At 67.0% G+C, this 57,671-nt stretch carries 49 protein-coding genes and 5 pseudogenes (2 of these 54 cut by a window edge); 17 read left to right on the top strand and 37 right to left on the bottom strand.

Going from position 1 to position 57,671, the window contains the following annotated elements:
* From IG171_RS15825 to IG171_RS15850, 6 genes are all read right to left on the bottom strand, one after another.
* A protein-coding gene (locus tag IG171_RS15825; protein WP_212128318.1) for a TRAP transporter large permease crosses the window boundary here: on the bottom strand, window positions 1-1,394 show its 5' portion. 169 nt of this gene lie to the left of the window's left edge; 1,394 of the gene's 1,563 nt are visible here — the first part of the coding sequence; the start codon lies at window positions 1,392-1,394; its stop codon lies off the left edge, out of view.
* Complete coding sequence (locus IG171_RS15830; RefSeq protein ID WP_212128319.1) at window positions 1,391-1,933, bottom strand: TRAP transporter small permease; 543 nt, start codon at window positions 1,931-1,933, stop codon at window positions 1,391-1,393. Before IG171_RS15830 ends, IG171_RS15825 begins: the two co-directional genes overlap by 4 nt.
* Before the next feature lies 1 nt (window position 1,934).
* Complete coding sequence (locus tag IG171_RS15835; RefSeq protein ID WP_249203747.1) at window positions 1,935-2,972, bottom strand: DctP family TRAP transporter solute-binding subunit; 1,038 nt, start codon at window positions 2,970-2,972, stop codon at window positions 1,935-1,937.
* A gap of 81 nt (window positions 2,973-3,053) precedes the next feature.
* The gene (locus IG171_RS15840) at window positions 3,054-3,923 is read right to left on the bottom strand and encodes an SDR family oxidoreductase (protein ID WP_212128320.1); all 870 of its coding nucleotides are present in this window, start codon (window positions 3,921-3,923) and stop codon (window positions 3,054-3,056) included.
* Entirely contained in the window at window positions 3,920-5,596 is a 1,677-nt protein-coding gene (locus IG171_RS15845; protein ID WP_212128321.1) for an AMP-binding protein, read from the bottom strand. Before IG171_RS15845 ends, IG171_RS15840 begins: the two co-directional genes overlap by 4 nt.
* Window positions 5,596-6,759, bottom strand: coding sequence for a thiolase domain-containing protein (locus tag IG171_RS15850; protein ID WP_212128322.1), 1,164 nt, complete (start codon window positions 6,757-6,759; stop codon window positions 5,596-5,598). The genes IG171_RS15845 and IG171_RS15850 overlap by 1 nt, the downstream gene beginning before the upstream one ends.
* Before the next feature lie 559 nt (window positions 6,760-7,318).
* Here IG171_RS15850 and IG171_RS15855 point away from each other — a divergent pair.
* Both IG171_RS15855 and IG171_RS15860 read left to right on the top strand, forming a co-directional pair.
* Entirely contained in the window at window positions 7,319-8,563 is a 1,245-nt protein-coding gene (locus IG171_RS15855; protein ID WP_212128323.1) for a pyridoxal phosphate-dependent aminotransferase, read from the top strand.
* Between the two features lie 218 nt (window positions 8,564-8,781).
* Complete coding sequence (locus tag IG171_RS15860; RefSeq protein WP_212128324.1) at window positions 8,782-9,657, top strand: MurR/RpiR family transcriptional regulator; 876 nt, start codon at window positions 8,782-8,784, stop codon at window positions 9,655-9,657.
* A 19-nt stretch (window positions 9,658-9,676) separates the two neighbouring features.
* Here IG171_RS15860 and IG171_RS15865 read toward each other — a convergent pair whose 3' ends face one another.
* Together IG171_RS15865 and IG171_RS15870 are read right to left on the bottom strand one after the other, a co-directional pair.
* A complete protein-coding gene (locus tag IG171_RS15865; protein ID WP_212128325.1) occupies window positions 9,677-10,894 on the bottom strand; it encodes a M20 family metallopeptidase in 1,218 nt (405 codons plus the stop codon).
* 230 nt (window positions 10,895-11,124) lie between these two features.
* Window positions 11,125-11,481 carry a VOC family protein gene (locus IG171_RS15870; protein WP_212128326.1) on the bottom strand — a complete coding sequence of 119 codons (357 nt, stop codon included), beginning with the start codon at window positions 11,479-11,481 and terminating at the stop codon, window positions 11,125-11,127.
* Window positions 11,482-11,711: 230 nt separating this feature from the next.
* Between IG171_RS15870 and IG171_RS15875 the strand changes: the two genes are divergently transcribed.
* The 5 genes from IG171_RS15875 to IG171_RS15895 all read left to right on the top strand — a co-directional run bounded on the left by IG171_RS15875 (window position 11,712) and on the right by IG171_RS15895 (window position 16,743).
* Window positions 11,712-12,497, top strand: a complete 786-nt coding sequence (locus IG171_RS15875) for a SurA N-terminal domain-containing protein (RefSeq protein ID WP_249203748.1) — start codon at window positions 11,712-11,714, stop codon at window positions 12,495-12,497.
* Window positions 12,498-12,762: 265 nt separating this feature from the next.
* Entirely contained in the window at window positions 12,763-14,133 is a 1,371-nt protein-coding gene (locus IG171_RS15880) for an OFA family MFS transporter (protein WP_212128327.1), read from the top strand.
* A gap of 15 nt (window positions 14,134-14,148) precedes the next feature.
* Window positions 14,149-14,319, top strand: a complete 171-nt coding sequence (locus IG171_RS15885; RefSeq protein WP_212128328.1) for a hypothetical protein — start codon at window positions 14,149-14,151, stop codon at window positions 14,317-14,319.
* Window positions 14,320-14,503: 184 nt separating this feature from the next.
* The gene (locus IG171_RS15890; protein WP_212128329.1) at window positions 14,504-15,808 is read left to right on the top strand and encodes a trypsin-like peptidase domain-containing protein; all 1,305 of its coding nucleotides are present in this window, start codon (window positions 14,504-14,506) and stop codon (window positions 15,806-15,808) included.
* A gap of 50 nt (window positions 15,809-15,858) precedes the next feature.
* Window positions 15,859-16,743 carry a TVP38/TMEM64 family protein gene (locus IG171_RS15895; protein WP_212128330.1) on the top strand — a complete coding sequence of 295 codons (885 nt, stop codon included), beginning with the start codon at window positions 15,859-15,861 and terminating at the stop codon, window positions 16,741-16,743.
* A 47-nt stretch (window positions 16,744-16,790) separates the two neighbouring features.
* On the opposite strand, the gene IG171_RS15900 is transcribed toward IG171_RS15895, so the two are convergent.
* The 11 genes and pseudogenes from IG171_RS15900 to IG171_RS15950 form a co-directional block, all read right to left on the bottom strand.
* Window positions 16,791-17,567, bottom strand: a complete 777-nt coding sequence (locus IG171_RS15900) for an enoyl-CoA hydratase/isomerase family protein (protein WP_212128331.1) — start codon at window positions 17,565-17,567, stop codon at window positions 16,791-16,793.
* A 61-nt stretch (window positions 17,568-17,628) separates the two neighbouring features.
* Window positions 17,629-18,486 carry a 3-hydroxyacyl-CoA dehydrogenase family protein gene (locus tag IG171_RS15905; protein WP_212128332.1) on the bottom strand — a complete coding sequence of 286 codons (858 nt, stop codon included), beginning with the start codon at window positions 18,484-18,486 and terminating at the stop codon, window positions 17,629-17,631.
* Window positions 18,487-18,653: 167 nt separating this feature from the next.
* A pseudogene (locus IG171_RS15910) lies at window positions 18,654-19,367 on the bottom strand (enoyl-CoA hydratase/isomerase family protein); the annotation flags it as partial.
* Between the two features lie 134 nt (window positions 19,368-19,501).
* Window positions 19,502-20,665, bottom strand: a complete 1,164-nt coding sequence (locus IG171_RS15915; RefSeq protein WP_212128334.1) for a thiolase family protein — start codon at window positions 20,663-20,665, stop codon at window positions 19,502-19,504.
* 44 nt (window positions 20,666-20,709) lie between these two features.
* Entirely contained in the window at window positions 20,710-21,828 is a 1,119-nt protein-coding gene (gene paaE, locus IG171_RS15920; RefSeq protein ID WP_212128335.1) for a 1,2-phenylacetyl-CoA epoxidase subunit PaaE, read from the bottom strand.
* The gene (gene paaD / locus IG171_RS15925) at window positions 21,828-22,352 is read right to left on the bottom strand and encodes a 1,2-phenylacetyl-CoA epoxidase subunit PaaD (protein WP_212131736.1); all 525 of its coding nucleotides are present in this window, start codon (window positions 22,350-22,352) and stop codon (window positions 21,828-21,830) included. Before paaD ends, paaE begins: the two co-directional genes overlap by 1 nt.
* A 5-nt stretch (window positions 22,353-22,357) precedes the next feature.
* Complete coding sequence (paaC, locus tag IG171_RS15930) at window positions 22,358-23,353, bottom strand: 1,2-phenylacetyl-CoA epoxidase subunit PaaC (RefSeq protein WP_212128336.1); 996 nt, start codon at window positions 23,351-23,353, stop codon at window positions 22,358-22,360.
* 13 nt (window positions 23,354-23,366) lie between these two features.
* Window positions 23,367-23,714 carry a 1,2-phenylacetyl-CoA epoxidase subunit PaaB gene (gene paaB / locus IG171_RS15935; protein ID WP_212128337.1) on the bottom strand — a complete coding sequence of 116 codons (348 nt, stop codon included), beginning with the start codon at window positions 23,712-23,714 and terminating at the stop codon, window positions 23,367-23,369.
* On the bottom strand, window positions 23,711-24,757 hold the full coding sequence (paaA, locus tag IG171_RS15940) for a 1,2-phenylacetyl-CoA epoxidase subunit PaaA (RefSeq protein WP_212128338.1): 1,047 nt from the start codon (window positions 24,755-24,757) through the stop codon (window positions 23,711-23,713). Before paaA ends, paaB begins: the two co-directional genes overlap by 4 nt.
* Before the next feature lie 601 nt (window positions 24,758-25,358).
* Window positions 25,359-26,309, bottom strand: coding sequence for an IS3 family transposase (locus IG171_RS15945; protein WP_249203629.1), 951 nt, complete (start codon window positions 26,307-26,309; stop codon window positions 25,359-25,361).
* Window positions 26,310-26,380: 71 nt separating this feature from the next.
* Window positions 26,381-26,821, bottom strand: coding sequence for a transposase (locus tag IG171_RS15950; RefSeq protein ID WP_212127466.1), 441 nt, complete (start codon window positions 26,819-26,821; stop codon window positions 26,381-26,383).
* 400 nt (window positions 26,822-27,221) lie between these two features.
* Between IG171_RS15950 and paaI the strand changes: the two genes are divergently transcribed.
* The 6 genes from paaI (at window position 27,222) to IG171_RS15980 (ending at window position 33,062) form a co-directional block, all read left to right on the top strand.
* Window positions 27,222-27,677, top strand: a complete 456-nt coding sequence (gene paaI, locus IG171_RS15955) for a hydroxyphenylacetyl-CoA thioesterase PaaI (protein ID WP_212128339.1) — start codon at window positions 27,222-27,224, stop codon at window positions 27,675-27,677.
* A gap of 213 nt (window positions 27,678-27,890) precedes the next feature.
* Window positions 27,891-29,186 carry a phenylacetate--CoA ligase PaaK gene (gene paaK, locus IG171_RS15960; RefSeq protein ID WP_212131737.1) on the top strand — a complete coding sequence of 432 codons (1,296 nt, stop codon included), beginning with the start codon at window positions 27,891-27,893 and terminating at the stop codon, window positions 29,184-29,186.
* 133 nt (window positions 29,187-29,319) lie between these two features.
* The gene (locus tag IG171_RS15965) at window positions 29,320-30,054 is read left to right on the top strand and encodes a TetR/AcrR family transcriptional regulator (RefSeq protein ID WP_212128340.1); all 735 of its coding nucleotides are present in this window, start codon (window positions 29,320-29,322) and stop codon (window positions 30,052-30,054) included.
* A 124-nt stretch (window positions 30,055-30,178) separates the two neighbouring features.
* Window positions 30,179-30,451 carry a glycerol-3-phosphate dehydrogenase C-terminal domain-containing protein gene (locus tag IG171_RS15970; protein WP_249203749.1) on the top strand — a complete coding sequence of 91 codons (273 nt, stop codon included), beginning with the start codon at window positions 30,179-30,181 and terminating at the stop codon, window positions 30,449-30,451.
* 5 nt (window positions 30,452-30,456) lie between these two features.
* A complete protein-coding gene (locus tag IG171_RS15975) occupies window positions 30,457-32,106 on the top strand; it encodes an FAD-binding oxidoreductase (RefSeq protein ID WP_212128341.1) in 1,650 nt (549 codons plus the stop codon).
* Window positions 32,103-33,062 (top strand): diacylglycerol kinase family protein, encoded by a 960-nt coding sequence (locus IG171_RS15980; protein ID WP_212128342.1) that lies wholly within the window; start codon window positions 32,103-32,105, stop codon window positions 33,060-33,062. Before IG171_RS15975 ends, IG171_RS15980 begins: the two co-directional genes overlap by 4 nt.
* A gap of 67 nt (window positions 33,063-33,129) precedes the next feature.
* On the opposite strand, the gene paaZ is transcribed toward IG171_RS15980, so the two are convergent.
* The gene (gene paaZ, locus IG171_RS15985) at window positions 33,130-35,166 is read right to left on the bottom strand and encodes a phenylacetic acid degradation bifunctional protein PaaZ (protein ID WP_212128343.1); all 2,037 of its coding nucleotides are present in this window, start codon (window positions 35,164-35,166) and stop codon (window positions 33,130-33,132) included.
* 318 nt (window positions 35,167-35,484) lie between these two features.
* On the opposite strand from paaZ, the gene IG171_RS15990 reads away from it, so the two are divergent.
* Together IG171_RS15990 and IG171_RS15995 are read left to right on the top strand one after the other, a co-directional pair.
* Entirely contained in the window at window positions 35,485-36,831 is a 1,347-nt protein-coding gene (locus tag IG171_RS15990) for an MFS transporter (RefSeq protein WP_212128344.1), read from the top strand.
* 193 nt (window positions 36,832-37,024) lie between these two features.
* Window positions 37,025-38,035, top strand: coding sequence for a threonine/serine dehydratase (locus tag IG171_RS15995; protein ID WP_212128345.1), 1,011 nt, complete (start codon window positions 37,025-37,027; stop codon window positions 38,033-38,035).
* Here IG171_RS15995 and IG171_RS16000 read toward each other — a convergent pair.
* On the bottom strand, window positions 38,032-38,217 hold the full coding sequence (locus tag IG171_RS16000; RefSeq protein ID WP_212128346.1) for a hypothetical protein: 186 nt from the start codon (window positions 38,215-38,217) through the stop codon (window positions 38,032-38,034). The two genes, IG171_RS15995 and IG171_RS16000, sit on opposite strands and share 4 nt — an antisense overlap.
* A 73-nt stretch (window positions 38,218-38,290) precedes the next feature.
* Window positions 38,291-39,094 (bottom strand): ATP-binding cassette domain-containing protein, encoded by an 804-nt coding sequence (locus IG171_RS16005; protein WP_212128347.1) that lies wholly within the window; start codon window positions 39,092-39,094, stop codon window positions 38,291-38,293.
* 179 nt (window positions 39,095-39,273) lie between these two features.
* Between IG171_RS16005 and IG171_RS16010 the strand changes: the two genes are divergently transcribed.
* Entirely contained in the window at window positions 39,274-40,173 is a 900-nt protein-coding gene (locus IG171_RS16010) for an IclR family transcriptional regulator (protein WP_212128348.1), read from the top strand.
* An 87-nt stretch (window positions 40,174-40,260) separates the two neighbouring features.
* On the opposite strand, the gene IG171_RS19165 is transcribed toward IG171_RS16010, so the two are convergent.
* The 13 genes and pseudogenes from IG171_RS19165 to IG171_RS16075 form a co-directional block, all read right to left on the bottom strand.
* A complete protein-coding gene (locus IG171_RS19165) occupies window positions 40,261-40,827 on the bottom strand; it encodes a LysR substrate-binding domain-containing protein (protein ID WP_249203750.1) in 567 nt (188 codons plus the stop codon).
* A gap of 242 nt (window positions 40,828-41,069) precedes the next feature.
* Window positions 41,070-41,954: pseudogene (locus tag IG171_RS19170) on the bottom strand (FAD-dependent oxidoreductase); the annotation flags it as partial.
* Between the two features lie 114 nt (window positions 41,955-42,068).
* The gene (locus IG171_RS16020; RefSeq protein ID WP_212128349.1) at window positions 42,069-42,737 is read right to left on the bottom strand and encodes a GntR family transcriptional regulator; all 669 of its coding nucleotides are present in this window, start codon (window positions 42,735-42,737) and stop codon (window positions 42,069-42,071) included.
* A gap of 45 nt (window positions 42,738-42,782) precedes the next feature.
* Window positions 42,783-43,652 carry a universal stress protein gene (locus IG171_RS16025; protein ID WP_212128350.1) on the bottom strand — a complete coding sequence of 290 codons (870 nt, stop codon included), beginning with the start codon at window positions 43,650-43,652 and terminating at the stop codon, window positions 42,783-42,785.
* Window positions 43,649-45,181 (bottom strand): annotated as a pseudogene (locus tag IG171_RS16030) (alanine/glycine:cation symporter family protein). The gene IG171_RS16025 and the pseudogene IG171_RS16030 overlap by 4 nt, the downstream one beginning before the upstream one ends.
* Before the next feature lie 291 nt (window positions 45,182-45,472).
* Window positions 45,473-47,164, bottom strand: coding sequence for a CotH kinase family protein (locus IG171_RS16040; RefSeq protein ID WP_212128353.1), 1,692 nt, complete (start codon window positions 47,162-47,164; stop codon window positions 45,473-45,475).
* A gap of 1 nt (window position 47,165) precedes the next feature.
* Window positions 47,166-47,852 carry a DUF4956 domain-containing protein gene (locus tag IG171_RS16045; protein ID WP_212128354.1) on the bottom strand — a complete coding sequence of 229 codons (687 nt, stop codon included), beginning with the start codon at window positions 47,850-47,852 and terminating at the stop codon, window positions 47,166-47,168.
* Window positions 47,853-48,000: 148 nt separating this feature from the next.
* On the bottom strand, window positions 48,001-48,885 hold the full coding sequence (locus tag IG171_RS16050) for a polyphosphate polymerase domain-containing protein (RefSeq protein WP_212128355.1): 885 nt from the start codon (window positions 48,883-48,885) through the stop codon (window positions 48,001-48,003).
* A gap of 207 nt (window positions 48,886-49,092) precedes the next feature.
* Window positions 49,093-49,869 (bottom strand): annotated as a pseudogene (purU, locus tag IG171_RS16055) (formyltetrahydrofolate deformylase); the annotation flags it as partial.
* Window positions 49,859-50,005: pseudogene (locus IG171_RS16060) on the bottom strand (L-serine ammonia-lyase, iron-sulfur-dependent, subunit alpha); the annotation flags it as partial. The pseudogenes IG171_RS16060 and purU, both read right to left, overlap by 11 nt.
* A gap of 152 nt (window positions 50,006-50,157) precedes the next feature.
* Complete coding sequence (locus IG171_RS16065) at window positions 50,158-52,503, bottom strand: cytochrome b/b6 domain-containing protein (RefSeq protein WP_212128356.1); 2,346 nt, start codon at window positions 52,501-52,503, stop codon at window positions 50,158-50,160.
* A 1-nt stretch (window position 52,504) separates the two neighbouring features.
* Window positions 52,505-53,485 (bottom strand): electron transfer flavoprotein subunit alpha/FixB family protein, encoded by a 981-nt coding sequence (locus tag IG171_RS16070; protein ID WP_212128357.1) that lies wholly within the window; start codon window positions 53,483-53,485, stop codon window positions 52,505-52,507.
* 11 nt (window positions 53,486-53,496) lie between these two features.
* On the bottom strand, window positions 53,497-54,273 hold the full coding sequence (locus IG171_RS16075) for an electron transfer flavoprotein subunit beta/FixA family protein (protein ID WP_212128358.1): 777 nt from the start codon (window positions 54,271-54,273) through the stop codon (window positions 53,497-53,499).
* 310 nt (window positions 54,274-54,583) lie between these two features.
* On the opposite strand from IG171_RS16075, the gene IG171_RS16080 reads away from it, so the two are divergent.
* Window positions 54,584-55,039: an Lrp/AsnC family transcriptional regulator gene (locus IG171_RS16080; RefSeq protein ID WP_096177587.1), complete on the top strand. Its 456-nt coding sequence runs from the start codon at window positions 54,584-54,586 to the stop codon at window positions 55,037-55,039.
* 54 nt (window positions 55,040-55,093) lie between these two features.
* On the opposite strand, the gene IG171_RS16085 is transcribed toward IG171_RS16080, so the two are convergent.
* Together IG171_RS16085 and IG171_RS16090 are read right to left on the bottom strand one after the other, a co-directional pair.
* Complete coding sequence (locus IG171_RS16085; RefSeq protein WP_212128359.1) at window positions 55,094-56,107, bottom strand: ABC transporter substrate-binding protein; 1,014 nt, start codon at window positions 56,105-56,107, stop codon at window positions 55,094-55,096.
* A gap of 55 nt (window positions 56,108-56,162) precedes the next feature.
* Window positions 56,163-57,671 carry the 3' portion of a siderophore-interacting protein gene (locus tag IG171_RS16090; RefSeq protein ID WP_212128360.1) on the bottom strand. Its footprint extends 423 nt past the window's final position, so only the last 1,509 of its 1,932 coding nucleotides appear in the window; the start codon falls outside the window, past its right edge; the stop codon is at window positions 56,163-56,165.

Raw genomic sequence — 57,671 nt, forward strand, 5'->3', positions numbered from 1 at the left:
GGAGTGAACAGGCCGATGGCGAGGTTGACGGTCATGAACACACCGATCGTCGTCAGATCGACACCGACGCCGATGAGAATCGGCACGAGGATCGGGATGAACAGATAGAACGCGCTGATCGCGTCGACGAAGGCGCCGACGATGAGCAGGATGACTGTGATGACCGCGAGGATGAGATACTTGTTGTCCGTAACCGACAGCACTGCCGTCGAGATCCGGTCGGCCACCCCTTCGACCGTAATGACATACGAGAAGAGGCTGGCCACGCCGACGATGAACATGATGACCGCCGTCGAGACCCCGGATTCGAGGAACACCTTCGGCATGTCCTTCCAGGTCAGCTCCCGGTAAACGAAGACACCGACGACGAGCGCGTAGACGCTGGCGACGGCTCCGGCTTCGGTGGGCGTAAAGATGCCGCCGTAGATCCCGCCGAGGATGATCACAGGGATGAGCAGGCCCGGAATCGCCTTGAGCAGTGCGGTCAGGATCTCGCCGAACCCGCCATCGGAGTCGACCGTGGCCGTCGGATCCGCCGCGAACGGATCGGAGCCGGCCCCGGACGTCGCCGAGGCGGCCCCACCGTTTCCGGTCGCCGCCGACTTCCCGTGCCCACCGGCGGCGAGCAGCTTGGTCTTTCCCGCAGATCGTTCGCCTGACCCGGGTCCGTTCTCGGAATCGGCCGTCGACTGGTTCTCTGCACCCGATGCTGTGGTGCCAGTCTCCGTCTGTCCTGCCGCGAGCAGTCTGCCGGTCTTCGCCCCGGCCCTGACAGGCAGGCCTGCGACCTCACGCACCCGGGGAACGAACAGTGCGGCGATGAGGAAGGCGAGCGCCATGATGATCCCGGGCACGATGCCGGCGATGAAGAGCCGTGAGATCGAGATCGAACCGAACTCGGCGGCGACGACTGCGAAGATGATGAACGCGATCGAAGGCGGGACGACGATGCCCATCGACCCGGAGGCGGCCACGACCGAGACCGCATGCTTCTTCTGATAACCGTTGCGCACCAGTGCGGGGATGAGGATCGCGCCGATGGCGGCCACCGTGGCCGGGCCCGAGCCGGAGATGGCGGAGAAGAAGAACGCGGAGATGATCGTCACCGCGGCCAGACCGTGGCTGAACCGGCCGAAGATGAGGAAGGCGAGGTCGACGAGCCTCTGCGAAATGCCCGTGTACTGCATAACGATGCCGGCGAGGATGAAGAACGGGATCGCCAGCAGCGTGCCCGAACTCATCGACGGGAACATGACCGACGGCACCACATCGAGGACTTGCACACCGTCGGTGGTGACCAGGGTGAGTACGGCCGACAGGCCGAGGGAGAAGGCGACGGGGATCCCGAGGCCGAGGAACAGGAAGAAGCTGCCGAAGAGCAGAAGCGCGATCATTTCCGGCCTCCTTGGAATTCCTGAGCCTCGATGACCGGGGCGGCTTCGCTCGCCAGCCTGCGGGTGACCGCCTCGGCGGAGGTGTCCTCATGCAGCGAGGACCGCAGGGCCTGGATGCTGCGCAGGATGCCGAGCAGACCGGCCAGCGGGATCGACAGGGTGAACAGCCATTGCGGAATCGACAGCGAGGGTGTCGCACGTCCGCGGATCGCCTGCGCGATCGTCATCTCCGCACCCCAGACGAGTAGGACGGCGAGGAAAACGACCATGAGCACGGTGCCGATGATGAGCAGAGCCCTGCGGACCTGCCCCTTCGCGTTCTCCACCAGATAGGTGAAGCCCAGATGCGCGCCGAGGCGGATCCCGACGACGGCGCCCATCATGGTGAGCACGACGAGGAGATTGATCGTGATCTCCTCGGAGAAGGCCAGTGAGGCCTTGAAGATGTAGCGGGAGAGGACATTGATGAAGGTGACGAGCACGATCATCATGAACGAAGCGATGACGACCCAGTCCTCGAAGAATCTGATGGCTCTCATCTCACAGTCCTTTCGGGATGAATGCCTGGGCCATATCCGGTCCCCAGACCTTGCGGTATTCGTCGTAGAGCGGGCTGAGTTTGGCGCGGAAAGCGTCCTTCTCCTCATCGCTGAGTTCGTTGACTTCCATGCCGGAGTCCTTCAGCTCCGCGATGAGCTCGGCTTCGCGGTCACGGTTCTTCTCGATCTGGAACTCATTGGTCTCGCCGGCCAGGCGGGTCACGAGCTCCTGATCCTCGTCGCTCAGGGAGTCGAAGAGATCCTTGTTGATGCCGAGGATGAGAGGGTCATAGGAGTAGTTCCACAGTGTGAGGTAGGGCTGAACCTCCTGCAGGTTCGAGGAGTGGATGACGTCGATCGGATTCTCCTGACCGTCGATCGCTCCCTGCTGCAGTGCGGTGAAGACTTCGCCGAAGGGCATCGTCGTCGGGTTCGCACCGATCTGCCGGTAGAGATCGGTGTACATGCCGAAACCGGGGATGCGGAACTTCAAGCCGCGCATGTCATCGGGGGTGTGGATCGGTCGGTGCGTGTTCGTCAGCTGCCGCATTCCGGATTCTCCGAAGCCGAGCAGATGGACACCGCGTTCGGCCAGGTAGTCGGAATAGACGTCCTCGCCGGGCCCGGCGAGGGCTTCCTGACCGTCCTCGACCGTGTCGAAGACGAAGGGAGCGGTCACGGCACCGAAACGCGGGTCGACTCCGGCGTAGATGATCGGCGAGTTGTAGGAGAAGTCCTTCGCCCCGTCCATAAGCTGTTCGACTCCCGCGGTGGCTTCACCGGCCGACAGCCGCTCATTGCCGAAGACCTTCATCGTGATCCGACCGTCGGTCTCGGACTCGAGGTTCTTCGCGAACTGCTCCGCGGCCAGATACCACGTGCTCGTCGAGCCCGTGGTCACCGTCATCTTCCAGCGGTAGCGCTGTTTTCCGTCGTCGGTGGTGCCGAAGTTCGTTCCGCACCCGGCCAGCAGCAGGGCGCACACCATCAGCACGGCGGACCAGACGAGCAACGGTCTCTTCGTCCGTGTTCTCGGCACCTTTGCCTCCTAGATTCTTCTGTTTCCGTTACGCGGTCGTGGCCCGGCGGAGCTCCTCCCCCGCCGAGGCGGCTCATCCGTTCATCGCGTCTGCACCCCTGCATGATGGGTCAGGCCCCCATCGACGGGGATGAGCGTGGAGTTGATGTAGGTCGAATCGTCCGAAGCGAGGAACACCGCGAGCTCGGCGACGTCCTCGGGCCTTCCCATCCGTCCTGTCGGTGACTGGGCGTGACGGGCGGCGAGCATGTCCTCGACCGAGTCGTAGTGACCGCTGATCGACCGGTGGATGAGCGGGGTCTCGATCAGGCCAGGGGCGATCGAGTTCGCACGGATGCCCTCAGACGCATATTGCGCACCGACGGCTTTCGTCAGCTCGATGAGTCCGGCCTTCGACGCCGCATATGCCGGATAGTCATAGCCCAGGTAGCGCATGCCGCCGACCGAGGAGACCGTGATGATCGATCCGCCGCCGGCCGTGCGCATGTGCGGCAGAGCGTGTTTGATCGCGGCGAAGGCACCGGTGAGGTTGATGTCGAGGGCACGACGGAATCCGTCGACTGCGAGTTCGTCGACTCCCCCGTTGACGACGATGCCGACGTTGAAGTGCAGGACAGTGGGCACACCCAACCTCGTTGAGCAGTGCTCGAAGGTTCGGACCAGGGAGTCTTCGTCGGCGACATCGGCCACTGCCGTGGTCAGGCGAGATCTGAGATCGCCCACCCCGAGGTGGTTCGCCGCTACCGAGCCTGCGGACGACTCGACGAGCACACGCGTCGCCTGTTCGAGGGCCTCGGGATCACGATCGACGATGCACACGTTCGCACCTTCGTTCAGGAATGCCGTGGCCGCGGCGAAGCCGTTGTTGATCTCCCCGTCCGGGGTGCCGCAGCCGATGGCCATGATGGTCCTGCCGGTCAGTCTGCCTGTCGTATCGACCGTCGTGCTCATCTTGCGCTTCCCCGTCCCTGCGAGTATTCGTCCTTGAGTTCTTTGCGGGCGAGCTTGCCGTAGGCGGTGACCGGCATTTCCTCGACGAAGTGAATCTCCTTGGGCACCTTGTAGGGCGCCAGCTCCGAACGGCACAGCGCAGTCAGTCGCTCCCGCAGATCGTCTGCACTCTGACTGAACGCTGCCGCGTCGTCGGCGGCTGCACCATGTTCGAGGGGCTCTCCTGCATCCTCGAGGGCTTCCTCGTCGATGACCGTCCGCTCGATCACGGCTATGCCGATCTCTCCCCACTGCACATCGGGTACGCCCACGACCACGGCCTGGGCCACCTCGGGGTGGGTGAGGAGAAGCTCTTCGATCTCTCGCGGGTACACGTTCGATCCGCCGGAGATGTACATATCGGATTTGCGACCGGTGAGGAACAGGTATCCGCGCTCGTCGAGATAGCCGATGTCCCCGGTGTGGAAGAGCCCACCCGCGAAGGATTCGGCGTTCGCATCGGACCGTCCCAAGTAGCCGGCGCACACGGTGGGACCGGCCACGCAGACCTCTCCGGGTACCCCGGCGGCCACCTCGACACCGGCGTCGTCACAGATGATGATCTCGACTCCGGTCCGGGCGCGACCGCAGGTGCCGATGCCGGCGGCGTCGACGGGGATCCGACCGTGGTCCTCGGGCCGGAGGATCGTGATCGCTCCGGTCACCTCGGCGAGACCGAAATACTGGACGAGACAGCGACCGAGCCGCTCGAGCGCGCGGGCCTGATCGGCGGCGAGCATCGGGGCACCGGCGTAGATGACACGTTCCAAGGTGTGGTCCTCAGGTCCGCGGCCCGGCGGAAAGCCAGCGACGATGCGGTTGAGAATCGTCGGGACGGTGAAGGCATTCGTGATCCCATAGGCATCGATGGCAGGCCACAGTGACTCCGTACTGGGCTTCCCGCCGGGGTGGATGATCGAGGGAGTGCCGCCGAAGACCTGCGCGAGCATGTGGATCCCGGCCCCGTGCGACAGAGGCGCGAGAACGAGGGAGGCCCCGGTCTCGTCCTCATCGGGGAAGAGGTCGCAGCGATGATTGGCCAACACCGCGCCGAGGTGGCGATGCGTGAATGTCGCGGCCTTGGGCCGGCCGGTCGACCCGGAGGTGAAGAAATACCAGCAGGGGTCGTCCTCTTCGACCAAGGAGTCAACGGGCGCGACCGCCTCGGAGCCGGTGGGCAGCTCGCCGATCCACAGTACAGGACCGGTGAACCCTGTGGCCTGAAGGGAGGTGACGAACTCGGAATGGGCACGGTCGGCGATGACGGCGGCCGGGGCCACCTCGGTGCTGATGGCCAGCAGCTCCTCAGTCGGCAGAGCGGCATTCGGCGGGGCGATGACTCCTCCGGAACGGAGGATCCCCCAGAAGGACTGGATCACCTCGGCGTGGTTGGCCGAGACGAGCAGGACGGTGTCCCGGCGACCGACGCCGCCTGACTGGAGCGCGGCGGCGAGCGCTTCGGCACGAGCATCGAGCTCGCCCCAGGTCCAGCGCTGACCGTGGTCGTCGTCGACGACGGCGAGTCGGTCGGGAAGGCGCCTGGCGGTCTGGGTGAGGAAGTGAGAGACGTTGACTCCGCGTCGAGGCGTGGGTGCGAAGTCCTTGGCCGGTGAGGTCTCGGAGATGGCGCGCATCAGCGGGCCCGCTCGAGGATCGAGGCGAAGTTCGACACCGCGGCTCCGCCCATGTTGAAGACCCCGGCGAGCTCAGGGGTGTCGAGCTGCAGGCCGGGTGAGCGTCCGGTCAGCTGGGCGGCGGCGAGCGCGTGCATGGACACTCCCGTGGCGCCGATGGGATGGCCTTTGGCCTTGAGTCCTCCCGAAGGGTTGACGGGCAGACGGCCGTCGATGCCTGTAGCACCTTCTTCGATGAGGCGGTGGCCCTGTCCGGGCTCGGCGAGACCGAAGGCTTCGTATTCGAGGAGCTCGGCGATGGTGAAGCAGTCATGGGTCTCGATCAGGTCGAGGTCGTCGATGCCGATGCCCGCAGACTTCAGCGCGTGGGTCATGGCCGCGCGGGCTCCCTCCATCTCCAGTGGATCACGCTGCGACAGCGGCATGACGTCGTTGGCGTTGCCCATGCCGCGCCAGGTCACCGCTTGTGGGGCGGAGGCGGCGATGTCCTTGGCGGCCATGACCAGGGCCACGGCTCCGTCGGAGACGAGCGAGCAATCGGTGCGGCGCAGGGGTTCGGCGACGTAGGGATTCTTATCGCTGACCGTGTTGCAGAAGTCGAAGCCGAGATCCTTCTGCATGTGCGCCAGCGGATTGTGGGAACCGTTCGCGTGGTTCTTCGCTGCAATCTTGGCCAGCGTCTCGGAATGGTCACCGTATTGGTCGAAGTACTGGCGAGCGATCTCGCCGAAGACTCCCGCAAAGGATTTGAAATGCTCTTCCTCCTCCCTGAAGCTCGCGCTGAGGAGGACCTCGTTGACGTCGTGGCCGGAGACGTGGGTCATGCGTTCGGCACCGATGACCAGAGCGGTCCGATGGCGACCCGCAGCGATAGAGTCGTGGGCGGCGAAGACCGCGGTGGAGCCGGTCGCGCAGGCATTCTCATGCCGGTGAGCCGGGGTGAGCGCGAGCTCGGGGAAGACAGTGCCGGGCAGGGCGGCTTCGAAACCCTGACGAGAGAGGCCGTTGTTGTACACGCCGACGTGGATGACGTCGATGTCGGCTGGCTCCAGTTCCGCGTCGGCGATGGCTTCACGGGCGACATCGGCCATCATCTGAGACAGTGGCGACTCCGACCTGCCGAATCTGCCGTGGGACCAACCGATGATCGCCGGTGTTGACATGGACCCTCCTTCGGGTACTGCGGTTCGTCTGCTGCTCGAGCTCACCGTGCTCCCACGTGAGCGTGATCCTCTGCACGGGGAAGTGACGGAACGTCACCGGAGGCAACTGTGACCGCGGCAACATTGTGACTTCCCTGGCAATACTTTCGTCAGTCCCTGTGAATGGTCAACGAGAATCCACCATATGGAACGTTGAGTCCCCAGCCCACACCACCGCCACCACGACGGAGCGCCGAGACAACGGTGTGCGCACGGTGGCCTCGGCGCTCCGTCGTGGTCTCGGCGAAAGCGCTCCCGCGGCCGGACTCCCGCGGCAGTCGACCGCCGCGTCGAGCCGCAACTTATGGCTGCAGTTGCCTCCGGCGCTGGAACAAAACGCACAGTCAGCAGCGCACGCGCCCACCGGGGCGTTCATCAACGCACAGTCAGCAGTGCGCGCTCCCACCGATCCGCACGATCTCGGCGGCAAGCGATCATCCCCTCACCACCGATAGCATATGCAACTATAATTGCGTATCATCGACTCAACAGATATTCAGTTGCATACTAAGGGAAGCGCATGACGATGCATTCGGCCACTCTGGCCATCAACGAAGCTCTTCAGACGAAGAAAGCCGCGGGAGAGAAGGTGCTCCACCTGGGATTCGGCGAAGCGGGGCTGCCCGTGCCCGAGGACGTCGTGAGCCGCCTCCAGTCCGCTGCGCGGGAGAACTCCTACGGCGCCGTCATCGGCTCGTCGGAAGCGCGCGCCGAAGCGGCCGGCTGGTTCACTCGTCGGAATGCCCCCACCCGCCCCGAACAGATCATCTTCGCTCCCGGGTCCAAACCTCTGCTCTACGCTCTGCTGGCAGTCCTGGAAGGCGATCTCGTCCTCCCGGCTCCGGCCTGGGTGAGCTATGCGGCTCAGGCAGAGATGGCAGGCAAGACGCTCCTGCGGGTGCCGATCCCGCCCGAAGCTGGCGGCATCCCCGATCCGGCCCTCCTCGAGGGAGCACTCGAGGACCATAGAGCCGCGGGCGGGGATCCCGGAATCCTGTTGCTGACGATCCCGGACAACCCGACCGGAACGGCAGCGACACGGCAGAGCGTGGAAGCCGTCTGCTCCGTCGCCGAAGCCTATGGGCTCGTGATCATCAGTGACGAGATCTATGCCGAAGTGTGCCACGACGGCTCTGCCCCCAGCGCGCTCAGCTGCCTGCCGGAGCGGACCGTGGTCACGAGCGGACTCAGCAAATCCATGGCTTTGGGAGGTTGGCGCATCGGCTTCGCCCGCGTGCCGGACAATGAGTGGGGCCGGGAGCTGATGAGCGCCCTGATCGGAGTCGCCAGTGAGATCTGGTCGAGTCTCGCGGCTCCGATGCAGTCGGCGGCAGCCTACGTGCTCTCCGATCCCGACTCCGTGGCTGCACACATTGCGAAGGCTCGGACCCTGCACGCCCGAGTGGCAGCCGCGGTCCATGACGTATTCATCGAATCTGGCGCAGCCTGCAGACGACCGACCGCCGGGTTCTATCTCTATCCCGATTTCGGTCCCGTTCGAGATCGCCTGGAGGACAAGGGCATCACCACCAGCGACGCGCTTGCCGACTGGCTGCTGGCCCATCATTCGATGGGAGTGCTCCCGGGTTCGGCCTTCGGTGACGATGACAGGCGACTGCGGGCCCGGGTGGCGACCAGCCTGCTGTACGGCGATACGGACCAGCAGCGCTGGGAGGCCCTCGATTCCGATGACCCTGTGGCGCTTCCGTGGATCCGGACATCGCTGACCCACCTGCGCACCGCACTGACCGCACTCACAAGCTGAGCGGCCATGACCCGCAACAGCTCCGGTGACAGGCAACCGGACCACCGGTTCGGCGACCCGCTCGGCCACCCACCTGTCAGGCATGAGCTACCCCGCTCGGCCACTCGCCTGCCAGCCATGAACGACCCCACCTGTCGGGCATGAGCGACCCCGCCTGCCAGACATGGGCGCCCCATCGGTCAAGCATGGGCGACCCGCCTGTGAGCCATAATGGGTGGATGCAGAAAGTGCCGCCCCCGCAGTCCTACGCAGAACTGGCCACCATCCTGCGGGAACAACTCCACGACCTGCCCAAGGGCCAACAGAGAATAGCCACAGTGCTCCTCTCCGACCCGGAATCGACCGCCTTCCGCACGATCGCTCAGACAGCCGAAGCCGCCGAAGTCCACCAGTCCTCACTCGTCCGCTTCGCCACCTCCCTGGGCCTGAAAGGCTATCCCGCCCTCGTCGCCCTCTGCCGGGAACACCTCAGCGATCAGGCCCACCTCGTGCGGCGCTTCGAGGCCGCAGCCACCGATTCATCGACCGAGTCTCTGATGAGCTCCGTCCTCGACCACGAACAGCAGAACCTCTCGCGCACGTTCGCCCGCATCGAACACGACGATTGGGAACGCGCTGTCGACCACCTCTCCTCCGCCCCCGCGGTCCACATCATGGGCATGCGCAAATGCCTCTCGGCCGCGCAGCTGCTCAGCTACCTGCTGCACCTGGTCAGACCCGACGTCCACCTCTTAGCCTCATCGGCCGGAATGCTCGTCGACGAGATCCGGGACCTGAAACCCGGTGACACCTTCGTCGGGATCTCCCTGCGCCGCTACACAGCCGACACCGTGAGAACGTTCCACGAAGCCAAACGACGCGGACTGACCACCATCGCGCTCACCGACAACCCGACCTCCCCACTGGCCGACGCCGACATCACCTTCTTCGTCGACAGCCAGGGCGTGCACATCCTCCGGTCGATGTCGGCCTTCATCTCACTGGTCCAGACCCTCGCCACGGCCGTGGCCTTCGCCCGAGGCGCCGACAGCCGCTCAGAACTCAACGTCGACGAAGAGCTGCTCCAGTCCATGAACATCTACTGGGACGGATGATGCGGCCCCTCACGGGAGCTCACCCCACCTCGTCGGCCAGCCGGGTGAAGGCCAGGTGCGCCAACGCCGCGGCCTGATCGCCGAGCAGCCCATCGTCGAACTGCACACGCGGGGAGTGATTCGTCTCGGCATCGGGATCGATGCCCTCCGGTGTCACCCCGAGGAACACGAAGGTGCCCGGCACTTTCTGAAGCACATAGGAGAAGTCCTCGGAACCCATCCGCGGATGCTCCATCTCCACGACCCGATCGGTCCCGAACACCTCGCCGAGGCGGCCGAGCACGGTCGTCGTCTCATCGGGATCGTTCACGGTCACGGGGAAGCCCAGTCGGAAGTCCACCTCGGCGGTGCATCGGTGGGCCCGTGCGATGTTCTCGGCGATCTCGCCGACCCTCTCCTGCAGCAGCGCCAGCGAATCGGTCGAGAGGAACCGGATGGAGGCGGTCAGCTTCGCCGAGTCCGGGATGACGTTGCTCGCCTGCGCACCCTCGAGCTGGGTCACCGAGACGACGATGGGATCGAAGATGCTGAACGACCGCGTCGTCATCGTGTTCAGCGCCAGCGCGACCTCGGCGATCGCGGGCACGGGGTCGCGAGTGGCCTCCGGTTGGGAGCTGTGGCCGCCGGCGCCGTGGATGGTCAGGTTGAGGTCGGCGAATCCGGCCATGAGCGGTCCGCCCTTGGCCGTGAAGCGACCGCGCTCATCGGCCTCGACGTGGATTCCATAGGCGGCGATGACGGGCACTCCGGCGGCGTCGAGGAGACCCTCGGCGATCATCGGCTCGGCACCGCCCTCGACCTCCTCGGCGGGCTGGAACATGAAGATGATCGAGCCGGGGATCGACTCCCGGTGCGCGGCGAGCAGCCGGGCGGCGCCGACGAGTCCGGCCGTGTGCATATCGTGCCCGCAGGCGTGCATGTTCCCGTTCGTCGAGGCGAAGTCGAGCCCCGTCTCCTCCTCCACCGGCAGCGCATCCATGTCTCCGCGCAGCAGCACCGCGGGACCGGGGCGTGCGCCCCTGAGCACGGCCACCACCGAGGTCAGGCTCTCCCCCGTCGTGATCTCGAGGCCGAGGCCGACGAGCTCGTCGAGGACGGCCTGCTGCGTGAACGGCAGGTCGTATCCGAGTTCGGGGTTCGCGTGCAGCCTGCGGCGCAGGGCGATGAGATCGCCGAGGTGGCTCTGCGCCTCGGTGCGGAAATCAGGAGTGGGTGCAGATGCTGCGGAACTGGACACGGGTGCTCCTTCGGGCCGAACGGTCTGTGCCTCCGACTCTACTGAGAAACACTCGCCGATGTGAGCCCTTGGAGATTAGCCGGCGCATTCGGCCGGGCCGCCTCGGCTGCGGTTGATCGATTCCACGGCCTTCTCCGGCCGCTCCCGTCGAGACAACGGCGGAGCGCTGAAACACCTGCGTGCACATCGTGGTCTCGGCATTCCACCCCCGTCTCGAGCGGAGCACCTCCTCACGCGGTGCCGAACATGACCTTCCGCCCATCGGGGTCCTCGACGGTGACGACGACCTCGTCGACGGCGATCAGCGGGGTGCCCGCGTGACGGATCCGCTCGAGGCACTCCGCCTGGTCGGGAATCCGGAAGTACAGGTGCGTGAGGTTCGACTCGGCGACGGGAGGGAACGAGTAGTCGGCGAACGCCTCGGCGCCGTGGAGGGCGATCTGCACCCCGTCGACATCGGCTGCGAAGTACGTGTAGTCCTCGTCGCCGGTGGCCTCGAGCGGAAGGTCGGCGATGTCGCGGTAGAAGGCGGCGGTCGCCTCGGCGTCGGTGCAGGTGAGGAACACCCCGCGAAACGTCGATTCCATGATCGGCTCCCTTCGCCCGGGACCGAACGGATGGGCCCGTGCGATCGTGTCCTTCCGGTGGCTCCAGTCTACCCGCCGAGGTCGACGTGCCGGCGGTCGCGGAGCCGGCGGCACGATCCGGGCACCGACCCAGCCCAGGGGCCCTTGCCAAGCGACGCACATATTCCACACATTCTCCGGTGAATCGCGCCTGTTAGCCTGGCAGGCTGAATCCGAGAGCAGGAGTGATTGTGCGAACGAACCGGTGGTTGCTGGGTCTGGCCATGTCCGTCTCCGTGGTGGCGCTGGCCGCGTGCGGTAGCCAGGGCGACGAGGCGAAACCGCAGGAGTCCTCGGCCGCGGCCGAGCAGTCTCCCGGTGCCGACGGCTCCGGGCAGGACGGCTCCGGGCAGGACGGCAAACCGAACACGAAGGACATCCCCGAGGTCGTCGCCGAGGTCAACGGGGAGAAGATCACGAAGGACGACTTCGTGCCCCTCTTCGAGACCCAGTATCAGCAGATGCAGGCTCAGGCCCAGCAGTCGGGCCAACCGGTCGATGAGAAGGATCTGAAGAAGCAGACGGCCGAGAACCTCGTCAGCACCGAGGTGCTCACCCAGGAGGCCGACAAACGCAAGATCTCGGTCTCGGACAAGGACATCGACAAGGCGCTCAAGGAGTCCGCACAGTCCGGGCAGATGAGCGAGAAGGACTTCCTGTCGGCCATGAAGGATCAGGGCATGGACGAGAAGAAGGTCCGCTCCGAGCTGAAGAACCAGCTGAAGATCGAAGGGCTCATCGACGACGAGTACGGCGAGTTCGAGGTCAGCGGCGAGGAGATCGGCCAGGCCTACGAGAAGGCGAAGGCCCAGCAGGAGCAGATGGCTCAGCAGGGCGGACAGGACCAAGAGGTGCCCCCGCTCGACGAGATGCGCCCCCAGCTCAAGGAGCAGGTGAAGAGCGAGAAGTCGAACGAAGCGACCCAGAAGTACGCGAAGAAGCTGCGCAAGCAGGCCGACGTCACGATCAACCTCTGAGTCGGCCACGCCTCTCAGGTCCCGCCTCTCAGGCGGCCGCGGCCCCGCCTCTCGAGGAACCCCAGCCCACTCTCCCGTCCGGCTTTCCCGCCTAACGGGAATCTGGGGACTCTTGTGCAGAAAGCGCTGAGCGCTCCTCGAAAAATCCTTGTGTGAGCTCTACCCTTGAGTGGAACATGACGACGGTCGGATCACCTCCGCCCGTGTTCCCCACCGCTCTCCGCCGTCGACGTCGACGCGGTCTGCATAAGGACAAGGACTTCCCGTGGCTTCCATACTCACGCGCTCAGCGATCGTCGCGCCGAAGAACTTCAACCGGTGGCTGATCCCGCCGGCGGCTCTGGCCATCCACCTGTGCATCGGCCAGGTCTACGCCTTCAGCGTGTTCAAGATCCCGTTCATGTCGCACTTCGACGCCGGTGAGGTCTCGATCGGCTGGATCTTCTCGATCGCGATCCTCATGCTCGGCATCTCCTCGGCCGTGTTCGGCCCTTGGGTGGAGAAGGCCGGACCGCGCGCCTCGATGATCGCGGCGGGAACCTGTTGGGTGGTCGGCTTCTTCATCGCCGCCCTCGGCATCGTCGCCGGTCAGCTGTGGCTGGTCTACCTCGGCTACGGCGTCATCGGCGGAATCGGTTTGGGCATCGGCTACATCTCGCCGGTGTCGACGCTGATGAAATGGTTCCCGGACCGCCCCGGACTGGCCACCGGCCTGGCGATCATGGGCTTCGGCGGCGGCGCCCTCATCGCCAGCCCGATGTCGAACCAGCTGATGAACCTCTACGGCGGCGGTGCCGAACCCGAGAACCTCGTCGCGGGCCTGACCCCGACCTTCATCACCCTCGGCATCGTCTACGCCGTCGTCATCGCCGCCGGCGCCTTCGTCATCCGCGTCCCCCATCCCGATTGGGCACCGAAGGGCTTCGACCCCTCGCAGGCGGCCGCGAAGCCGATGCAGACGAAGGGCAATGTGTCCGTGCGCAATGCGATCCGGACCCCGCAGTTCTGGTTCCTCTGGGTCGCCCTGTTCCTCAACGTCACCGCCGGAATCGGCATCCTCGAGAACGCGGCTCCGATGATCCAGGCCTATTTCGGCATCACCGCCGCGGCGGCCGCCGGCTTCGTCGGTCTGCTCTCGATCGGCAATATGGCCGGTCGCTTCGTCTGGTCGACGACCTCGGACTACCTGGGGCGGAAGAACAACTACATGCTCTACCTCGGCGGCGGTGCGATCCTGTACCTGCTCGTCGCCTTCTTCGGCGGCGGTTCGCTCATCCTCTTCGTCCTGGCCACGCTCATCATCATCTCCTTCTACGGGGGCGGATTCTCCACCGTGCCCGCGTACCTCAAGGACCTCTTCGGCGTCTATCAGGTCGGGGCCATCCACGGTGCGCTGCTCACCGCGTGGTCGGCGGCCGGTGTGGCCGGGCCGCTCATCGTCAACTCCGTCGTCGAGGCCGGGGAAGCGGCCGGAAAGTCCGGTCCCGCGCTCTACACGCCCGGGATGTTCATCATGGTCGGCGCCCTGGTCATCGGGCTGATCGCCAATGCACTCATCCGCCCGGTCAGTGACAAGCACTTCGAACGCGAAGAGGACGTCGCCGCCCGGCAGGCCGCCGCCCTCGAAGAGAACTGAACGAAAGGCCCCGACATGAATGACTCCACCCCTGTCGCCCAGGTTCCCGATTCGGGTTCGCCGCAGTCCCCCGTCGGCGGCGCCTACAAGACCATCGGCACGAGCCTGACCGTCGTCGTGGTCGGCGGCCTCGTCTGGGGTCTGGCGCTGACCGTGATCAAGGCCGTCGCGATCTTCACCGCCTGACCCTCGCCGAGGCTGCCCTGACCCGGTCATCTGACCTGCCGGACGATCCCGGCTGACCGGGGCTCACAGCGATTGCCGGACGGAATCGAAGCCGAGCTTCAGCTCTGCCACAGCTCGGCTACAGGCTGCGGGTGCTCAATGGGAATCACAGAACACTTCCGCCCGCAGAAGAAAGGCAGAGACCATGAACGAGCCGCGGCGCACGAGAACAACCACCTCTCACCAGTCCGCGCGGCCGCGCAGGACCATCCTGGCCGCCACGGGCGCGGCGACGGCACTGGCGCTGACCGTCGGCGGGCTGGCCGGTCTCCCCGCTCAGGCGAGGACTCAAGCGACGGCTCCGACCGCGGGTGTGCGAGCCGAGGCTGCCACCCCCTTCACCGGCCACCCGAGCAGCCCCAACGGATCATTCGGCAACGGCGAATCCTCATCGCCGGCGGACGGCGCCGGCACACCGTCGTCGGGTGCCACCGCCCCCGAGGAACAGACCGAGGCCACACCAGCCGATGAGCAGGAGGCCACCGGCGTCGTCCTCATCGACACCGAACTCGGCTATGAGAAGGCCGAGGCGGCCGGAACCGGAATCGTACTGAGCAAGGACGGACTCGTCCTGACGAACAACAACGTCATCGCCGATTCGACGAAGATCGCCGTCACCGTGGCCACGACCGGCAAGACCTACACAGCGAGCGTCGTCGGCTCGGATTCGACCGAGGATGTGGCTGTGCTCCAGCTCGAGGACGCTGAGGACCTGCAGCCGGCCACGATCGACGACGACACCGTCGACGTCGGTGACGACGTCCCCGCCGTCGGCAACTCCGAGGGCGGCGGTCGCCTCATGGCCGCCGAGGGAACAGTCACCGACCTCGGCGCCTCCGTGACCACGACGGACAAGGGCACAGAGGACTCGGAGACCCTTGATGACATGATCGAGGTCCAGGCCGATATCGTCTCCGGCGACTCGGGTAGGGCCCTGCTCGATGACGAGGGCGAGGTCGTCGGCATGGATACCGCCGCGTCCTCGGGCACCGCGGTGGTCACCGGCTTCGCCATCCCCATCGAGACCGCGCTGACCACGGCCGAATCGATCATCGACGGAGAGCAGACGAGCACGAACACCCTCGGCTACCCGGCGTTCCTCGGCATCGGCGTCAGCCAGTCCGGTCAGGCGGACCAGTCCGGCCAATCAGGCCAGTCCGGTCGGCTCGGTCGGTCCGGCGTCAACGGCGAGTCCGGCCGATCCGGTGCCGCAACCACCGAGGGTGCAGTCGTCGCCGGGGTCTACGAGGACACTCCCGCCGCCGAGGCAGGCCTTGCCGCCGGAGACACGATCACCGCGATCGGGTCGACCCCGATCACTGACGGCAATTCGCTCTCCGAAGCCATGTCGGATCACGAGCCCGGAGACACCGTGTCCCTGACCTGGACGGACGCGAACGGTCAGTCCCACACCACCGAGGTGACCCTGACCCAGGGACCCGCGGCCTGAATCCGCCGAGGGTTTGCCGTCGCGGCCCGGACCGGACGTAGGATCGGGCCATGCCCGGACACGACGACGCCTCGACGCCGGAGCGGTCACCCCGCTCCGGCGATTCGCGTGCCCACGGACCCCATCCCAGCGGTACAGCCGCCCGCGGATCACACGCCGGCCGAACACGCTTCGACTGGTCGACGATTCTGCGCAACATCGCCCTCGCCTTGGCCCTGCTGGCCGGAGTGTGGGCGCTGTTCAATGTCCGCCTGCCCTCCATCGACGTGCTGCAGGCCGATATCGCGGCCGCCCGCTTCTGGGGCTTCGGCGTCTTCATCCTCATCTACGCATTCGTCGCCGCCACCCCGATCCCCGTCACCATCATGGCCGTCGCCGGTGGGCTGATCTTCGGGCTGCCCTTCGGCGCTCTGTGGTCGATGGTCGGTGTCGTCCTCGGCTGCTGGGGCGGTTACTGGATCGCCCGGGCACTGGGACGCGAGACTGTGATGAAGCTGCTCGGCAACCACGCCGAGGCGGTCGAATCCCGACTCACCGACGGCGGGTTCTACGCGGTGTGCACCCTGCGTCTCATGCCCGGCTTCCCGTATTGGCCGGTGAACTACGGCAGCGGCGCCCTGGGGGTGGACAATCGCACCTTCCTCATCGCCACCCTCGTCTCGTCCCTGCCCGGCCAACTGTCGCTGGTGGCCGTCGGAGCGTTCATCGGCGACCCGACCGTCCTCAACGGCATCGTCGTAGCCGTCTCCTGGGCCCTGGTCATCGTGCTCACGATCTTCTCGGTGCGCCGCTGGAAGGCCAGCCGCCACGACACAGAGGACCACGGTGCCGATGGACACCGCACCGCTGGGCCGATATCCGAAGGGCAGACGACGGAGCCGCCCGAGCGGCCCGAAACAGAACAGTCCGAAACGGAACGACCCGAGTCCGACTGAGGACTGCCCGGCCGAGGACCGGCCAACCGTGGCCTGCCCGGCCGGAACTACTCGAAGTTCGGTGACCTCCGCTCCTGGAAGGCCCGGAATCCCTCGGCGTAGTCCGGCGTCTGCCGGGCCGACTCCTGCAGGGCGGCCTCCTCGGCGAGCAGCTCTGTCATGCTCGGACGCTCATCGGCGATCTTCTGCACGAACCCCTTCTCCAAAGCGAACGCCTCGGCGGGGCCGGTGACGATCTTCTCCAGCTTCGACTCGACGAATTCCGACAGCTCCGCGGCAGGAACCGCGCGGGAGACGATCCCGGCGGCGGCCGCCTCGGCGCCGGTCATGAAATCACCGGTGACGATGAGATCCATCGTCCGGTGGTAGCCGACGCGGTCGAGGAAGACGTGGTGGCCGCCGGAGTCGAGCATCGCGCCGATCGCGGCGAAGGGGGAGCCGAACTTCGCGTCAAGGGCGGCATAGATGATGTCGGCGGCCGCAGCGATGCCGAACCCCAGACCCAGCGCAGCGCCTTGGACCTGCGCGATGACGGGGATCGGCAGGGCCCGGATCGCCTGGAAGACCGGGGCGAAGACCTCGGCCAGGAACGCGTGGGCGTCATCGGTGTCGACGTCGATGTTCGAGATGTCGCGCCCGGAGCTGAAGACCTTGCCCTCACCGCGGATGAGGAGCACGCGCACGCTCGGGATCGCCTCGGCGACCTTGGCCACGGCCGCGGCGATATCACGGAGGTTGTCCGCGTCGAGGGCATTGCGGGACTCCGGCCCATCGAGGACGATCTCGGCGATCTGGCCGCGGTTGCGCAACTGGATCTCGGTCATGGGTGCTCCTTTGCTGCTGGTCATGCCCGTGGTCGACTCACCGCCGGTATCCGGTGGGGTCTCACCAAGTGTAGAAGCCCTGCCCGGATTTTCGGCCGATCTCACCGGTTTCGACCTTGTCGCGCAGGATCTGCGGAGGTGCGAAGCGGGGTCCGAGTTCGGCTTCGAGATGCTCGGCGATGCCCAAGCGCACGTCGAGGCCGACGATGTCCGTGGTCTGCAGCGGCCCGACCGGGTGCCGGTATCCCAGGGTCATTGCCCGGTCGATATCGGCAGGTTCGGCCACCCCTTCCTCGACCATCCGCATCGCCTCGAGTGCCAGAGCCACGCCGAGGCGGGAGGAGGCGAACCCGGGCGAGTCCTTGACCGTGATCGCCGTCTTGCCCAATCCTGCCACCCAGCCCTTGGCGACCTCGACGAGGCCGGGTTCGGTGTGGGTGCCGACGACGACCTCGACGAGTTCGGACACGGGGACGGGGTTGAAGAAGTGGAGGCCGATGAGCGCCTGCGGTCTCGGCAGCCCCGCGGCAAGTTCATCGATCGACAGCGCCGAGGTGTTCGTGCCGATGCTCGCGGCCGGAGCGTATTTCGCGATGCCGGCGAGGATCTCCTGCTTGAGTCCGAGGTCCTCGGGAACGGCTTCGACGACGAGGAGGGCCTGATCGAGCAGGGTGGGATCCCTGACGACCTCGACGGTGCCGGGCACGTCGATGCCCTTGGACTGCGATTTCTCGATCGAGGCGTCGATGCGTCCGCGGGCGGCGGCCACGGTGTCATCGGTGCTTTCGATGACGATGACACGGGAACCGGCGGTGGCGAAGGCGTGGGCGATGCCCGCACCCATCCGTCCGCCGCCGTAGACGCCGACGGCTTCGGGCACCCGCGGGGCAGCGGGGGTGTCGGGGGTGGTCTCGCTCATGCCTTGTCGCCTTTCGTCTCCGAGCCGGTGGTCTCATCCGCCGGTGCTGCGCCGTCCGCCGGTGCTGCGCCGTCTGCCGGTGCTGCGCCGTCTGCCGGTGCTGCGCCGTCCGCCGGTGCTGTGCCGGCCTCGGCCGGTCCCGCCGCTGCTTCGGCGGCCTGTGCGGCGGCTTTCTTCGCCTTCTTCGCTTCCCGTTTGGACAGGAACGCGTCCATGCGGGCGAATTTCTCCTGCGATTCGAACAGCACGGCCTGGGCCACATTATCAATGAGCGGGTGGGCCTCGCGGGGTGCGTGGAAGGCCGATTTGCTCAGCCGCACGGCCAGGGGCGCGAAGCTGGCGATCCGTTCGGCCAGCGCCTGACCGGCGGCCTCGAGGTCCTCGGGGTCGACGACGTCGTTCAGCAGCCCGATCGCTTTGGCCTCATCGGCCTGCAGGGTGCGCCCGGCGAGCAGGATCTCCTTGGCCCGCGGTTCGCCGACGAGCTCGCGCAGGCGCCAGGCGGCACCGGCGGCGGCGAGGATGCCGAGCCCGGCCTCCGGATTGCCGATCCTCGTCGACGGGGTGCCGATGCGGAAGTCGGCGGCGAAGGCGAGTTCGGCCCCGCCGCCGAGCGCGAATCCCTCGACGAGTGCGATCACCGGCATCGGCAGCTGTTGGATGCGGGTGAAGATCTTCGAGTTGATCCCGGCCAGGGCATCGTCCCGGCGACGATCGCGCAGCTGGGCGATGTCGGCACCGGCGGCGAAGACCCCGGAGGTGCCGGTGAGGATCGCGACCTTCGGTTCGGCCTCGAGTTCGGCGCACACGGAGTGGAGGGCATCGACCATCGACTGATCGATGGCGTTGCGGACCTCGGGCCGGTTGAGCCGGATGATCATCCGGTCCTCGTGGCGTTCGATGATCACCGGCGACGACGAGCCCTCCCCCGCCGAGGCGGCACCCGCGTTCGGCGCGGAACCCGTGCCGCCGTTCGAACCTTCTCCGCCTCCCGGCGCGAAACCATCGCCCGCGCTCATGCGCGCTCCAGCAGCAGTGCCGAACCCTGGCCGACGCCCACGCACATCGTCGCCAGACCCTTCTTCGCCTCGGCCTGTTCGAGCCGGTTGAGCAGGGTCAGCGTGATGCGGGTCCCCGAGCAGCCCAGCGGGTGGCCGAGCGCGATCGCTCCGCCGAAGCCGTTGACGGTGTCCGGGTCGAGGCCGAGGTCGCCGATGCATGCCAGCGACTGCGAGGCGAAGGCTTCGTTGAGTTCGACGGCGGCGAGGTCGTCGACGCTCCACCCGGTGCGCTCGAGCACCTTCCGAGTCGCGGGCACAGGCCCGATGCCCATGATCTCCGGGGACACACCGGCGTTCGCGCCGGCGACGACGCGGGCGCGCGGGTTGAGTCCGCGCTTGTTCGCATAGTCTTCGGACACGAGCACGACGACGGCGGCCCCGTCATTGAGCGAGGACGAGTTGCCGGCGGTGATGACCCCGCCGGGTCCGTGGATGGGACGCAGCTGGCCGAGCTTCTCCAGGGTTGAGTCGCGTGGTCCCTCATCGGCGGTGACCTCACCGATGGGCAGGATCTCCGGATCGAAGCTGCCTGCCCTCTGCGCGGCCAGAGCCGACTGATGCGACCGGTACGCGAATTCGTCGAGGGCCTCGCGGGTCAGCTTCCACTTCTCGGCGACGCGCTCGGCCGTCTGCGGCATCGACAGGGTCGTGTCCTCACCGAAGGCGGGGTTCGTGAACCGCCATCCGATCGAGGTGTCCCAGCTCCGGCCCGGCTTCGACCAGGCGCGCGAGGGCTTCTCACTCACCCACGGGGCGCGGGTCATCGATTCGACGCCTCCGGCCACGACCACCTCGGCGTCTCCGGCGGCGATCATCGCCCGCGCCGTCGTGATCGCGGTCATTCCCGAGGCACACAGACGGTTGACGGTGAAGCCGGGCACGGATTCGGGCAGCCCGGCCAGCAGCACGGCCATGCGCGCGACATTCCGGTTGTCCTCACCGGCCTGGTTGGCCGAGCCGAGGATCACCTCGTCGATGTCGTCGGGGTCGATTCCTGTTCGGTCGACGACGGTCCGCAGCGTCGTGGCGACGAGGTCGTCGGGGCGCTGATCGGCCAGAACACCGCCGTAGCGGCCGATGGGAGTGCGCAGTCCGTCCAGGATGAATGCCTCGGGCATGGTTCTCCTCGGTGAAGTGGTGCGGGCTCGGGATGGTCGGTGGGTCAGGAGTCGTAGTCGACCGTGACCTCGTCGCTGACGGGGAACGTCTGGCAGGTGAGGACGAAGTTCGCGGCCACCTCGGCGTCTTCGAGGGCGTAGTTGCGAACCATGTCGACCTCGCCGCCGCAGATCTTCGCGCGGCAGGTCCCGCACACTCCGCCCTTGCAGGCGAACGGCACGTCCGAGCGCGCTTCCTGCGCGGAATCGAGGATGGTCTTGCCCTGCGACATCGCCGAGGTGGTCCTGCGCCCGTCGAGTATGACCGTGACCTCGCTGGTGGCGCCCTCGACGACCTTGTCCGCGTGGACGACCTCCGGCGGGGGTTCGTCGACGTAGAAGAGTTCGAAGTGGATCTTCTCCTTCGGCACGTCGAATTCGGCCAGGACCGTCCGAGCGTCACCGAGCATTCCGAAGGGCCCGCACAGCCACACATGGTCGAGGCTCTCGGTCCGCACCAGGCTGCCCAGCAGGGCGCGCAGCTTCTCGGCATCGAGGCGGCCGGAGAAGAGGTCGACGTCACGGGGTTCGCGGGAGAGCACATGGATGAGGTCGAGCTGCTGGTTCCGGGAGTCCTTGAGGTCGGCGAGCTCCTCGGCGAACATCACGGTATTCGTCTTCCGGTTGCCGTAGAGCAGGGTCACCGAGGCGTCCGGGTTGCTCAGCACGGTCGACGCGATGGACAGCATCGGGGTGATGCCGGAACCGGCGGCGATGCACAGGTGCTTGCCGCCGATCGAGGCATCGGCCCGGAAGCTGCCCGAGGGCGGCTGCACCTCGATGGTCTCGCCGGGGCGCACCTCGTGGACGAGCCATTGGGAGAACAGTCCTTCGGGGACCTCGCGCACGCCGATGCGCGGGGCGGTGCCGACCGGGGCGCAGATCGAGTAGGTGCGACGGTGCTCTTCACCGTCGATGATCCGGCGCAGGGTCAGGGATTGGCCGGCGTCGAAGTCGAAGAGTTCGGTGTACTCGTCCGGCACGTCGAAGGTCACGGCCGCGGAGTCCTCGGTCAGATGGTCGACCGACTTCACCGTCAGCGGATAGAAGGCCGACCGGGACGAGGCCGCGGCGGACCCGGTCGGGGAGGTCGCCTCGGCGCTGCGATCGATCGTGTCGGTCATCAGATCTCCTTCACATGGTCGAACGGTTCGAGGCAGTCGAGGCACTGGTACATGGCCTTGCATGCGGTCGGCCCGAATTCGGAGGACAGTCGGACGTTGTCCGAACCGCACTGCACGCAGGTGACCGCGCGGCGGGTGGGCATGAGGGTCAGCGCCACCGGGCCCTCGTGGCGGGGAGCCTGTCCGGGTGGGGAGATGCCCGCGTCCTGGAGCGCCTTCCGCCCGGCCTCGGTGATCCAGTCACTCGTCCAGGCCGGGGTCAGGGACACGCGGACCTCGGCATCTTCGAACCCGGCGTGCAGCAGTTCGCGCTGCAGGTCATCGCGCATCGTCGCCATCGCCGGACACCCCGAGTAGGTGGGGGTGATGGTGGCGACGACGCGACCATCCTCGATCGAGACATCGCGGAGCACGCCGAGGTCGACGAGCGTGAGCATCGGCATCTCGGGATCGGTCACGCGACCGGCGGCGGCACGGGCACGGTCGATCGCCTCGGTGCCGGTGGGATCCTGGGTCCGGAGCATCACGGTCACCACCGTCCCTCCGGGTGGGCGCGGGCGACGACCTGCATCTCGGCGAGCAGCTTCGACAGGGCTTCGGTGTGGAGTCCGTCCCGGCCCTTCTGCCCGTGCACGCCGACTCCGGCGAGGCCGCCCTTATCGGGCCGGTCGATGCCGGCTGCGGCGAAGACCTGGTCGAGGATGACTCCGGCTTCATCGGCCACCTCGGCGGGGTCGACGCCGATTCCGGCCTCGGCGACGGCGGTCTCGACCGGGTGGGTCTCGAACAGTTCGGACCACAGCGGCCACAGCCCGTCGATCGCGCTCAGCAGACGCGTCCGCGACTCCTCGGTGCCACGGGCCAGGGTGAGCACCCAGCGGCCGGCGAAGTCGCGGTGGTAGGACAGCTCCTTGACGCCCTTGGCCGCGATGGCCGAGAGCACGGAATCGCGGCTGTCGGCCAGCCGTTCGAAGATCGACAGACGCCAGGTGGAGAAGATGAGGATCTTCGCGACCGCCTCGGCGAAGTCGCCGTTCGGGACCTCGGCGAGGCGGACGTTGCGGAAGGCGAAATCATCGCGGAAGTACGCGAGACGGTCCTCATCGGGCACGGGTGAGCCTTCGGGCAGTTCGGGCACGAGGTTCGGATCGGCGGCCGCGGCGCGGGCGAGCAGCAGCCGGGCCTGGCCGAGCAGGTCGAGGGCGATGTTCGCCAGCGCGATGTCCTCTTCGAGGTCCGGGGCGCTGGCGCACCACTCGGAGATCCGCTGGGACAGGACGAGGGCGTCGTCGCCGAGCATGAGGCAGTACGCGCCGAGATCGGCCGCGTCGACGCCGTCGGACACGGTGGTGTCGACACCGGCCAGCGGGTCTTCGAAGTCGGTGCCGAAGGCCCAGTTCGCATCGTTGACGAGCAGGCCCGAGTACGCGTTGTCGTGCGTGTCGTGCTCGACGTTGGTGCCGGCTTCGTCGTGTTCGACGTTGATCGTCGGTTCGCTGCCCGCGGGGGTGCGTTCGGTGGTCATGTCGCGGCCCTCCTCACATGTGGGGGACATCGTCGGGGATGTCGTAGAAGGTCGGGTGACGGTAGACCTTGTCACCGCTGGGGGCGAACATCGGGTCCTTCTCGTCCGGGCTCGAGGCCGTGACATCGGCGGAGCGGACGACCCAGATGCTCACACCCTCGTTGCGTCGGGTGTAGACGTCACGGGCGTGGTGGACGGCCATCTGGTCATCGGCGGCGTGCAGCGACCCGACGTGGACGTGGTTGAGTCCGCGCTTGCCGCGGACGAAGACCTCGTACAGCGGCCATTCGCCGCGGGATCCGCTCTCCGAGGCGGGGGTGTTCTCAGGCGCCGAGGTGGGGCCGGGGCTGGTCTCGGTCATTTCGCTGCCTCCTCGGTCGTGGTGGAGTCGTCGGCGGTTCTGCTGTCGGCGGGGGCGGTGTCGGCGGTCACCTCGGCGGGGGAGGCCGCCTCGGCGGCTTGGTTCTCGGCGAAGGCGAGCGCGGCCTCGCGCACCCACGCACCTTCGTCCCAGGCCCGCTTGCGATGGGCCAGACGCTGCGCGTTGCAGGGTCCGTCGCCCTTGACCACGGCCCAGAACTCGTCCCAGTCGGGCGTCGAGAAGTCGTAGTGTCCGCGTTCGGCGTTCCACTTCAGCCCGTCGTCGGGGAAGGTCACGCCCAGGGCCTCGGCCTGCGGGACGGACATGTCGACGAACTTCTGACGCAGCTCGTCGTTCGTGTGGGTCTTGATCCCCCAGGCCATCGACTGCTCGGTGTTGGGAGAGTTGTCATCGGGCGGACCGAACATCATCAGCGACGGCCACCAGAAGCGGTTGACCGACTCCTGCACCATCTGTCGCTGCTCCTCGGTGCCGCGCATCATCGTCATCAGCAGCTCGTAGCCCTGCCGCTGGTGGAAGGACTCCTCCTTGCAGATGCGGATCATCGCGCGACCGTAGGGGCCGAAGGAGGTCCGGCACAGCGGCACCTGGTTGCAGATGGCGGCCCCGTCGACGAGCCAGCCGATCGTGCCGACGTCGGTGTAGGACAGGGTCGGGTAGTTGAAGATCGAGGAGTACTTCTGTCGGCCGGCGATCAGCTTCTCGGTGAGTTCGTTGCGCGTGGCGCCGAGCGTCTCGGCGGCCGAGTAGAGGTAGAGACCGTGCCCGGCCTCGTCCTGGACCTTGGCCAACAGGATCGCCTTGCGGCGCAGCGAGGGGGCGCGCGAGATCCAGTTGCCTTCGGGCTGCATGCCGATGATCTCCGAGTGGGCGTGCTGGGCGACCTGCCGAATGAGCGTCTTGCGGTAGGCCTCGGGCATCCAGTCCCGGGGTTCGATCCGGTCCTTGGCCTCGATCGTCGCGTCGAACTGCGCCTCGAGGTCCGCCTCGTCATAGCGGTTGTCGTTCACTTGCGTTGTCATGACCACTCCACCCTTGGATGTGCCCTCGTCAGGACCTGCCCCGGTCAGCGCCTGCGGATGCCGTGCGCGATCCGAGGATCCTCACGATCGTCGGCCTGCAGCGACCCGCAGCATCCATTTACTGACCATTTGTTCTGTATTGTTAGCATCCAGTGTGGCATACGGCACGTCGGGGTGCAATGCCGGGGCGCGTCGGAGTGCAATGCCGGCGCGCGGGTCTGCAACCAGCCTCCGCGCAGGGGCGGCGCCCTGCATCGATCCTCCGCACTGGGCGGCCGGCTGCATTGACCCTTCACACTGGGGGGGGGGCGACTGGCCGCACCGGCCCTTCGCACCGGGGTGGCTGACTCCACCGGACGAGGCTGCCGGCGGCACCGGGGTGGCGACACCCCCTTGCCCCGCCCAGCAACGCAACGCCAGGGCGCGGGCCCTTCACCCGCGTCGCAGCACCCCGCCCACCATGCGCGCCGAGACAACGGCAGAACGCCGAAACTACGGGGCGGCGCCGAGACAACGCTGGAGCGCCGAGACCACTGCGCAGCGCCGAGGCCTCAGCCGAAACAAGGGTGGAGGCCCGAGGCCACTGCGCGTGCGGTATATTTCAAGCTGTTTGTGACAGCTCGGTGTTTTCTGGGCTATTGATGCCGGCGTGGGTCGGTGGGCCAGCGGCTATGGGGCTGGTGTGGAATCGTTCCGGATGCGCGCAGTGACGGGCCTCCAGAGTGGCTTGGCGACGGGCCCGGACAAGCTCGGTACGTCCGTGATGGACATCGTTGGGAGTGTAATAATTCAGGCCGCTGTGGCGGTGGTTCGCGTTGTAGTCAGCAATGAACGCGGCCATGTAGTCACGAGCATGATCGATGGATTCGAACCGGGTGGGAAAGTCCAAGTGGTACTTGATGGTCTTGAACGTCGATTCACTAAACGCGTTGTCATTCGACACTCTGGGCCGGGAAAAGGACAGCTTGATCCCCAGCGACTGAGCGAACTGGACAGTCGTTGCCGCGCGCATGGGAGCCCCGTTATCGGCGTGTAGCACGGTCGGGTACTGCTGGTTAGTTGCCACAGCCTGATCGATCATGGTCTGAGCATGGACGGATTTCTCGGAAGTCTCGACCCGGTGGCCAACGATCTTGCGGGAGAAAACGTCCATGATGGCATAGAGGCGATAGATGACCTTGCCGGGACCGCGCAGCATCGTGATGTCCCAACTCCACAGTTGGTTCGGTGCGCAGGCAGCGTGGACCGGCTTAGGCCGTTTGGGCTGGTTACCACGGCGCTGGGCGCGACGGTCTCCGTTCTGCCCGTGTGCGGCCACCACTCGGTGAGCCGTCGACGCGGAGAATGGCACCTGCCCGGCATCGAGCATCCGCCAATACGCCTGGGTGACAGACAGGCTCTCATAGTCTTCAGAGTTCAACAGCGCCATGAACGCATCGGCCTCGGCGGTGGTGATCCGACTCGGGTAGTCGCGTTCCTTCTGCGGCACCTGCACCCCGGCCGGGACCGCCGGATTCTGGTGACGGTACCAACTCGTACGATGCACACCCATCAACTCGCAGGCCGCCGTGATCGACCAGCCGACCCTGATCAGATCGCCGATGAACCTGAACCCGATTGCCTTTACTGTGGCGGGCTCATCCAGTCCGGCCTGGTCGCCTCGACCTCGGGCAGCGTCGGGTCTGTCGCGGTCGCGCTCTTGGACATCGCTTCCAAGAGCGCGGACGCTTTTCCCAAGATATCGACCGCAGCTTCAGACTTGGCCAGTTTGGCCTTCAACGCTTCGTTCTCGGCCTGCAGCTGTGTGAGTTGCTTCTTCTCAGCGGCTTTGAGCTTGTTGTCACTGGGATTGCCATTCAACCGATCCGATCGCGAGGTCAGGCAACCATTTTCTCTGTCCACGAACCACTGATAGATCGTTCTGGGATTGACCCCGACAGTCCGAGCCAACTGGGCTTTAGAACCCATCTCGATACATTTGTCATATTCGTCCAGGATCTCGAGTTTCTGGGCCGTGGTGAAATGCCCGCGGCTCGAGGAACGGGACGGAACTTCAAAAGACATAACAGACTTCTCTCCCCGCCAATATTGTCAGATAACTGTCACAAGACAGCCTGACACAGAGGGTGCGCATCGTTGCCTCGGCACTCCACCGTTGTCTCGGCAGTTTGGGCCGGACAACACTGCCCCTCGCCCCCTTCCGTGCGTGCGCATTGACTGGAGCGCGCAATCGCTCGCGCCGGCCAGCGCGTGCGGCCATGCCAGCGGCCGGGCCCCAAGCCACGCGCAAGACCACGCAAAACCGACGCCTGTGCGACTTGACAAGTGACGCCGAACACAACGATATTTATTGACCAGATGGTCGTTTAATCGCAGACGCGCACAGCCTCGGGCTGAACCTGCTGTCACTGCAGTTGAGCGAGCTGTTCGACACAGCCATCAGCGACTCAAGGAGGAGCCTGACATGGGAGAACCTAGCCACGAGGTCACGACGACCCGCGAGGAGGAGGCCACCGGTGCCGCGGCGATGTTCGCCAACGACCGTGCCTCCCAGCACCTGGGCATCACCGTCGATGATCACGGACCCGGCTGGGCCCAGTGCTCGATGACGGTCACCGAGATCATGACCAACGGCCACGACATCACCCACGGCGGCTACGTCTTCCTCTTCGCCGACACGACCTTCGCCATGGCCTGCAACTATCCCGGGTCGATCACCGTCGCCTCGGGCGGGGACATCGACTTCCTCAAGCCGGCCTTCATCGGTGACGAACTCGTCGCCCACGGTCGGGAGGTCGTCAAGCAGGGCCGCTCGGGCGTCTACGACGTCACGGTCACTCGCGGCGACGAGACCATCGCCGTCTACCGCGGCCGCTCCCGCACCCTGCCCGCCCGCAGACCCGCACCGTCGACCGACTGAGACCGACGGCACCGGGAGCACACTGACGGCACGGGCAGAGACCGACGACACCGGGAGCACACCGATCTTCCGCGACCGCGCACGCGACCACGCACTCGACCGCCACCGCCGGCCCGCACCCAACCACCCGCCGATGCCGGGACACCGCAATCCGGGCCCCGCCTCGGCGGCGAACAGATCTGCTATCGAGAAGAATTTCGCAAGGAGACGATGATGACTTCCACCGACCTCGACGCCGGCGAACGGATGAGCCTGGACGAGCTGCGCGCCGACCAGCTGAACAACCTCAGGACCACGGTGACCACCGTGTACGAGAATGTGCCCTTCTACCGGAAGGCCTTCGACGAACTCGGCGTCACCCCCGCAGACATCACGAGCCTCGAGGACATCGCGAAGCTGCCGTTCACGAACAAACAGGACCTGCGCGACAACTACCCGTTCGGGATGTTCGCAGTGCCGCAGGAGCAGGTCGCGCGCATCCACGCCTCCTCAGGCACGACGGGGCTGCCGACCGTCGTCGGATACACCACGGGCGACCTCGACAACTGGGGCAGCCTCATCGCTCGCTCCATCCTCGGCGCCGGCGGCAAGCGGGGTCAGATGATGCACAACGCCTACGGCTACGGCCTGTTCACCGGCGGTCTCGGAGTCCACGGCGCCGAACGCCACGGCTTCACCGTGGTCCCGATCTCCGGCGGACAGACACCGCGCCAAGTGCAGCTGATCCAGGACTTCAAGCCCGATATCATCACCGCCACACCGACCTATCTGCTCACGATCCTCGACGAGTTCCACAGACAGGGCATCGATCCGACGACCACGAGCCTGAAGACCGCGATCTGCGGGGCCGAACCGTGGACGGACGAGATGCGCAAGGAGATCGAGCAGTCCTTCGACATCGATGCCGTCGACATCTACGGCCTCTCCGAGGTGATGGGGCCGGGCGTGGCCTGCGAATCGGCCGTGACGAAGGACGGGCCGACCATCTGGGAGGACCACTTCTACCCGGAGATCGTCGACCCCTTCACCGGCGAGGTCGTGCCCGACGGGCAGGAGGGCGAGCTCGTCTTCACCTCACTGACGAAGGAGGCCCTGCCGATCATCCGGTACCGCACCCACGATCTCGCGACCCTGCTGCCGGGCACCGCCCGCCCGCACTTCCGCCGCATCTCGCGCATCACCGGCCGCTCGGACGATCTGATGATCATCCGCGGAGTCAACGTCTACCCGGCCAATGTCGAATCCGTGCTCTTCGAGTTCACCGTCCTCAGCCCGCACTTCCAACTCGTGCTCACCCGCCCGGGCCGGATGGACGAGATGACCGTGGAAGTCGAGGCCCGCGAAGGCGTCGGCGCCGTCGAACTCGAAGGCCTCGACCGTCTCGTGGCCGCCCGGATCAAGGAACGCCTCGGCGTCTCCTGCGATGTCGAGCTCAAGGTCCCCGGTCAGCTGCCGCGCTCGCTCGGCAAGCTCAAGCGCATCATCGACCGTCGCGACGGCGTGCGCTGAGATGCCGATCGCAGTCTCCGCCGCGGCTCGGGTCCGGCCGAACGCCGAGCCCCGGCGCGCGGCAGCACCGGGTCGGGCCCGGCTGTGACGCAGATCGCGGCGTCGTCCGAAGGCGTGATCTAGACTGATGCGCATGCCCGAATCGTCCTCACCTGCGTCGACGTCGCCGACCGCGGCGGGTCCGTCGCCCCCCTCCGCCGAGGCGGCCGGTCAGGAGCCCGTCTCCTCGGCACAGTCACCCGCCCCCTCCGCCGAGGCGACCGGGAACGGGACCGGCCCCAAGCGCTCCCGCCGCGGACGCCCCGGTTATGACCGGGAGACGCTGATCAACAAGGCCACCGAGGTCTTCGTCGCCCGCGGCTACGACGGCACCTCGATGGACACCGTCGCCCGCGAGCTCGGCATCACGAAGTCCGCGATCTACCATCATGTGAAGTCGAAGGAAGAGTTGCTGCACCTGGCGATCAATCGCGGCATCGACGCCCTCGATTCGGCGGTCGAAGCCGAGAGCCATCGGACGGGCATCACCGCACTCGAGCGCCTGCGCCTGGCCGTGCGCGCCAGCGTGCTCATCCTCATCGACTACCACCATTCGGTGACCCTGCTGCTGCGGGTGCGCGGGAACTCGCGGGTCGAGCTCGAAGCGCTCGAGCAGCGGCGGATGATCGATGAGAAGATCCGCGGCCTGGTCTCCGAGGCCATCGCCGAGGGAGGGCTCCGGTCCGATTTCACCCCCGGACTCGTCACCCGCCTGCTCTTCGGCATGGTCAACTCGATCACCGAGTGGTACCGACCGAGCTATCCCGTCGACCCCGACACCATCGCCGAGGCGGTCACGACGATGGCCTTCCAGGGCCTGGAGACCTGAGGCTCGGGCGGCCGCCGGCGATCACCCCACGAACGGACGGACCGGCTGTCCGACCACCCCCACCTCGGCGACGAAGAGGGCACCGGCCAGCGGATCAGCAGAGGTGTCAACGTGCTCTTGGGACGTGGTGACGAAGAGCCGATCGAGGTTGTCCCCGCCGAAGGTGGCAGCCTACGGCGACGCCGATCCCTCACTCAACGAACCCGTGCGGCAGGGAATCCCACTGACGGGCGCGGAAGTCCGCTTCGCCGTCGAGCACGAGCTCGCCCTCACGGTCGAGGACGTCATCGACCGGCGGACCCGCTGGGGACTCGTCGACGCCGATCGCGCCGATCTCCATGAGGCGGTGGTCCGGCTCGCTCCGGAGCTCATCGCACAATCACGACACGAAGGATGACGGAAATGGACACTCAATCGCGCATGCGCTGGTGGGGCTGGGGTGAGGACGGCCACGACGGCCCGGTCAAGCCCGGTGCGAAGGTGATCCTGAGCAAGCACTGCGGCTGGCCGGCCGGAGTCGACAGACCGCATGTCGCGCTCGAGGAGGTCTCGCTGCCTGAATCGCGTCTCACCGATGAGATGCGCGCCCGTCTCGCCGAGACAGTGGGCGAGGACTTCGTCCGAGACGATCATGCCACCCGCGTCTCCCATGCGGCCGGGCGGAGCCTGCCCGACCTCATCCGCCTGCGCACCGGTCGGCTGAGCTCCGCTCCCGATGCCGTGGTCTATCCCGCCGCGGGCGCCGAGGTGGACGCCCTCCTGGCCGTGTGCGCCGAGGAGTCCGTCGCGGTCGTTCCCGTCGGCGGCGGCACCAGCGTCGTCGGCGGCATCGATGCCGTGCGCGGCGGATTCTCCGCGGTCGTGAGCATCAGCATGGCTCGTCTCGACCAGATCCTCGACATCGACGAGGAGTCGCTGACGGCGACCGTTCAGGCCGGGGTCTTCGGACCCGAACTCGAGGAGCGCCTGCAGTCTCGCGGCTTCACGCTCGGCCACTACCCGCAGTCCTTCGAATTCAGCACCGTCGGCGGGTGGGTCGCCACCCGTTCGGCCGGTCAGCAGTCGACCGGTTACGGACGCATCGATGAGAACGTCCACGGCCTGCGCTGCTCGACCCCGAGCGGTCCCATCGAGCTGCCCACCACCCCGGCGACCGCGGCCGGGCCGAACCCGCGCCAGCTGTTCGTCGGCTCCGAGGGAACGCTGGGCATCATCACCGAGGCGACCGTGCGGATCCGTCGCGTGCCGAAGGCCGTTCGGGCCGACTCCTGGTTCTTCCCCGACTTCGCCTCGGGCACCGCGGCACTGCGGGAGATGGAGCAGTCGGGACTGCAGCTGGCGATCGCGCGCCTGTCCGATGTCAACGAGACCGCCTTCGGGCTCGCCCAGCTCGGCAGCGGACTGCAGCGCAAGGGCGTTCTGACCTACCTGCGCGCCCGCGGGATCACGACCCCATGTCTGCTCGTCGTCCGCTACGACGGAAGCGCAGCCGAGGTGCGTGCGCGTCGCTCCCAGGGCCGTTCGATCGTGCGCAGGCACAAGGGCGTCAACCTCGGCGCCGTTCCGGAGACCTCGTGGGAGAAGCACCGCTTCTCGACTCCGTACCTGCGCGATCAGCTGCTGCGTGAGGGAATGATCGCCGAAACGCTGGAGACCTCGGTTCCCTGGTCGAAGGTGGAGGACCTCCATGAGACGATCAGCGCCGAAATCGAGAGGGAGATGGCCGAGCGCGGCACGCCCGCGTTCGTGCTCTGCCACGTCTCGCACCTCTACGCCTCGGGCTGCTCGCTGTACTACACGGTCTTCGCCAAACAGCAGGTCGGCGCGGAGATCGCCCAGTGGAAGGCGCTGAAGTCCGCGGCCGGCGACGCCATCGTCGCAGGCGGCGGCACGATCACCCACCACCATGCCGTCGGCACCGACCACGGGCCGTGGCTACCGGCCGAGACCGGTCAGAGGTGGCTGCGCATGCTGCGGGCGGCCAAGGCCGAGGTCGACCCCGCAGGCATCATGAATCCCGGGAAGCTCATGAATGGGCCGGCCACGCTGTGAGCGGCGACCCCGAACACACGGACTCCGGCGTCACGGGGCCCGCAGACCCGACCGCCGATCGCTCGGTCGTGCCCGTGATCCTCAATCCCACCGCCCGCAGAGGCGCCGTGCTCAAACGCATCGATCCGCTGGTCGAGGCCTTTGCCGCACACGGTCTCGAGGCGCGGCTCGTGAGAAGCGCGAGCGAGGAACACGCACAGGAGCTCGCCGCCGGCTTCGCCGCAGATGGCGCACGGGTCGTGGGCGCACTCGGAGGTGACGGGATGGCGCGTTCGGTTGCGGCCGGCCTCGTCGATACGGACACCTCTCTGGGCATCATCGCCGGCGGCCGCGGCAACGACCTCATCGGCAAGCTCGGCATCCCCAAGGACACCGAGGGGGCCGTGGCGAACATCGCCGCCGGCCGCGATCGGATCATCGATGTCCTCGACTTCGACGGGAACCTCAGTCTCAGCAATGTCTGCCTCGGTCTCGATTCGACCGTCCAGAGCCACGCGAACTCGGCCAAGTACATCAGGGGACGGTGGGTGTACCTGTACGGGGTCCTGCGGGCGATCCTGCCGCCGAAGAGCATCGAGCTGCAGCTGACCGTCGACGGCAGGCGCGTCGATTTCCGGGGCCTGACCGCTGGCTTCGCGAACTCGGGCCGCTACGGCGGCGGGCTCAAGCTCTCCCCCGAGGCGAAGCTCGACGACGGGCTCATCGACGTCGTCCTGCTCAGGGACGCGTTCCTGCCCAGGCTCGCCGTCGAGCTCGTCGCGTTCATGTCGGGCAGGCACGACCGTCACCCGCACATCCACTTCGGCCATGCTCGCGAGATCCACATCGACACCCCGGCCGGTGCGGCTCCGGTCGCCATCGTCGCCGATGGCGACGAGATCGGCCAGACCCCGACCGCCGTGACGATACGTCCCTCGTCACTGAAGGTCCGCGTCCCCCACGCCGGGAGACCCTGAGCCGTCAGCGCCCGACCGACCAGTGCGCCCGCCCCACGCCGGGAGGCCGTGATCGGCGGCCCAGCCCTCAGTGCTCCTTGGCCACGAGGGTGAGCACATCGTAGTTCGCAACCGGCTCGTCGTCCTGGTTGACGACCTGAGCGTCCCAGCGAACCTCCCCATACTCGTCGGTCTCGCGCGGGGTGATGCGCTTGGCCGTGAGCGTGACCTTGAGCCTGTCACCGGGCGAGACCGGGGTGATGAACGTCAGTGCGTCGAGACCGTAGTTCGCGAGCACCGGGCCCGGGTCCGGCTGGACGAACAGCCCCGCCGCGAAGGACACGATGAGGTAGCCGTGGGCCACGCGTCCCGGGAAGAACGGATTCGCCGCCGCTGCCTCCTCGTCCATGTGCGCATAGAAGGTGTCGCCGGTGAAGCTCGCGAAGTGCTCGATATCGTCGAGCGTGACCGTCCGCCACTCGGATTCGAGCGCATCCCCGATCCGCAGATCGTTCAGCGACTTCGTGAACGGATGCTCGCCGAGGCGGCGCTGCGAACCGCCCACCCATTCCCCGCCGATCGCGGTGAGCATGTCTGGGGAGGCCTGGATCGCGGTGCGCTGCATGAAGTGCTCGACACCGCGCAGACCGCCCATCTCCTCACCGCCGCCGGCGCGACCGGGCCCGCCGTGGATGAGGTTCGGCAGCGGAGAGCCGTGCCCGGTCGACTCCGCGGCGTCGTCGCGGTCGAGGACGAGGATGCGACCGTGCCAGGGGGCGACCCGGCGGACGAATTCGGTGGCGAACTCGGCATCGTGGGTGATCACCGAACCGACCAGGGAACCGCGGCCGCGGGCGGCCAGGGCCACGGCCTCCTCGGTGTCGGAATACGTGATGATCGAGGTCACGGGTCCGAAGGCTTCGATGTCATGGACGGCATCGGCCCATGGGTCATCGGCCTGGAGCACGGTGGCCGCGACATACGCGCCGCCGTGTTCGGCGGCCAGCCGGTCGGACTCCTCGCGGCCGCCGGTCAGCAGATGGGCTCCGCCGGCGAGGATGGCGTCGATGGAATCGAGCACGTCGGCCCGCTGCCCATCGGAGACGACCGGACCCAGCCGCGTGGACTTCTCCCGCGGATCCCCGACCCCGTGGGTGGACAGTTTCGCGATGATCGCCTCCCCGACCGCCTCGGCGTGGGCCTCGGGAACGAGGGTGCGGCGGATCGCGGTGCACTTCTGTCCGGCCTTGACGGTCATCTCCTCGACGACGCCGGTCACGAAGAGGTCGAACTCCTCCGTTCCCGGGCCGGCATCGGGACCGAGCAGGGAGAAGTTGAGCGAGTCCGCCTCGGCGAAGAATCGGGTGCCGCGCTCGGTGACGCAGTCGAGGCCGGCCAGGCGGCGGGCGGTGGCCGCGGAACCGGTGAAGGCGATGGCGTCCTGTTCGGCCAGCTGGTCGAACAGCGGCGTGACGTCGCCGCTGATGAGCTGGATGGCACCGTCGGGAAGCAGACCGGACCCGACCATGTCGTCGACGACCGCCCGGGTCAGGTGCGCGGTGTCGGTGGCGGGCTTGACGACGACGGGCAGACCGGCGACGAACATCGGTCCGAACTTCTCGAGCATGCCCCAGACGGGGAAGTTGAAGGCGTTGATCTGCAGCGCCAGGCCCTGCCGAGAGGTGAGGATGTGACGGCCGACGAAGGTGCCGTTCTTCGACAGCCGCTCGATGCCTCCGTCGAGGTGGACGGTGGAATTGGGCATCTGGCGGCGGGCGACGCCGGAGTAGGTGAACAGCGTGCCGATGCCGCCCTCGATGTCGACGAAGGCGTCACGTTTCGTGGTGCCGGTGGTGTAGGAGATCTCGTGGTAGTCCTTGGTCCGCTCCATGAGGTGGGCGCCGAGCTTCTTGAGGATCACTCCGCGCTGGTGGAAGGTGAGCTTCTGAAGTTCCGGCAGACCGGTGTTCCGGGCATGGTCGGCGACGGCGGCGAAGTCGATGCCTTCGGAGCTCACCTGGTGGAGCAGCTCGCCCGTGCCCGCGTCGTGGACGGCACGACCGCCGGCGGCGGAACCGGGCGTGTGCCACACGCCTGCCGCATAGGAACTGAGGGTTTCGGTCATGCTGTGGTCTCCCTGGTGAAACGACGTCTCCCGGTTCACGGCGGCCGAGTTCGGCGCCGCTGCCGATTCCTGGCAATATACTAACCAATCGGTCGGTTATTGTCATCGGCGCTCGAGTGACACCGTCTCCGTTCTGCTCTATGATCGACATCGATTACTGACCATTCAGTCAGCCGAAGCCGGCGGCCGGCCGACGGCCAGCCCGTCTGCCAGCCCGGCTTGAGGCAGGCTGGAGGCAGGCGATGATCCCTCAGAGTCGAGGGCACGCGCCGCCGGTCAGGCGCACGGCAATGTCGCCCAGCAACCGAAGGAACCGCAATGTCCACCGCAGCTCCCGGCCCGGCCGCACAGAACATGACCCACGAGGAACGCAAGGTCCTCGCCGGAACCCTCGTCGGCACGACCATCGAGTGGTACGACTTCTTCATCTACGCCCAGGCCGCCGGCCTCGTCCTCTCCGCCCAGTACTTCGGCCCGCTGGCCGCGGACAGTCCGGCGCTCGGCCAGATCATGGCCTGGGCGTCTCTGGGCATCTCGTTCCTCTTCCGGCCGCTCGGGGCGATCATCGCCGGCCACCTCGGCGATCGCATCGGGCGGAAGAAGATGCTCGTCCTCACGCTCATCCTCATGGGCGCCGCGACCTCGCTCATCGGCCTGCTGCCGAACTACGCGATGATCGGCGTGGCCGCACCGATCCTGCTCACCCTGCTGCGGATCCTCCAGGGCTTCTCGGCCGGCGGCGAGTGGGGCGGGGCCGCGCTGCTGTCGGTCGAACACGCACCGATCTCCAAACGCGGCATCTTCGGCGCCTACCCGCAGATCGGCGTGCCGGTCGGGATGATCCTCGCCACCGGGGTGATCTGGCTGCTGACCTCCGTACTCAGCCCCGAACAGTTCGCCAGCTTCGGCTGGAGGATCCCGTTCCTGTTCTCCGTCGTCCTCGTCCTCGTCGGCTACTACATCCGCCGCCAGGTCGAAGAGAGCCCCGTCTTTGCCGAACTCGCCGAGCGCAGGGCCGAGTCCTCGGCACCGCTGGGCACCCTGTTTCGGAAGAACACGAAGGAAGTCGTCCTCTCCGCGCTCATCTTCATCGGCAACAACGCCGTCGGCTATATGATCATCGCCTTCTTCGCCGCCTATGCCTCCCGCCCGATCGAAGACGGCGGCTCGGTCGGTCTCGACCGGGCCCCCGTGCTGCTGGCCACGACGCTGGCGAGCTTCGGCTGGCTCGTGTTCACGATGTGGGGCGGGGCGCTGTCGGATCGCCTCGGACGGGTGCGCACCTTCCAGATCGGCTACGTCCTGCTCATCGTCTGGCTCATCCCGACGTTCCTCATGATCGATATGGCCAACATCTGGGCCTACGGCATCGGCATCTTCGTCCTCACCGTCGGCATGGGTCTGTCCTACGGTCCGATGTCGGCGATGTACGCGGAGATGTTCCCCGCCCAGGTCCGCTATTCGGGCGTCTCGATCGGCTACGCGCTCGGGGCGATCCTCGGCGGCGCCTTCGCCCCGACCATCGCCGAGACCCTGCTCGCCGAGACCGGCACATCACTGTCGATCGCGATCTACATGATCATCGTGTGCATCATCTCGCTCATCGGAGTCAGCCTCGTCAAGGAGACCAAGGGCGTCGACCTCGGCCTGAGCACGCACCGCTGAGGCGCGCGACAACGTCCCCGGTGCCCAACCCCTTCGCCGTCCCCTCCCCGAGGCGGCCGTGCCCTTCGCACCCTCGCCGGCCGGGCGCATGTCTCCTGCGGGCGGATCCATTGCGCTTCGCACGCGAATATCAAAGTGGATCCGCCCGCAGGAGACAAGATCTCCGCAGCTGGTTCTCGCATAGGGTGGTGACATGCCTGAGCTGAGCTATCCGGACATCGAATCCGCCGCCGCACGGATCGCCGGACGTGTGCGCCCGGTCGCGGTCGCCTCGGCGCAATCGGGGAGACCGAACGCCTCAGGGCTGCACTTCGCTCTCGAGTTCATGCAGCACACGGGCACATTCAAGGCTCGCGGCGCCCAGAACTTCATCCGGGCCCACCTCGAGGAGGGCACCTTCCCCGAGGCGGGGGTGACGATCGCCTCGGGCGGCAACGCTGGACTGGCCTGTGCGTGGGCGGCCCGGGAGGCAGGTGTGCCGGCCACCGTGTTCCTGCCGACCACGGCACCGATGGTCAAGGTCGAGCGGCTGCGCTCCTATGGGGCCACCGTCGAGCTCGTCGGTGCGGAATACGCCGAGGCGGCCGCCGCCTGCCGCAGCTTCGTCGAATCGTCCGGGGCGCTGTCCTCGCATGCCTACGACCATCCGCTCATCGCCGCGGGGGCGGGCACGCTGATGACCGAGATCCTCGAGCAGGTGCCCGATCTCGACACGGTCGTCGTCTCGGTCGGCGGGGGCGGGCTGTTCGCCGGTGTCGCGACCGCCGCGGCCCATCACGGAGTGCGCACGGTGGCGGTCGAACCGAAGACCTGCCGGGCGCTGGGTGCTGCGCTCGAAGCGGGCGAACCCGTCGATGTCACCGTCGATTCCGTGGCCGCCGATTCGCTCGGTGCCCGCCGGGCGACGCCGCTGGCGGTCGCTGCCGCGCAATCGGACCTGGTCACCTCGGTGCTGGTCGACGATGAGGCGATCATCGCCGCACGGACGCGCCTGTGGGACGAGCACCGGCTGGCGGTCGAGCATGCCGCGGCCACGGCGCTGGCGGGAGTGTCCGGCACGAGCGACGGCGCGAACAGCGCGGATCGCGGAAAGACCGGGTCTGGCTCGAATGCTGCCGACACGACCGGCGGCTATGTGCCGGCGGACGGAGAGAAAGTCTGCGTCGTCCTCTGCGGAGCGAACACCGACCTCGGCGATCTCTAGCGCTGTCGGTCCTTCGACTTCAGCGAAGCCTTGATGAGGCCGAAGATGGCCAGCGCCACAACGACGGTGATGACGACCTTGACGAGGAACCAGGCAATGGAGAACGCGACGTTGACCACCCACCACGCGATGATGATGGCGATGATCGCGCCGATGATGCTCCACACGGTACTCATCTTCATACCTCAAGCGTAGGCCCCGGCGGCCGCGGGCGCAATGACGGCCGGCCGTTGGACTCGGCCGGCTGCGGCCGCCTCAGCCCACCGATGCGCCCTGCCGGATCGCGCGGGCCGACCAGCGCCGGTCGGCGTATCCGACCTCGATCGGATGGTCGAAGGCGGCGGAGACCTTCTCCGAGGTGAGCACCTCGTCGATGGCTCCCGTGGCGGTCAGCCGACCGTCGGAGATGAGCGCGGCATGCGAGGTCGTCTCGGGAATCTCCTCGAGATGGTGGGTGACCAGCAGCGTCGCCAGCTGAGGCGAGCGCACCGACAGGGAGTCGATGGTCTCGAGCAGCTGTTCGCGGGCGGCGACGTCGAGGCCGGTGGTCGGTTCGTCGAAGAGCAGCAGCTGCGGATCGGCGATGAGCGCGCGGGCCACGAGGGCACGACCCCGCTCTCCCTGGGACAGCACCTTCCAGCCCGCTTCGGCACGGGAGGTCAGCCCCACCTCGGCGATGAGGGCATCGGCCTGCGCAACTTCGGCCGGTTCTGGTTCCCACCGCAGGGGTCGTTCGATGGTGCCGGTCAGCCCGGTGAGGACGACCTCGCGCACGCTCAGGTTCGACCGCAGCGGATGGCGCGGATTCACATGCCCGATGAGGCGGCGCAGGGCGGCGAGCTCGACGCGTCCCATCCGGGACCCGAGGATGTCGACGGTGCCCGAGCTCGGGAACACCTGCGCCGAGGCGAAGCTCAGCAGCGTGGACTTCCCCGCCCCGTTGGGTCCGATGAGCACCCAGTGCTCGCCGGCTCGCACCCGCAGGTCGATGCCGTGGAGAATCTGTGTCTGCCCGCGTCGGAACGTCACCTCGGCGATGTCGAGGACGGTCGCACCCACCACTGAATCACCTTTCAACTCGTCAAATGCCCCGTCGACTGGACGGGCCGCCTGCCCGTCCCTGGGCTCCGAAGCCGACTCGAGTCTAAGCCGAGCTCGGCCCCGGGCGCCGCCGGGCAGCGATACGCGTGTTCCACATCCTGGATCGGCGCGTGTCCGTCTCGGGCCATAATGGAGGCATGCACAACGGCGCCGATTCGAATGAGGACCTCCGCGAGGAGCATCGCATCAAGATGCGGGGTCGGCTCCTGCGCCGGTCCGCCTCGTTCAACGTCGCCCATGCCGTCGATTCGCTCGAGCCCGGCACCGGCGCCCAGAGCATCCAACGCGCGCTGACGCTGCTCAACCTCGTCGGTCTCATCGCAGGTGAGCGCCGCGAGGGCGCGAGCCTGTCCGAGCTGGCCTCGATCAGCGACCGTCCCAAGGCCAGCGTCCACCGCATGCTGCAGGCGCTCATCGCCATGGGCTATGTCGAACGGCTCGACGACGGCGGCTACCGACTGGGCGTGCAGTCGCAGATCCTCGGCCAGCTCGCGCAGAAGTCCGTGGATCCCCTGGTCACCGAGTCCGAGTCGAGCCTGCTGCGCCTGGCCGAACTCAGCCAGGACACCGTGTTCCTCACCCTGCGCACCGGCAGCTATTCGATCTGCGCCCGCCGCGAGGAGGGCTTCGGCGAGATCTTCAACAACGCCCTGTCCGTCGGCGACCGTCATCCGCTGGGCATCGGAGCCGGGTCGCTGGCGATCCTGTCCGAGCTCTCCCCCGCCGAGGTGGACGCCCAGTTCGCCGCCAATGCCGAGATCCTGACCGAACGGTACCCGAAGGTCTCGATCGAAGCGCTGCGCGACATCATCGATCAGGCGCGCATCGACGGCTTCGTCCACAATCCCGGCCTGTTCGCCCAGGGTTCGTGGGCGGTGGCCGTGCCCCTGCGGATCCGCGGGTCCCGCCCCCGCGCGGCCCTGTCGATCGCCTCCATCGCCGACCGCGTCACCGGATCCCGGGTCGAACGCCTCGTCGCACTGCTGCGCCGTGAGGCCAAGGCCATCGCCGAGGCGCTGAGCTCCCACGACCCCTGAGCATGGTCCCTGTCTCCTAGGGGTGGATCCACTGCGAAATGACGTGCGGAATCAAGGCGGATGCACCCGCAGGAGACGCTCTCGTCGTCATCTCCCCTCCCCCGCCGAGGCGGCTCCGCGTTCGGCGGCCACCGTCTCCAGGATCTCCCGGAACCACCCGACAGCGGCCGGGACCGGGCCCGCACGGGTGACGAACGAGACGCGACGCCGCCCCAGATCCTGCTTGGCCGGTCTGATGGCGACGTCGATGCCCCGATCGACCGCGGCCTCCGTGGTCAGCGCGCAGCCGAGCCCCTCGGCGACGAGTCCGTGGATCATGTAGAGATCGTCGCTGCGCATGAGCTCGCGAACCTCCCGGCCGAGTGCCCGGTAGACGCGGTTGAGCACGCGGACCGAGGCCTCGGACTCATTGCGGCTGCAGATCCAGGCGATCTCGCCCATCCGCTCGAGGTCGAGCACCTCATGGGCGGCCAGTGCGCCGTCACGAGCGACCATCACACGATAGGGCTCTTCGAGCAGGGTGCGAAGCCGCAGCTCGGGTCCGGCGAACTCGGGCAGTTCGGGAATGTCGTAGATGAGGCCGGCGTGGATCTCACCGGTGTGCAGCATGGCGACCACCTCGGTGGGCTCGGCCTCGACGACCTCGACGCGCACGGACCGGCGCTGCTGGAGTTCGGCGATTGCGGCCGGCAGCAGCCTCGATCCGATCGAGGCGAGGCCGGGGAGAAGGTCATGATGCTTCCTCCGGGCTGACGCTCGGATTCCGCGCCGCGGACGATGTTGCCCTGATTCATCACGACGTTGAACGACCGCTTCGGGGTCGCGATCCCATAGGCCCGGTCCCAGGGCTGGGGGTCGGTCTCATTGGTCAGGAAAGCGGCCGAGACGTAGGGGCCGTAGACGATCTTCGACAGCGCCTCGCGCTTGTCCTCCTGCAGGTCGACGGCGATCCTGTGCGCCACGGTCGCCGGGGTGGCGAGCACGACCGACAGCGCCTCGATCTCGTGATCGATGTCGTCCTGGCGGTAGCGGACGACGACGTGGTCCTTCTTGTGGACGATCTCATGGACCTTCGCGTCGAGCTGGATGCTCTCCTGCAGCGGCGCGGCGATCGACTCGACGAGGTTGGACGGCCCACCGGCGATGCTGCGGTTGAGCCCCTGGCCGATGTTCCACACGAGGCTGAAGTATCCGATCCCGGCGCCCGCGGCCAGCTGATCGGGGTCGGCCGCCGATCGGGTGATCGTGGGTCGGAAGAGCGCCTCGGCGTCTTCGGACAGCGGACCGATGTAATCGGCGAAGGAACGGTCGTTCTCGAAGTCATAGATCCTCTGCTGGCGCATCTCCGAGCTCTCGTTCGGACGCAGTCGCACGGCATGGGCATAGCGGAGGACATCGGCCGAGACCTTCGCGCCGGCTCTGATCATCGAGGCCCGATCCTTCATCGACACCGGCAGCCGGAACGGGTAGGACTGCACGGGCCCGCCGATGAGCATCTTTCCGTTCATCGATATGGCCGACAGCGATCCCGGAATCTCCGTCGAACGGGTCTCGGTCTCCGTGATCAGGGAATTCGTCGCCGTCTTGCCTCCGGCGAACATATGCCCGCCCCAGTTGAGGAAGTAGCGGCCGCGGTTCTCCGAGCGGATCCGGCCGCCCACACGCGAGCCCGATTCCAACAGCGTGACGTCCCAGTTGCGCAGACGCCATGCCGCTGACAGTCCGGCGAGGCCACCACCGACGATGACAGCATCTTTCATGGGGAACATCCCCTCTCTCATACGAGTGCCGACGCGTCGTCGCGCAGGTCACTGCACTCAGAGTAAGATGTGATCACATCTGAATGCAAGAGGTGTCCGCCCCGCCGGTCGGACCTGTTCGCCGCTCCCGATTCGCTATTCGCTCAGGACGGATCGGATCCTGCGGATCGCATCGTCGAAGGACTCCTCGGTGACCCGGACGGCGGCGTTCGGGTCACCGGCGTCGACGGCGTCCATGAGTCGGCGCTGATGCTTGAGCAGCGGATCGAACGCCTCGGCGGCGATCTCACGGCGGGCTCCGACGAGCTTGTAGGCCCGGCAGCGCATCCACAGCGTGCGGATCGTCTCGACGAGCACCGGATTGCCGGCGGCCGCGTAGACGGTGGCCAGCAGCTCCTCGTCGTGATCGAGGTACGCCGTGGCGTCGCCTGCCTCGAGCGCCGCGGACATCGCCGCGAACTCCTCGTCGAGCCGGGCCCGCCCGGCCTCGGTGAGCTTCTGCACGCCTTCGACGGTCGCGTCGACCTCGAGGATCCGGCGCACGGAATAGACCTGCAGCAGCTCCTCGGCGGTGAACGTCTTGACCACTGCCCCTCGGTGGGGGCTGGTCTCGACGAGCCCGACCTCCTCGAGGCGGGCGAGCGATTCGCGCACGGGCATGACGCTCGTGCCCAACTCGGCGGCCAGCTGCCTGATCCGCAGCCGCTGTCCGCTGCGATAATCGCCGTTGAGAATGCTCGCCTGCATCGCTTCGAACACCTGGTCACCGATGCGCGGTCCGATTTCCGACTGGGTCTCGCTCATGTGCGTCAGTCTATCCTCGCCGAGGCGACCGCTCGATGACGTCGATCACGGCACCACCAGGACCGGAACCGGGGAGTGACGGATGATCCGCGCGGCATTCGAGCCGAGGAACACCCGGGATCTGCGCCCTTCCGAGGAGGAGCCGATGACGAGGATCTCCGCGCCATGCCAGTCGACGGCCCCGAGGGCGCCCTTCCAGTCCTTGCCGATGCCGACCGCCTCCTCGACCCGACGCTCTTCGTCGACGCCGTCGACGGCGGCCGACTGCCGCTTCCTCAGGTGATCGACGTACTCCCGACGGCGTGACTCCGCATCGAGGGAGGCTGGCTGAACGGTGCGACCGGCCACACCGAACGTCGCCACCCGCAGTCGCGCGTCGACCGACTGGGAGATCTCAGCGGTCTTCGCCAGCACCGCCTCCGATCCCCGGTCGCCGCGGAACGAACAGGTCACTCGCTCGATCTGCGCCCCCGCCTCGGCGGTGAAGCCGCGTGGAGCCAGTGCCACGGGAAGGGGTGCGGAATGGAGAAGCCGATCGGAGGTCGCGCTGACGCGGATCCGTCCCCGGGTGCCCTCGGTGCCCGAGCCGAGGACGATCATCGAGGCCGCGGAGCGCTCTGCCTCGGCGATGAGGCCCTTGGCCCGCGAACGGTGGGCCACGGCCACGGCGGTGGTGGACACATCGGGGCAGATCTCGGCGGCCGCGTGCTCCGCCTCGGCGATGGCCCTGCGTCCGCGCTCCTTCGACCACGCGGCGAATTGGAGTTCGCTGCCGTTGGGGATCATCGACTTCGCCTGCTCGGGGACGATGCTGACGATGCGGACCGGCTCTCCGCTCGACCGAGCGAGCAGCCCGGCCAGATGCAGTGCGGAGCGGTCCTTCTTTCCGTAGGGGAACGCGGCGATGATCGTCATTGCTGACCTTCCTGTGAATCGGACGGATCTGTGGGGCGCTCGTCGGCCCCTGCGGAGCGCCCGGCGGCCCCTGCGGAACGGACGCGGGCCTCGCCTGCGCGCAGCTCCTCCCAGAAGTCCGCGTGCTTGATGCCGAGACCGACCGGATCGAATTCGGGGTTGAGGCCCTGCCTGCGCTGGGAGTCGTAGTCCTTCAGCGTCTTCATCGCGATCCCCAAGAGGAGGATGAGGGCGATGAAGTTGGTCACGCCCAGCGTCGCATAGCCCATGTCGCCGAGCGCCCAGACCGCGCCGGCCTCGGTGACGCAGCTGATGAAGCACACGGCGAGGAGCGCGCATTCGAGGATGCGGATGTAGATCCTCTTCCCTTCCCCGACGATGAAGGACAGGTTCGTATCGGCGATGAAGTAGAAGGCGACGATCGTCGTGATCGCGAACATCGCCACGGAGATCGCGATGAAGGGCGAACCGAATCCCGTGGCCACGGTGTCGACGGCGGCCTGGGTGAAGTTCGTGCCCGGTTCGACTCCGGGGAGGTGGACGAGGATTTCGCGGCCGTCCTCGGTGATGACGTTGTACTGACCGGTCACGACCATCATCAGCCCGGTGAGCATGCAGACGGTGAGTGTGTCGATGTAGATCGAGAAGGTCTGGACGAGTCCCTGTTTGGCCGGGTGGGAGACCTCGGCGGCGCCGGCGGCATAGGTGCCTTCGCCGACGCCTGCGACATTGGAGAACAGGGCGCGGCGCACGCCCCAGGAGATCGCGGCGCCGACGATGCCGGCGAAGACCTGGTCGGCGCCGAAGGCCGAGGAGATGATGAGGCCGATCGCGCCGGGCAGTGCGGTGAAGTTGACGATGAGCACGATGATGGCGCCGCCGATGTAGCCGACGGCCATGATCGGGACGATGACATTGACGACTCGGACGATGCGTTCGCGCCCGCCCCAGATGATGATGCCCAGCGCCGCCGTGACGACGAGGCCGGTGACCCAGCCGGGGATGCCGAAGGCGTATTCGAAGCTCACCGCGATGCTGTTGGACTGGATCCCCGGAGCGAGGATGATGTAGAGCAGCAGCGCGGTGACGGCTGCGATCATGCCGATCCACCGCTTCTAAAAGACCTTGTGCAGGTAGTACGGCACGCCGCCCTTGAGCTCGTTGTTGATGCGCTCCTTGTAGATCTGGGCGAGCGTGGATTCGACGAAGGCCGTGGCTCCGCCGCAGAAGGCCATCACGCCCATCCAGAAGAGGGCACCGGGCCCGCCCCAGCCGATTGCGGTGGCGACGCCGGCGATATTGCCGACGCCGACGCGGTTGCCGATCGTCAGCGCCAGCGCCTGGAAGGGGGTGAGTCCGCCCGGTCCCGTATCGCCGTCTCCCTTGAGCTCGCGCAGCATCTGCGGGAACAGACGGATCTGGAGCACCTTGGTGCGGATCGTGAAGTAGAGCCCCATGACGATGGCGAGGCCGATGACCGGCATCCACATCGCATTGGCGACATCCTGCAATCGGGCGGTCAGGTCCATGAGCACAGCTCCGTGTTCGTGGTCGAGGTCAATGTCGTGTGTTGTGACAGTCGTGCGTTGGGGCGAAGCCTCGAGTGTTCCTCGTTGCTACTGCATGCTACACGGATTCGAGCAAAATGTGATCACATTTATTGATTCAATGTGATCCCTGAATTCCCGACCCGAGGAATCGCGGAGGCCCTCCCGAGGAATCGGAGGGCCTGCATGACCCTCGCCGAGGCGGCCGGTCCCGCCCACGCGCACCTCCGCGGAAGCGGCGGGACCGGCGGGGCCGTCCATCGAACGCACCGGTCACCAACCGGGCGCGCCGCCCCCGGACATCGTTCTCGACTCCTCCGGAGCCTCGGCGCTGATCTGAGACAGGGACTGCTCGAGCGAGGACACCGCCGCCTGGGTGTCCTCGTCGCCGGCTGCCGCCGCATTCTCAGCAATCTTCTCGATCAGCGAATTCGCCGAACCGTCCTCGACGAGTTCCGAATAGAGCTCGGCGTAGGCGTCCTCATAGAGCTGGTGGAAATCATCGTTGTCCAGGAAGCGCTCCTTGAGCACGCCGCTGCCACGTGATCCTCCGCCTCCGCCCTCGTCACCGGAAGGTCCTCCACCGGGTGTCCCACCAGGGCCATCGTCCTGTCCTCCGGGACCGCCCTGCTGCTGTCCGCCGAGACCACCCTGCTGTCCGTCGGCGGGGCCTCCTGCGGGCATGTTCGCATTCGCGTCTTCACCGGCCGGCGCGGTCCGGGCGGAGTCGGCATCTCCGGCGGCCCCGTCGGCGCTTTCCTCATCGGCTTGTCCCCCTGGGACGGCGCCGCCTCCCATTCCGGACAGCGCCATATTGAGGTCCCAGGACAGCACGGTGAACTTCTCCTCATCCGTGTCGTACCAGAGGTAGTAGTTGTTCCCCGGCCCGTCCATGGCATCGGCGTTGGACAGCAGCTCCTGAGTGGCGAGGTATTCGGCAAACGATTCGACATCGACATGGTCATCGAGTTCCTCGGCGAATTCCTCGTCGTCGGAGTTGTTGACGAAGTCGAGCAGATTCATCACCGGCTGCAGGTCGTAGGATCCTTCGGCGTTGATCTGCTTGAATGAGTCCTCGTAGTCCGTGGGATCCTCGCCGAGGTAGTCGAACGAACCGTCCGCACGGCCTTTGTAGAGCACACCGTTTCCGTAGGCGTCAGCCCATTGGGCGTCGGGGGCGTCGAGGACGAGTCGCGCGGCCGAGTCACCGCCGTTGACGCTGACCGAGGTGAACGAATAGTCCTGAGTGGTCTGTCCCGATTCGGCCGTCAGGCTCAGAGCCAGCGCCTCGTTGAGTGCGGTGTCCGAGCCCGAGGCCGCCGGGCGGAGCGCGATCTCGATATGCCCCTGATATGCGCGTCCCTCCTCGTACTCATCGAAGCTGATCAGCCACGGCAGCTCCTGGGGACTGTCCGCCGAGAGCTGGACCATGCCTCCTCCGCCGCCCGGCATGCCTTCACCACCTGCGGCGTCACCGCCGTCCTGCAGCGATCTCAGCGTCGAATTGCCTTTGAGCCGCATTCCGACGTCCTCGATGAGGGTGCCGTCGATCGTCAGGTCCGCCTTGATGTAGTCCTTGTCTCCTTCGTCCTGGAACGTGGCCATCATGTCCTCGTACTCGGCTTCGTCGTAGGAGATCTCGATGCTGTGGCTCTTTCCGTCGAAGAGGTCTCCCTGGCCGGCGATGTCGTCGGTGACCGTGTCCTCGGACACGAGTTGAGAGGTGATGTAGGGCTTGACCGTGTAGCCGCCGAAGACGAGGACGACTGCGATGAACCCTGCGGCGACGGCCGCGACGCTCTTCCAGTAGTGCCGCAGTCTCACCGGGATCCGATGTCGGAACGGGATTCTCCGCTTCGCCTTCGCCTCCTCCGAGGGCTGCTCCTCCGGGGCCTGATCATCATTCGAGGGCCGATAGCCGCTCGGCTGCTCCTCGGGACCCGGGTCTCGGTGCTGCTCGGTCATCTCACATGTCCGTCTGGTCGTAGCCGGTCAGCACCGTCGCCTTCTGTCCGGCGTTGACTGCGCGCAGTTCGTTGATCAGTTCATTGGGCTTGACGCCCTTCTGCAGCTTCGCGGTGTAGCTGTACTCGATGAGTGATCCGCCGCGGATGCTCTCGGTGCTGATGAGTTCGTATTCGTCGGTCGAGGAGATGAGGATGTCGTCGATGCGCGGAGTGAAGTCGTCCCCGTCCGCGGGAACCTGGACCTTGACGACCTGACGCTGGACGTTGAGGGCGAAGAAGTTGAATCGGTACATCATGTAGATGACCGCGCAGATGAAGATCGTGGCGATGACGGCGAGGGTGTAGAAGCGGGTGCCGCAGGCCATGCCGATGCCCATGACGAGGAAGATGAAGCCGACGTCTCGGGTCTCCTTGATCGCATTCCGGAATCTCACCACGGAAAGGGCACCCACCAGGGCGAACGCCCGGGCGATGTTCGAGCCCACGATGAGCATGATGAGTGCGATGAGCATGCCGAGGATGATGAGAGTCTGCACGTAGCTCTGGCTGTAGCTGACGTTCTGGTGGGTTGCCCGGTAGACCCAGGCGACGACGAGGCTGCACGCGAAGGCGAGCAGGAGTGAGAGCAGCACGTCCATGACACTGAACGTGCCGGAGAGGTCGGTGAAGCTGAAGTCCAAATTCATCTGTCGGTGGTTCCTTTTCTTCTCTGCTGTGATTTGGGGGATGTGGTCGGTCGGCGGCGACGTGAGAGCGACCGCCTCCGAGGACCGCGAGTGACCGGCGCCGCGGAGACCGCGAACGTCCGGCGCCGAGGAGACCGCGAGCGGCCGATCAGGCGGGCAGGGTCTGCTGATCCTCGGGGACGTGGAAGACCGATCGCGGTGCGAGTCCGTGGGCTTCGACGCTTTGGCAGTACTTCGAGATCCGCTGGATCTGGAGTCCGTACCTGGCGGCCATATCGGTGACCCAATAGGGCGTGCGTTCGTTGACCTTGACCTCCATGACGGCGAAGTCGGGCCTGATGATGTACCGGTTCTCGGTCTCGGCCCGCAGGTCGAAGTCACGGTCGCGCCCTCGCACACGATGGTCGAGGGTCACTCGAAGACCGAGGTCGGTGTCTTGACCCACATAGGGCTCGCGTCGATATCCGGTCATCGCGATCGGCCGCAGATCGAGCCGGATGATGAGGTCGAGCACCTCGTCGACGAAAGGCTGGTCAGCGGCTGCGACGTCGATGCGTTCGCGTCGGTCGCACAGCGCCAGGGCCCGCTCGTAGGGGAGGATGACGCGGCGCTTCTGCGTGACTCGATTGACCCGCTGCTTGATTTCGACGGACACGGGACTGTTCTCATCCGCGGCCTCGCCTGTCTCGCCGTAGCGGCGGATGCGCAGTTTGCGGCGGAACTTCAGCCCCTCGATCTTCTCGAAGTAGAAGCGCAGACGGGACGTGTCGTAGTAGACGCTCCAGACGCCGTAGCCGCGCGGGCCGGCATAGGCGTCGCGCTCCATGCGCTCGTCGAGCTCGGCACGGATATCGCCGATCTGATCGGACGGCACGAGGTATTTGAGCTCGTAGCGGTTGAAGGCGTGAAGGCTGCTCGGCGAGCGCAGTCGATCGGCCGCAGCCCTCTGCCCGCCCTCGGTCCGGTCGTTCGGTCTGTCCTCCGGCTCCCCACTTCCTTCGCCGCCGTCGGTCTCGCCTGCTTCGAATCGCACGTGTTCGGGCCCCTTCTCATCGGCTGCGCGGTCGACCTCAATCTAGGCAGACAGCCGATGAACGGACTATGTCCACGCTGTGTCGCAGCTGTGGAAGCAGGCAGCTACGCCGCCCGGGGCCCAGGCGGCGCAGCCGGCCCCGCCCCGGGGCCCGAGCGGCGCAGCCGGCCCCGGCTCGCTCCGGGCACCTGAGCAGGACAGCCGGCCTCAGCGCAGCACGACGGTCCTCTTGCCCGAGAGGAACACGCGCCCGTCGCAGCGCCATTTCACGGCATTCGACAGGGCTTTGCATTCGGCGTCGCGACCGGCGGCGACGAGGTCCTCGGGCGTGAAGGCGTGGTCGACCTCGACGAGCTGCTGGGCGATGATCGGGCCCTCGTCGAGTTCGCTGTTGACGAAGTGAGCGGTCGCCCCGACGGTCTTCACTCCCCGCTCCCAGGCCTGGTGGTAGGGCTTGGCTCCCTTGAACGACGGGAGGAAGGAATGGTGGATGTTGATCGCTCTGCCGGTGAGTTCGCGGGCCAGTTCGTCGGAGAGGATCTGCATATAGCGGGCCAGGACGACGAGGTCGACTTCGAACCGGTCGATGAGTTCGAGCAGCTTCGCCTCCGCCTCCGGCTTCGCCTCCTTGGTCACCGGGATCCGGAAGAACGGGATGTGGTGCCATTCGACGAGCTCACGGTGATCGGGATGGTTCGACACCACCGCGGCGATCTCGATCGGCAGCTCCCCGATCTGGGCCCTGAACAGCAGATCGTTGAGGCAGTGCTCGAACTTCGAGACCATGATCAGCACTCGCCGCTTCTGCCCCTGCGGCCACAGCTGCCACTTCGCGTCGAACTCCGCAGCCAGCGATTCGAAGTCCTTCCGCAGGCCCTTGATGCCGTTGCCGGGCTCGTCGGAGACGCGGAAGTCGATGCGCAGGAACAGGCGCTGCGTGTACTGGTCGTCGAACTGCTTGAGTTCCTTGATGTCACCGCCGTGGGTCGTTGACGGCGAGTCCGCCGCGCGAGGTCTCCTTGTACTTCGACTTCATATCGGCTCCAGTCTGCCGCATGGTCTCGATCGCCTGATCGAGACTCACCCGGTGGTTGCCATCGCCGTGCATCGCCATCCCAGCAGGGCCAGTCGGCATCACGGTAGGGCCAGTCGGCATCACGGCGGGGCCTCAACGTCACACAGGGGCGGATCCACTTCGAAATCGCGGACGATTTCGAAGTGGATCCGCCCCTGGGAGACACGGCTCGAATGTGGGTGGCCGTGCGGTGTCGCCTACCTGCTCGACACGCGTCCGAACAGGTTCGCGATCGGTGCCATCAGCAGCGGTCTGGCCAAGAACCAGCCGGCGACGACCACGACCATGGCCACGATAAACCAGATCAGGCCGGCCCAGCCGACCACGTTCGTCCCGGCGAACATATAGCCGAGGTTCTGTCGCATTCCCGTGGCGAACACGAGGAAGACGTGAACGAGGATGAAGAACACGAAGAACAGCATCGTCGGGAAGTGCAGCGCCCGAGCCAAGGGCGCCGGGTAGATCTTGTTGAGCTTGGCGGCGTCCTTCGGCCACCACTCGCTCATCCGCACTCCCGTGATCGCAGCCACGGGGGCGGCGATGAACACGATGATGAAGTACATCAGCTGCTGCAGCGAGTTGTAGTTGACCCAGGCGTCTTCCATCGGCCACTCGAGGGTCATGTACTGCAGCATCGCCGACAGCGCGTTCGGGAACACCTCCCAGCTGGTGGGCACGATGCGCGCCCAGTGACCGGAGATGAAGAGCAGGACGACGAAGATCACACCATTGGCCAGCCACAGCACGTCGAGGCTGGTGTGCAGCCAGAGGTTGATGCTGACCTTCTTCCCGCCCTTCTTCGGGGTGTAGAACGCCGGCGGCTTCTGCTGGTGTCGCACCTGCAGACCCGATCGGATGATGAGCACCATGAAGAAGATGTTGAGGAAGTGCGTCCACCTCACCCAGCCCGGGAAGCCCGGGTCGACGAACTCGGGGATGTCGTATTCGCCCGGATAGCGTTCGAGGAACTCCGGCACACCCGGCAGGGTCGTCACACCGCGTGCGGCGAGGACGATGATCCCGGCCGCGACGATGAGTCCGCCCAGTCCCAGACCGACGAGCTTGGACCACTGTCCCAGCGACTTCGAACCGATCATGACCGGTTCCTTCTTCGCTGCCGGCTTCGCCGAGGCGGCCCCGGCCGAACCCGACGAGGCGGACTTCGCCGCCGGTGCGGGTTTCGCCGTCGGACTGTCGGCCGTCTTCGCCGCCGGCTTGGCCATCGGTTTGCGCTGGGCGGGCTGGTCCGCGGTCTTCGCGGCGGGTTTGCCCATCGGTTTGCGCTGGGCGGGCTGGTCCGCGGTCTTCGCGGCAGGTTTGCCCATGGGCTTGCGTTGGGCGGGTTTCCTCTCCGCCGCGTCGGACTTCTTCTCCGCACCTGCTGCCGCTCCGGTTCCGGCCGCAGCGGCACCTGCCGCCGCTCCGGCGCCGACACCGCCGATTCCTGCGCGTCGGCGCTGTGGCTTCTTCTGGCCCGAATCGGTGCCGGTGGGCTTCGCTTCGTCTGCGGGCTTGCCGGCTTCGGTCGATGCCGCCTGAGTCGAGGCGGCTTCGGACGGTGTCGTCTCGGCCTGTGCTGCCGCGGGCGCGGTCGCCTCTGCAACAGGCTCGGCCGTGCCTGCTGCCGGCTTGGCCGCACCCGCCGGTGCGAAGCCTTCCGGTGGCCAGGGGTCTCCCCCGGCGGTGCGCGGAAGTCCGCGACGCAGCGGGACATCGGAGAGTTCACCGGAGCCCGATCCGCTCGCAGCGGCCGCGGTCCCGGCAGCGCCGGCTCCTGCGGCGACTGCCGGAGCAGCCGCGGCGGCCACCGGAGCCGCAGACGCTCCCGCGGCCTTGACCCCGGCAGGAGCGTAGCCCTCCGGAGGCCAGGGGTCTCCGCCGGCCACACGCGGCAGACCTCGACGCAGCGGCACCTCGCTCGCAGCCGCAGAAGCGGCAGCGGACTCGGCGGCAGCGGGCTCGTCAGCGGCATCAGACTCCGCCGATTCGTCGTCATCAGAGCTCGCAGCGGCGGCACCGACGGCGGCTCCCGCCCCGGCGGTCGCCGCTGCGGCGACCGGAGCGACCGAGGACGAGTCCTCACCCGCGGCCTCGACTCCGGCCTCGGGCGAGGCGGCCTCGGACGCAGAGTCCGCGGCAGGCGCCGCAGAACCGCCAGTGGGCTTCACTCCGGCAGGAGCGAAGCCCTCCGGAGGCCAGGGCTCACCGCCGACCACGCGCGGCAGACCACGACGCAGCGGAACCTCGGCGTCGACGGACTCAGCGCCGTCAGCCTCGGCGTCGCCAGCCTCGGCGTCGGAATCGTCATCGGCGAACTCAGCGGAGTCGGTCGAGTCCTCGACCACGTCGGAAGCCTCAGCATCAGCCACGGTCTCCGTCGGCTCCTCGTCGACGACCTCGGCGGAGGAACCGGTTTCCAGTTCCTCCGCAAGCGGCGATGCGCCTTCGTCCAAGGCCTCGCCGATGGTGCCGGCCGGCGGCCAGGGGTCACCACCTTCGACCCGGGGCAGACCCGAGCGCAGTGAACCGGAATAGGTGGCCATATCAGGACTTGTTCTCGTTCAGGGACTCGATCGCCTGCGGAACGACCTTGAACAGGTCGCCCACGACGCCGAAGTCAGCGATATCGAAGATCGGGGCCTCGCCGTCCTTGTTGACCGCGACGATGGTCTTCGACGTCTGCATGCCGGCCTTGTGCTGGATCGCACCGGAAATGCCCAATGCCACATACAGCTGCGGAGACACGGAGACACCGGTCTGACCGACCTGATGCGACTGGGCGATGTAACCGGCATCGACGGCCGCACGCGAAGCACCGAGAGCGGCCCCGAGGACATCGGCGAACTCGCCGACGAGTTCGAAGGACTCCTCCGAACCGACGCCGCGACCACCGGAGACGACCTTCTGCGCACCACGCAGCTCGGGCCGCGAGGAGGTCTCGACGATGGCCTCGAACGAATCGATCGACGCCGCAGGCTTACCGGAATCGGTGACCTCGAGGGCCTGCACATTCGCCGACTGAGCCTCCGCCCGGGCCTCGATCGACCCGAGGCGCACCGTGACGACAGGCGCACCGAAGGTCGGAGCCGAGGAAGCGGTGTACCCGCCTCCGTAAACGGAGTGATTGACCACAATGCCCTCGGAATCGCGCTCGAGACCGATGGCGTCGACGGACACCGCCGAACCGCTGCGGACCGCGAAGCGACCGGCGATGTCCCGGCCGTCGAGGGTATTGGGCACGAGCACGGCATCGGGAGCGGTCAGTTCGGCGGCAGCGGCCACGGCATCGACGGCCGAGGTGCCGAGAGTGGCCTCGGCGACCTCGGCGGTCAGGGACGCTGTGGCACCGAGCTCGGCGGCAGCCTGACCCGCGGCATCGGCACCGCCGGAAGCGGCGAGCACGAGCGCGACGGGCGAACCGACCTCAGCCGCGCCGCCGAGCAGTTCGGCGGCCGGCTTCTCCAGCTGGCCTTCGGCATCGGCGGTGAGGACGACGAGAATGGAGTCCTGGGGGAAATCTGACATGACGACTCTCCTTAGGCCAGACGGTTCTTGGTGAGGTATTCGGCGAGTTCGACTCCGCCATTGCCTTCGTCGACGACCTTCTCGCCGGCTTCGCGCGGCGGCTTCTCGGCGACGGTGACCATGATCGAACGGGCCACGGACTGATCCTCGGCGTCGATGCCGAGATCGGACAGGGTGATGACCTCGAAGGGCTTCTTCTTCGCGGCCATGATGCCCTTGAAGTTCGGGAAGCGGGCCTCGGGCAGCGCCTCGGTGATCGAGATGACCGCCGGCAGCTCGGCCGACACCTGCTGCTGACCGCCCTCGATCGGACGGGTGCCCGAGACCTTGCCGTCGGCGATCTCCACCGTCGACAGACCCGTCACATGGGGGTAGTCGAGATGTTCGGCGAGCATCGCCGGGATCATGCCGCCATTGCCGTCGGTGGAGACGTTGCCGGCCACGACGAGATCGAATTCAGACCGGCGGAGAGCCGCGGCCAGCACCTCGGCGGTCAGACCCAGATCGGCACCGGCCAAAGACTCATCGGCGATGTGCACGGCATCGTCGGCACCCATGGCCAGACCCTTGCGGATCGTGGCCGTCGCGGTGTCGGGTGCCATCGAGATGACGGTCACCTCGGCCCCGCTGTCGGCATCCTTATGGGACAGCGCGACCTCGAGGGCACGCTCACCGATCTCATCGAGAACAGCTTCCGAGGCACCGCGATCGGCGAGCCCGGTTTCCAAGTTCAGCTTCCGGTCGCCGTAGGTATCCGGGACCTCTTTGACCAACACCGCGATCTTCAAGGATGACTCCTTAGTTTCGTGAAGCAGTTCCACCTGCAATGAGACTTCCGTCTCATAATCTACAGGTGGCTGATTTGTCTCCGTTAACCGGGTCCGTCCGAATCCGGCCATGTCTCCAGTCACCAATGGTACGTGGTATGTACCACAGACATCGTCGCTACTGTACGAACGATCGACAGAATTTGTCCAATGCTGGGCGTGCTCCCCGCGCCGAGGCGGGGCTCTAGAATGGAGGAAGACCGACCGATCCGCCCGGTGCCGACCGCTCCGGGGCGGACAGGACGCCGACATCAACGGTGAAGGAGCGCCCGTGGCATTCGATCTCGACGACATCGATCGCAGCATCATCGCCGCCCTCGTCGAGGATTCCCGCCTGAGCGTGCGCCAGCTGGCAGAACGCGTCCACATCTCGCGTTCGGCCGCGCACAAGCGCTTCACCGCCCTCGTCGAGTCCGGGGCGATCCGGAAATTCACCGCCGAGGTCGACCGCGAGGCCCTGGGCATGAGCGTGACCGCGGTCGTCGTGGTCAAGATCGACGAGCGGCCCTGGCCTCAGGTCCGCGAGGATCTGGCCGCACTGCCCTTCGTCGAGAAGGTGCAGGCCGTCAGCGGCGACATCGATGCGCTGGTGACGGTGAATGCCCCGGACAACACGGCCCTGTCGCAGGTGATCCTGCAGCGGATCCACGAGGTGCCGGGAGTCGTGTCCTCCCGCTCCCTGCTCATCCTCGACGAGGCGGAGGGTCACCGGCCCGGTGCCGGCTGAGCGGGCCCGGTGCCTGCTGGCCCCGGGTGCCCGGCCGGCTGAGCCGGACCGGCTTCAGTCCTTCTGGTAATCCTTGATCGCCTGCTCGGCCATATCGAGGCCGTATTCCGCGTCCGCGTAACCGGCGATCGTGGCCTTGCCGATGGGGTAGACGTGTCCGGCCTTGACGGCGGGGAGATCCTTGAACACCGCTGAGTCCAGCAGTGCCTCGGTGAGCTTGTCGTAGTCACCGCGCAGGTCCGAGTCGACGAAGATGACATCGGCATCGGACAGGCTCTTGTCGAGCACTTCGAGGGAGATCTGGGCTTCGGGCTCGGCCTTGCCGGACTTGTTGCCCTCCTGGTCGGCATTGCCGTACTTCTCCACCATGGCGTCCTCATCGGCCGACCAGTCGAAGCCGAGCGGGGTCAGAATCGTGCCGAGCATGTTCTCGCTGCCCCACAGATAGGCCGAGTTCTCCTCGAACGAGGACGCGACCCCGATCGTGGTGCCCTCGGTGACATCGGAGTACTGGTCGGCGAGTTCCTTCTGTCGGGCTTCGAACTCATCGTCGAGTTCGTCGAGCGCATCGGCCTTGTTCACCGCATCGGCGACTTCCCCGACGCGCTGCTTCCAATCCCCGCGCTCACCGCCGCGCAGAGTGAATTGGTAGACGGGGGCGATCTCCTCGAGCTGCTCGATCATCTCCGAGTCGTAGACGTTCGGCGACAGGATGAGGTCGGGCTCCGCCTCGGCGAGCTTCTCCAGATCGGGCTCCTGCTGGGCGGCGACGGGGATGTCGCCGAGCTCGTCGACCCATTCCTCGGGCACGGCCGGTTCCTGGTACGCCCCCTGGGCGACGGGCGGCGCATCGAGGTCCATGAGCGTTTCGGTCGCGGCGTAGTGCAGAGTGGCCACGGCCTCCGGGTTCGCGGGCACCTCGACCTCGGCACCGGTGGCATCGGTGACGGTGCGGGTCTCGGAAGAGCTGCTCGACGCCGCTTCTCCGGTCCCTCCTTGGCAACCGGCGAGGAGGGCGAGGCCGGCGGTTCCGGCGATGACGGCTGTGCTCAGACGTGTCAGTGACATGGATCTTCCTTGTTCGAATCTGGCGGGTTGAGTCCTCGAGGGGTGTTCGAGGGGGTCAGGAGCTGGTGGCGATGACGGCCGAGCGGAAGCGGCCGAAGCCCCACCCGATGTCTCTCACCTTGACCTCGGCGGCCCCGAGTCCGCGCAGAGTCGCGGTGAGCTCACCGCTGGTCAGCGTCGGGTTGCCGGTGGTGGCCAGGGTCGTGATGAGCTCCTCGGCCTGATGGTCATCGGCCTCGGCGTCGTCGGTGAAGGGCTCGACGATGACCAGGGTCCGACTCGCAGCGAGCATGCGATCCAGCAGCGAACCGATAGCGTCTCGGGAGCGTCCGGTCAGTCCGGCGATCACGAGCGTGCAGTCGACGCTCGGCCAGTCCTCGCCACCGGTCAGGGCCTGCGCTGCCGGGGTGTGGATCGTCCGCCCCGAATCCGGGGCTCGTCGCGTCAGGGCGGCGGCCGCCTCGGCGTCGACGTCGCCGGCCAGGGCGAGGCTCGCGGCCGTGGCCACGGGTTCGAGGTCGAGGATGGGGTCGAGGACGTACTGGAGGTGGTCGAGGCTGCGTCCGCGGTGGGCGGTGTCGAGCTCGGCGTCCGCGGCGCGCTGGTCATGCCAGGTGTCGGCCTCCGCCGTCGAGGCTCGTGAGGTGCGGGCGGCGAATCCGCCCTTGAGGACGTCGATGAGGTCGACGAGCGAGAAGAGGTCGAGCAGTGCCGGGCTGCTCAGATCGAGCCCGTCGGCGGCGCCTTCACCGGTGAGCACCGCTCCCGTGGGGGTGTTGCGGTAGTTCTGCCCCTCCCGGGTGAGGAGCCCGAGGGAGCACATGGCCGTCAGCACCGCTTGGGCGCGATCGGCTGCGATGCCGAGCTCGGCGGCGATCGCCTCGGCGGTGGACACCCCACCGGCGACGAGGTCGTTGATGCCGAGTGTCACGGCGGTCCGGGTGATGATCGGCGGCAGCAGTTCGGTCATCTCATGGACCTGGTGGAGGACGTCGAGAGTGCCCTCCGGTTCGGGCCGGTCCTCACTCGCGCCCGCGGCGGGAGCGCCCGCGGCGGGAGCGGCAGAATCCTCGGACGCGGGACCGGCGGCGTCCGAGGGCGGGGATGCGGCGACGGAGGCCTCGACCGGTGAGTCCGCACCGGCGGAGTCCTCGGCCGCACGGGTCTCGGCGGGAGTGGTCGGCATCTTCCGCCAGTAGCCGACGACCTCGACGTCCTCCTTGGGCAGGCCGAGGTCCCGGCGCAGGCAGCGGCGGATGGGAGCGATGGTCAGCGTTTCGCCTGCGCACCAGGCGAAGGTGCGGCCGGCCGGCAGGCTGAGGCTCTTCACGGCCTCGTACATCAGCCCCGACTCGCCCGGAGCGATGGAGCCGCGGACGAGCCAGTCGATCTCAACGTCGGCCTCGGTGGGGATGTCCTGGATGTCATCGGAGGTGGGGACCTCGACGATGATGTGGCCGCGGGTGCCCGCCGGCGCTTCCTCGAGCCACCGCCCGACGGCCGGCAGGGCGGTCTCGTCGGCGACGAGGAGGTGGAAGTCGATGCCTTCGGCCAGACCCGCGCA

Source organism: Brevibacterium sp. SMBL_HHYL_HB1 (assembly GCF_018208375.1).
GTDB classification, from domain to species: domain Bacteria; phylum Actinomycetota; class Actinomycetes; order Actinomycetales; family Brevibacteriaceae; genus Brevibacterium; species Brevibacterium intestinavium.

Excerpts from the sequence above, each read along its gene's own strand:
- IG171_RS15840 (WP_212128320.1), bottom strand. The coding sequence starts at position 3,923 with ATGAGCACGACGGTCGATACGACAGGCAGACTGACCGGCAGGACCATC.
- IG171_RS16000 (WP_212128346.1), bottom strand. The coding sequence starts at position 38,217 with ATGAAGATGAGTACCGTGTGGAGCATCATCGGCGCGATCATCGCCATC.
- IG171_RS16065 (WP_212128356.1), bottom strand. The coding sequence starts at position 52,503 with ATGGCCACCTATTCCGGTTCACTGCGCTCGGGTCTGCCCCGGGTCGAA.
- IG171_RS16020 (WP_212128349.1), bottom strand. The coding sequence starts at position 42,737 with ATGAGCGAGACCCAGTCGGAAATCGGACCGCGCATCGGTGACCAGGTG.
- IG171_RS15885 (WP_212128328.1), top strand. The coding sequence starts at position 14,149 with ATGAATGACTCCACCCCTGTCGCCCAGGTTCCCGATTCGGGTTCGCCG.
- IG171_RS15905 (WP_212128332.1), bottom strand. The coding sequence starts at position 18,486 with ATGAGCGAGACCACCCCCGACACCCCCGCTGCCCCGCGGGTGCCCGAA.
- paaD (WP_212131736.1), bottom strand. The coding sequence starts at position 22,352 with ATGCTCCGGACCCAGGATCCCACCGGCACCGAGGCGATCGACCGTGCC.
- paaE (WP_212128335.1), bottom strand. The coding sequence starts at position 21,828 with ATGACCGACACGATCGATCGCAGCGCCGAGGCGACCTCCCCGACCGGG.
- IG171_RS16085 (WP_212128359.1), bottom strand. The coding sequence starts at position 56,107 with ATGTCACTGACACGTCTGAGCACAGCCGTCATCGCCGGAACCGCCGGC.
- paaI (WP_212128339.1), top strand. The coding sequence starts at position 27,222 with ATGGGAGAACCTAGCCACGAGGTCACGACGACCCGCGAGGAGGAGGCC.
- paaB (WP_212128337.1), bottom strand. The coding sequence starts at position 23,714 with ATGACCGAGACCAGCCCCGGCCCCACCTCGGCGCCTGAGAACACCCCC.
- IG171_RS15945 (WP_249203629.1), bottom strand. The coding sequence starts at position 26,309 with ATGGGTGTGCATCGTACGAGTTGGTACCGTCACCAGAATCCGGCGGTC.
- IG171_RS15895 (WP_212128330.1), top strand. The coding sequence starts at position 15,859 with ATGCCCGGACACGACGACGCCTCGACGCCGGAGCGGTCACCCCGCTCC.
- paaZ (WP_212128343.1), bottom strand. The coding sequence starts at position 35,166 with ATGACCGAAACCCTCAGTTCCTATGCGGCAGGCGTGTGGCACACGCCC.
- IG171_RS15855 (WP_212128323.1), top strand. The coding sequence starts at position 7,319 with ATGACGATGCATTCGGCCACTCTGGCCATCAACGAAGCTCTTCAGACG.
- paaC (WP_212128336.1), bottom strand. The coding sequence starts at position 23,353 with ATGACCACCGAACGCACCCCCGCGGGCAGCGAACCGACGATCAACGTC.
- IG171_RS15965 (WP_212128340.1), top strand. The coding sequence starts at position 29,320 with ATGCCCGAATCGTCCTCACCTGCGTCGACGTCGCCGACCGCGGCGGGT.
- IG171_RS16025 (WP_212128350.1), bottom strand. The coding sequence starts at position 43,652 with ATGACGATCATCGCCGCGTTCCCCTACGGAAAGAAGGACCGCTCCGCA.
- paaK (WP_212131737.1), top strand. The coding sequence starts at position 27,891 with ATGACTTCCACCGACCTCGACGCCGGCGAACGGATGAGCCTGGACGAG.
- IG171_RS15830 (WP_212128319.1), bottom strand. The coding sequence starts at position 1,933 with ATGAGAGCCATCAGATTCTTCGAGGACTGGGTCGTCATCGCTTCGTTC.
- IG171_RS16045 (WP_212128354.1), bottom strand. The coding sequence starts at position 47,852 with ATGAATTTGGACTTCAGCTTCACCGACCTCTCCGGCACGTTCAGTGTC.
- IG171_RS15870 (WP_212128326.1), bottom strand. The coding sequence starts at position 11,481 with ATGGAATCGACGTTTCGCGGGGTGTTCCTCACCTGCACCGACGCCGAG.
- paaA (WP_212128338.1), bottom strand. The coding sequence starts at position 24,757 with ATGACAACGCAAGTGAACGACAACCGCTATGACGAGGCGGACCTCGAG.
- IG171_RS15915 (WP_212128334.1), bottom strand. The coding sequence starts at position 20,665 with ATGCCCGAGGCATTCATCCTGGACGGACTGCGCACTCCCATCGGCCGC.
- IG171_RS15990 (WP_212128344.1), top strand. The coding sequence starts at position 35,485 with ATGTCCACCGCAGCTCCCGGCCCGGCCGCACAGAACATGACCCACGAG.
- IG171_RS15850 (WP_212128322.1), bottom strand. The coding sequence starts at position 6,759 with ATGTCAACACCGGCGATCATCGGTTGGTCCCACGGCAGATTCGGCAGG.
- IG171_RS15890 (WP_212128329.1), top strand. The coding sequence starts at position 14,504 with ATGAACGAGCCGCGGCGCACGAGAACAACCACCTCTCACCAGTCCGCG.
- IG171_RS16010 (WP_212128348.1), top strand. The coding sequence starts at position 39,274 with ATGCACAACGGCGCCGATTCGAATGAGGACCTCCGCGAGGAGCATCGC.
- IG171_RS15845 (WP_212128321.1), bottom strand. The coding sequence starts at position 5,596 with ATGCGCGCCATCTCCGAGACCTCACCGGCCAAGGACTTCGCACCCACG.
- IG171_RS15900 (WP_212128331.1), bottom strand. The coding sequence starts at position 17,567 with ATGACCGAGATCCAGTTGCGCAACCGCGGCCAGATCGCCGAGATCGTC.
- IG171_RS15860 (WP_212128324.1), top strand. The coding sequence starts at position 8,782 with ATGCAGAAAGTGCCGCCCCCGCAGTCCTACGCAGAACTGGCCACCATC.
- IG171_RS15950 (WP_212127466.1), bottom strand. The coding sequence starts at position 26,821 with ATGTCTTTTGAAGTTCCGTCCCGTTCCTCGAGCCGCGGGCATTTCACC.
- IG171_RS16040 (WP_212128353.1), bottom strand. The coding sequence starts at position 47,164 with ATGACCGAGCAGCACCGAGACCCGGGTCCCGAGGAGCAGCCGAGCGGC.
- IG171_RS15995 (WP_212128345.1), top strand. The coding sequence starts at position 37,025 with ATGCCTGAGCTGAGCTATCCGGACATCGAATCCGCCGCCGCACGGATC.
- IG171_RS15975 (WP_212128341.1), top strand. The coding sequence starts at position 30,457 with ATGGACACTCAATCGCGCATGCGCTGGTGGGGCTGGGGTGAGGACGGC.
- IG171_RS16070 (WP_212128357.1), bottom strand. The coding sequence starts at position 53,485 with ATGTCAGATTTCCCCCAGGACTCCATTCTCGTCGTCCTCACCGCCGAT.